At 56.9% G+C, this 46,470-nt stretch carries 42 protein-coding genes; 20 read left to right on the top strand and 22 right to left on the bottom strand.

Going from position 1 to position 46,470, the window contains the following annotated elements; all coding sequences use genetic code 11:
• On the top strand, positions 1–596 hold a 596-nt coding region (locus GS12_RS11850), incomplete at its 5' end, for an ATP-binding protein (protein ID WP_034947151.1).
• A 151-nt stretch (positions 597–747) separates the two neighbouring features.
• Here the strand turns inward: GS12_RS11850 and GS12_RS11845 are convergent.
• Positions 748–1,578: an oxidoreductase gene (locus GS12_RS11845; protein ID WP_200884518.1), complete on the bottom strand. Its 831-nt coding sequence runs from the start codon at positions 1,576–1,578 to the stop codon at positions 748–750.
• Between GS12_RS11845 and GS12_RS11840 the strand changes: the two genes are divergently transcribed.
• Complete coding sequence (locus GS12_RS11840; protein WP_200884516.1) at positions 1,577–2,587, top strand: AraC family transcriptional regulator; 1,011 nt, start codon at positions 1,577–1,579, stop codon at positions 2,585–2,587. The genes GS12_RS11845 and GS12_RS11840 overlap by 2 nt on opposite strands.
• Positions 2,588–2,596: 9 nt before the next feature.
• Here the strand turns inward: GS12_RS11840 and GS12_RS11835 are convergent, their stop codons facing one another.
• From GS12_RS11835 to GS12_RS11815, 5 genes are all read right to left on the bottom strand, one after another.
• A complete protein-coding gene (locus GS12_RS11835) occupies positions 2,597–2,866 on the bottom strand; it encodes a barstar family protein (protein ID WP_034947145.1) in 270 nt (89 codons plus the stop codon).
• 1 nt (position 2,867) lies between these two features.
• Positions 2,868–3,305 carry a ribonuclease domain-containing protein gene (locus GS12_RS11830; RefSeq protein ID WP_034914843.1) on the bottom strand — a complete coding sequence of 146 codons (438 nt, stop codon included), beginning with the start codon at positions 3,303–3,305 and terminating at the stop codon, positions 2,868–2,870.
• Between the two features lie 57 nt (positions 3,306–3,362).
• Positions 3,363–4,943: a methyl-accepting chemotaxis protein gene (locus GS12_RS11825; RefSeq protein WP_034947142.1), complete on the bottom strand. Its 1,581-nt coding sequence runs from the start codon at positions 4,941–4,943 to the stop codon at positions 3,363–3,365.
• 95 nt (positions 4,944–5,038) lie between these two features.
• Positions 5,039–6,052 carry an AI-2E family transporter gene (locus GS12_RS11820; protein WP_034947140.1) on the bottom strand — a complete coding sequence of 338 codons (1,014 nt, stop codon included), beginning with the start codon at positions 6,050–6,052 and terminating at the stop codon, positions 5,039–5,041.
• A gap of 125 nt (positions 6,053–6,177) precedes the next feature.
• Positions 6,178–6,513: a helix-turn-helix domain-containing protein gene (locus GS12_RS11815; RefSeq protein ID WP_034914859.1), complete on the bottom strand. Its 336-nt coding sequence runs from the start codon at positions 6,511–6,513 to the stop codon at positions 6,178–6,180.
• 337 nt (positions 6,514–6,850) lie between these two features.
• On the opposite strand from GS12_RS11815, the gene GS12_RS11810 reads away from it, so the two are divergent.
• Both GS12_RS11810 and GS12_RS11805 read left to right on the top strand, forming a co-directional pair.
• On the top strand, positions 6,851–8,014 hold the full coding sequence (locus GS12_RS11810) for an efflux RND transporter periplasmic adaptor subunit (protein WP_052118439.1): 1,164 nt from the start codon (positions 6,851–6,853) through the stop codon (positions 8,012–8,014).
• A gap of 20 nt (positions 8,015–8,034) precedes the next feature.
• Positions 8,035–11,193, top strand: coding sequence for an efflux RND transporter permease subunit (locus tag GS12_RS11805; protein WP_034947137.1), 3,159 nt, complete (start codon positions 8,035–8,037; stop codon positions 11,191–11,193).
• Between the two features lie 86 nt (positions 11,194–11,279).
• Here the strand turns inward: GS12_RS11805 and GS12_RS11800 are convergent, their stop codons facing one another.
• The 3 genes from GS12_RS11800 to GS12_RS11790 form a co-directional block, all read right to left on the bottom strand.
• Positions 11,280–11,762 (bottom strand): RrF2 family transcriptional regulator, encoded by a 483-nt coding sequence (locus GS12_RS11800; protein WP_034947134.1) that lies wholly within the window; start codon positions 11,760–11,762, stop codon positions 11,280–11,282.
• A 167-nt stretch (positions 11,763–11,929) separates the two neighbouring features.
• Positions 11,930–12,550, bottom strand: coding sequence for a glutathione S-transferase family protein (locus GS12_RS11795; protein ID WP_034947131.1), 621 nt, complete (start codon positions 12,548–12,550; stop codon positions 11,930–11,932).
• 31 nt (positions 12,551–12,581) lie between these two features.
• Positions 12,582–13,454, bottom strand: coding sequence for an NAD(P)-dependent oxidoreductase (locus GS12_RS11790; protein ID WP_034914871.1), 873 nt, complete (start codon positions 13,452–13,454; stop codon positions 12,582–12,584).
• Between the two features lie 181 nt (positions 13,455–13,635).
• On the opposite strand from GS12_RS11790, the gene GS12_RS11785 reads away from it, so the two are divergent.
• Positions 13,636–14,196: a flavin reductase family protein gene (locus tag GS12_RS11785; RefSeq protein WP_034947163.1), complete on the top strand. Its 561-nt coding sequence runs from the start codon at positions 13,636–13,638 to the stop codon at positions 14,194–14,196.
• A gap of 132 nt (positions 14,197–14,328) precedes the next feature.
• Positions 14,329–15,513, top strand: coding sequence for a sugar transporter (locus tag GS12_RS11780; protein WP_034947128.1), 1,185 nt, complete (start codon positions 14,329–14,331; stop codon positions 15,511–15,513).
• Positions 15,514–15,534: 21 nt separating this feature from the next.
• Here the strand turns inward: GS12_RS11780 and GS12_RS11775 are convergent, their stop codons facing one another.
• Positions 15,535–16,200, bottom strand: a complete 666-nt coding sequence (locus GS12_RS11775; RefSeq protein ID WP_034947125.1) for a TetR/AcrR family transcriptional regulator — start codon at positions 16,198–16,200, stop codon at positions 15,535–15,537.
• Between the two features lie 91 nt (positions 16,201–16,291).
• On the opposite strand from GS12_RS11775, the gene GS12_RS11770 reads away from it, so the two are divergent.
• On the top strand, positions 16,292–17,035 hold the full coding sequence (locus GS12_RS11770; protein WP_034947123.1) for an SDR family oxidoreductase: 744 nt from the start codon (positions 16,292–16,294) through the stop codon (positions 17,033–17,035).
• Positions 17,036–17,132: 97 nt separating this feature from the next.
• Here GS12_RS11770 and GS12_RS11765 read toward each other — a convergent pair whose 3' ends face one another.
• A complete protein-coding gene (locus GS12_RS11765; protein ID WP_200884515.1) occupies positions 17,133–17,984 on the bottom strand; it encodes an SDR family oxidoreductase in 852 nt (283 codons plus the stop codon).
• A 103-nt stretch (positions 17,985–18,087) separates the two neighbouring features.
• Between GS12_RS11765 and GS12_RS11760 the strand changes: the two genes are divergently transcribed.
• Both GS12_RS11760 and GS12_RS11755 read left to right on the top strand, forming a co-directional pair.
• On the top strand, positions 18,088–18,987 hold the full coding sequence (locus tag GS12_RS11760) for a LysR family transcriptional regulator (protein WP_034947118.1): 900 nt from the start codon (positions 18,088–18,090) through the stop codon (positions 18,985–18,987).
• 110 nt (positions 18,988–19,097) lie between these two features.
• A complete protein-coding gene (locus GS12_RS11755; RefSeq protein WP_152601398.1) occupies positions 19,098–19,937 on the top strand; it encodes a helix-turn-helix transcriptional regulator in 840 nt (279 codons plus the stop codon).
• A 33-nt stretch (positions 19,938–19,970) separates the two neighbouring features.
• On the opposite strand, the gene GS12_RS11750 is transcribed toward GS12_RS11755, so the two are convergent.
• Both GS12_RS11750 and GS12_RS11745 read right to left on the bottom strand, forming a co-directional pair.
• Positions 19,971–21,563, bottom strand: coding sequence for an ABC transporter substrate-binding protein (locus tag GS12_RS11750; protein WP_034947113.1), 1,593 nt, complete (start codon positions 21,561–21,563; stop codon positions 19,971–19,973).
• A 189-nt stretch (positions 21,564–21,752) separates the two neighbouring features.
• Complete coding sequence (locus GS12_RS11745; RefSeq protein ID WP_034947111.1) at positions 21,753–22,181, bottom strand: OsmC family protein; 429 nt, start codon at positions 22,179–22,181, stop codon at positions 21,753–21,755.
• Positions 22,182–22,313: 132 nt separating this feature from the next.
• Between GS12_RS11745 and pepT the strand changes: the two genes are divergently transcribed.
• Positions 22,314–23,546, top strand: a complete 1,233-nt coding sequence (gene pepT, locus GS12_RS11740) for a peptidase T (protein ID WP_034947109.1) — start codon at positions 22,314–22,316, stop codon at positions 23,544–23,546.
• Here the strand turns inward: pepT and GS12_RS11735 are convergent.
• A complete protein-coding gene (locus tag GS12_RS11735; protein ID WP_052118438.1) occupies positions 23,494–24,432 on the bottom strand; it encodes an AraC family transcriptional regulator in 939 nt (312 codons plus the stop codon). The two genes, pepT and GS12_RS11735, sit on opposite strands and share 53 nt — an antisense overlap.
• Positions 24,433–24,528: 96 nt before the next feature.
• Here GS12_RS11735 and GS12_RS11730 point away from each other — a divergent pair, with 96 nt between their 5' ends.
• From GS12_RS11730 to GS12_RS11720, 3 genes are all read left to right on the top strand, one after another.
• Positions 24,529–25,278: an SDR family oxidoreductase gene (locus tag GS12_RS11730; RefSeq protein WP_034947107.1), complete on the top strand. Its 750-nt coding sequence runs from the start codon at positions 24,529–24,531 to the stop codon at positions 25,276–25,278.
• Positions 25,279–25,452: 174 nt separating this feature from the next.
• Complete coding sequence (locus GS12_RS11725; RefSeq protein WP_052118437.1) at positions 25,453–27,447, top strand: phospholipase effector Tle1 domain-containing protein; 1,995 nt, start codon at positions 25,453–25,455, stop codon at positions 27,445–27,447.
• Between the two features lie 2 nt (positions 27,448–27,449).
• A complete protein-coding gene (locus GS12_RS11720) occupies positions 27,450–28,109 on the top strand; it encodes a DUF2931 family protein (protein ID WP_034947156.1) in 660 nt (219 codons plus the stop codon).
• Positions 28,110–28,169: 60 nt separating this feature from the next.
• On the opposite strand, the gene GS12_RS11715 is transcribed toward GS12_RS11720, so the two are convergent.
• Positions 28,170–28,946 (bottom strand): transporter substrate-binding domain-containing protein, encoded by a 777-nt coding sequence (locus GS12_RS11715; RefSeq protein ID WP_034947106.1) that lies wholly within the window; start codon positions 28,944–28,946, stop codon positions 28,170–28,172.
• A gap of 20 nt (positions 28,947–28,966) precedes the next feature.
• Positions 28,967–30,136 carry a methionine aminotransferase gene (locus GS12_RS11710; protein WP_034947105.1) on the bottom strand — a complete coding sequence of 390 codons (1,170 nt, stop codon included), beginning with the start codon at positions 30,134–30,136 and terminating at the stop codon, positions 28,967–28,969.
• Between the two features lie 107 nt (positions 30,137–30,243).
• Between GS12_RS11710 and GS12_RS11705 the strand changes: the two genes are divergently transcribed.
• Positions 30,244–31,089, top strand: coding sequence for a LysR family transcriptional regulator (locus GS12_RS11705; RefSeq protein ID WP_034947103.1), 846 nt, complete (start codon positions 30,244–30,246; stop codon positions 31,087–31,089).
• Here the strand turns inward: GS12_RS11705 and GS12_RS11700 are convergent.
• From GS12_RS11700 to hglS, 3 genes are all read right to left on the bottom strand, one after another.
• A complete protein-coding gene (locus tag GS12_RS11700) occupies positions 31,086–32,744 on the bottom strand; it encodes a methyl-accepting chemotaxis protein (RefSeq protein WP_034947101.1) in 1,659 nt (552 codons plus the stop codon). The genes GS12_RS11705 and GS12_RS11700 overlap by 4 nt on opposite strands.
• A 226-nt stretch (positions 32,745–32,970) precedes the next feature.
• Positions 32,971–34,497 carry a carboxylesterase/lipase family protein gene (locus tag GS12_RS11695; protein WP_034947154.1) on the bottom strand — a complete coding sequence of 509 codons (1,527 nt, stop codon included), beginning with the start codon at positions 34,495–34,497 and terminating at the stop codon, positions 32,971–32,973.
• Positions 34,498–34,584: 87 nt separating this feature from the next.
• On the bottom strand, positions 34,585–35,934 hold the full coding sequence (hglS, locus tag GS12_RS11690) for a 2-oxoadipate dioxygenase/decarboxylase HglS (protein ID WP_034947099.1): 1,350 nt from the start codon (positions 35,932–35,934) through the stop codon (positions 34,585–34,587).
• A gap of 258 nt (positions 35,935–36,192) precedes the next feature.
• Between hglS and GS12_RS11685 the strand changes: the two genes are divergently transcribed.
• Positions 36,193–37,116 (top strand): LysR substrate-binding domain-containing protein, encoded by a 924-nt coding sequence (locus GS12_RS11685; protein WP_034947153.1) that lies wholly within the window; start codon positions 36,193–36,195, stop codon positions 37,114–37,116.
• Here the strand turns inward: GS12_RS11685 and smrA are convergent.
• Positions 37,113–37,682 (bottom strand): DNA endonuclease SmrA, encoded by a 570-nt coding sequence (gene smrA, locus GS12_RS11680; RefSeq protein ID WP_034947098.1) that lies wholly within the window; start codon positions 37,680–37,682, stop codon positions 37,113–37,115. The genes GS12_RS11685 and smrA overlap by 4 nt on opposite strands.
• A 73-nt stretch (positions 37,683–37,755) precedes the next feature.
• Positions 37,756–38,706: a sugar-binding transcriptional regulator gene (locus GS12_RS11675; RefSeq protein ID WP_034947097.1), complete on the bottom strand. Its 951-nt coding sequence runs from the start codon at positions 38,704–38,706 to the stop codon at positions 37,756–37,758.
• Positions 38,707–38,879: 173 nt separating this feature from the next.
• Here GS12_RS11675 and dalD point away from each other — a divergent pair, with 173 nt between their 5' ends.
• The 5 genes from dalD (at position 38,880) to uspE (ending at position 45,127) form a co-directional block, all read left to right on the top strand.
• A complete protein-coding gene (gene dalD, locus GS12_RS11670) occupies positions 38,880–40,274 on the top strand; it encodes a D-arabinitol 4-dehydrogenase (RefSeq protein ID WP_034947095.1) in 1,395 nt (464 codons plus the stop codon).
• 10 nt (positions 40,275–40,284) lie between these two features.
• Positions 40,285–41,754: a xylulokinase gene (xylB, locus tag GS12_RS11665; RefSeq protein WP_034914917.1), complete on the top strand. Its 1,470-nt coding sequence runs from the start codon at positions 40,285–40,287 to the stop codon at positions 41,752–41,754.
• Between the two features lie 54 nt (positions 41,755–41,808).
• Positions 41,809–43,101, top strand: a complete 1,293-nt coding sequence (locus GS12_RS11660) for an MFS transporter (RefSeq protein WP_034947093.1) — start codon at positions 41,809–41,811, stop codon at positions 43,099–43,101.
• A 151-nt stretch (positions 43,102–43,252) separates the two neighbouring features.
• Positions 43,253–44,008, top strand: coding sequence for an FNR family transcription factor (locus GS12_RS11655; RefSeq protein ID WP_034914923.1), 756 nt, complete (start codon positions 43,253–43,255; stop codon positions 44,006–44,008).
• Between the two features lie 168 nt (positions 44,009–44,176).
• Positions 44,177–45,127: a universal stress protein UspE gene (gene uspE, locus GS12_RS11650; RefSeq protein WP_034947091.1), complete on the top strand. Its 951-nt coding sequence runs from the start codon at positions 44,177–44,179 to the stop codon at positions 45,125–45,127.
• Between the two features lie 49 nt (positions 45,128–45,176).
• On the opposite strand, the gene pntB is transcribed toward uspE, so the two are convergent.
• Positions 45,177–46,470, bottom strand: a 1,294-nt coding sequence (gene pntB, locus GS12_RS11645) for a Re/Si-specific NAD(P)(+) transhydrogenase subunit beta (protein WP_034947090.1), incomplete at its 5' end; no start/stop codon positions are given.

Here is a 46,470-nt window from a genome sequence, read left to right as displayed (position 1 = left end):
ACCTGGAACTGATCGAGAAAAAAAACGGTGTGAACGTACAGCCGCTGATCCAGCGCATCGATTCAATGACAACCAGCGTGTCGCAGCTTCTCCAGCTTGCGCGCACGGGGCAATCGTTCACCTCGGGTAATTACCAGAGCGTTTCTTTACGTCAGGACGTTGTTTTCGCCCTCCGTAACGAGCTGGAAAGCATGCTGTCGCAGCGGGAGCAACGTCTGGAGCTTGTCTGTCACCAGGACGCGCAGGTTCGCGGCGATGCCACATTGTTGAAAGTGTTGCTGCGCAATCTGGTTGAAAATGCTCATCGTTACAGCCCACGACAGACAACCATCACGCTACGGCTGGACAATGCTTCCCAGCCGATGCTGTGCGTTGAGGATCATGGGCCCGGTATCGATGAAAGTAAAACGGGTGAGCTGAGTAAGGCATTTGTCCGCATGGATCGCCGCTATGGCGGCGTTGGCCTGGGATTGAGTATCGTGACGCGCATCGTGCAGTTGCATGACGGGCAATTCTTTCTTGAAAACGCCGCGCCGACGGGCTGCCGTGCCAGCGTTGTGTTTCCGCCCTCTTCAGGCGGTAAACCAGATGCTTAAATACAGGATGGCGGCGCTGATGCTCATGAGTACGGAAACATATTCGCTTAACGTTGCTGTCAGTATGAATTTCATTTTACTCTCCTCAAAGGTTGAAGAGAGTTTTTCACAGCTTGCTTAAGATAGTATTAAGCTCGTTTTAAATTTTACCTCAGCCGTCGGTAGAGATCGTAAGCGATTGCCAGGCGTCAATTTCCTGCTGAAGAGAGGCAATCCTGTCCGATACCAGCGTCAGCGCATCGCTACCGAGCAGAAGCTGAGGCGGTGGATTATCAGATGCCACCAGCGCCAGCACGGCGTCGGCCAGCTTGTCCGGGTTACCGATCTGGCTGCCGCTTTTGCTCTGCCTTGAGGCGCGAATGGGATCGAATAACGCGTCATAATCGCTGATGGATCGCGCCGTACGTACCATTGAGCGCCCCGCCCAGTCGGTGCGGAAAGAGCCAGGGCAGAGCGCGGTAACGTGCACGCCAAACGGCGCCATCTCGGCGCGCATTACCTGTGAAATTCCCTGGAGCGCGAACTTGCTTCCGCAGTAGTACGCGATGCCCGGCATTGTGATCAGGCCACCCATTGAGGTGACATTAACGATAAATCCACGGCGACGCTGGCGAAAACCGGACAGAAAAGCCTTCGCCACCGCGACGGCGCCAAATACGTTTACCTCGAACTGGCGACGCATCTCTTCGACAGACGACTCCTCCAGCACGCCTTCGTGACCGTATCCGGCATTATTAATCAGTACGTCAACCGGCCCGTACTTTTCTTCAGCCTCACGCACCACGTCGTCAATGCGCTCAAATTCCGTGACATCGCACAGTACAGCATGCGCGGACGGGAGTGCTGTCCGAAGCGCGTCGCGCGATGAGGCGGAGCGCACGGTGCCGATAACCTGATGCCCCGCACGAACGGCGGCAGAAGCAATCGCCAGACCGAAGCCTGAATTCGCGCCGGTAATAAAAAAGGTTTTCGCTGACATAATGAGTAAACTCTCCTTGATTAAAGTGGAGTTTGCAAAATACGCTTTACTACCACGCCCTTCGATTGCGGATCATCGTAATATGTTGCTCAATCCTGTTTTTCCGTCGTCCTCGCGCGCGCTCAGAGAGCAGCTTGTCACGCTGGCAGACGCGCTGGCGCCCGCGCCAGGTTACAACGCCACCCTGCTTGATGCAGTAAGAATTTTACGAACCGAAACGGTGCTTAATGACGTGCCCGTGCTTTACAAACCCGGGGCGGTGTTTGTCCTGCAAGGCAGTAAAACAGGCATGCTGGAAAACGAGCTCTACCTTTACGACGAGGAGCATTATCTGGCCGTTGCGCTGCCCGTTCCTTTTCGAATGCAGTCCGAGGCCAGCCCGTCGCGACCGCTACTGGCGATCTATGTGGAGTTTGATAGGCAGACCGCCGCTGATATCGTGATGCAGATTGAGCGACACGCGCAGCTGCCGTCGCACAGGCCGCGTGGCCTGGTATCAAGCAAAACCGCGCCGGACGTGCAGTCGCTGCTACTGCGCCTGCTGACGGCCCTTGGCAAACCGGCTGAGGCTGCCGTGCTTGGCAGCGCGCTGCTGCGCGAGCTGCATTATCGGGTGCTGATCGGCCCGCAGGGCGGCGCTCTCGTTGCCGCATTGCAGCAAAAAGGGGTTGCAGGACGGGTCGTTCGCAGCCTGACCTGGCTTCGGGAAAACTACAGTACGAAAATCGCCCTCGCCGATCTGGCAAAAGCGTCGGGCATGAGCGTGTCTTCCTACCATATCCATTTCAGGGAGGTAACCGGTAGCAGTCCGATACAATATCTGAAAGCAATGCGGCTGCATGAAGCACGACTGATGATTGCCGGTCAGCACCGCACCATCGCCGATGTCGCCGCGCAGGTTGGCTATGCAAGTACCGCGCAGTTCAGTCGTGACTTTAAGCGGCATTTTGGCCGTACGGCGTCGGAAGAGGTGAAATGGGTGCGCCGCCATCTCGGCGAAGAGATGCGCTGAAGAGAGGCGCTAATGAAGCCTCAATACCAGTCCGCCCGCCAGTACGGCTTCGGCTTCATGTAATACCGCACAAATATCATCAAACTGTGCGGGATCCGGGTGGCGTGAAAGATGGCGCAGCGTGATACGTACCGGTAAATCAATCAGGCCAGTCAGCGCATCCCACAGCGCATCAAGGTTGTGACCAAAATTATCGTCCAGCGTGAAACACTGAGCAAAATGGCGATAAAAACCCTCAACGTCCTGGATATGGTCAAAATCGAAGCTGACTTTATTCATCTTATTTCACCTGCTCGAAATGGCGATAATGGTCGCGGGTGAGATAGATCATGCCATCGCTTGACCAGATCAGCCGATCGCTGCCGCGTCGTCCGCAGCGATAGTTCACATCCGCTTCAAACCAGCGGCGATCCTGCTGCTGCGGTAGCCGCCCCTCGCGATTCGAGAAGCGGTCGCCGCCAATCGCCCTGCCCGGCAGAATGTCACAGAGATTACCGCTGGCCGGCTGCCATCCCTGACGGCGTGCCTCATCTTTTGTGAGATAGTAAGACGGCAGACGCTGATGCTGGCGCAGGTAGTCAGCCACGCGCTGCTGCTGAGTAAGCGTGCTGATATCGCCGTTGTCATGGCCAGGCGTGGTATCTGAAGAGGGGTGGCGAAGACCGGCGATGGTCGCTACCAGAGCGAAAATCGCCGCAATAATAAGTTTTTTATTCATGGCGGAATTGTAGCCGCCGCGAGGCCGGAGATCTACGGCCTCGCGGCGGCCAGCGGATCAGCGCTTGTGCGGCGCCAGCTTAAATACGCTGACGCTGCGCAACAGGTGCTCGGCCTGCGTTTGCAGCGACTGCGCCGCCACGGTTGACTCCTGCGACAGCGAGGCGTTTTGTTGGGTAGCGGAATCCATCTGGGTAACCGCAAGGTTCACCTGATCGATTCCGACGCTCTGCTCACCGCTTGCCAGCGAAATCTCCGCCACCAGCGAACTGACACGCTGCACGTGATCCACAATATCCGCCATCGATTCGCCCGCGCGCGCCACCAGTGCATTACCGGCGTTGATGCGCGACACCGAGCTGTCAATCAGCGTTTTGATGTCTTTGGCCGCCGTCGCTGAGCGCTGGGAAAGCGCGCGAACTTCTGACGCGACGACCGCAAAGCCGCGCCCTTCCGTACCCGCTCTGGCGGCCTCAACCGCCGCGTTCAGCGCCAGAATGTTGGTCTGGAAGGCAATGCCGTCGATTACGCTGATAATGTTGCTAATCTGATGAGAAAAGTTGTGGATGTCGCCCATCGTCTGCACCACTTCTTCAACCACGTTCCCACCCTGCTGCGCCGCAGAGGTGGCGGTTAAAGCAATATGACTCGCATGGCGGGCATTGTCGGCATTCTTTTTCACTACCGAGGTCAGCTCTTCCATCGAGGCTGCCGTCTCTTCCAGCGCGCTGGCCTGCGCTTCATTGCGCGAGGAGAGATCCTGACTACCCAGCGCGATCTGCGCCGAGGCGGTGGCGATGGTTTCTGTGCCTTCACGCACATCGGAGACGATGCGGGTCAGGTTGCCGTTCATCTCTTTCAGCGCCGCCATCAGGGAAGCGGTTTCATCACGCCCTTTCACCTCAATCTGCATCTGGAGATCGCCTGCGGCGACCGTTTGCGCGATTTTCACCGCCTGCGCCAGCGGCCGCGTGATACTGCGCACCAGCCACCAGGTAATGATACTGCCCGCCAGCAGCGCCGCCAGCATAGAAACCAGCAACAGCAGACGGGTGCGCTGCCAGGCGAGCTGATTATCCGCTTCAATCCGTTGATGCATTTTAACGGTATGTTCAAGCACCTGAGCGACCGTCTGATCGATCATCTGTGTTGGCAGGCGGTCAATACCGGTGACAAGATGGTCAACGCGCTGCGCGCTGGTGATATCACCCGGCTGCCAGGCCTGAAGCGCGGTAAGATAGTGCTGCTCAAGCTCCGCATGAAGCGCTCTGGTTTTTACCACCTCGGCGGTGGACATGCCCACCGCAGGCATGGCGGCGATAAGCTTATCCAACAGCGTTTGCGTCACCTGACTCTGTTCGGTAAACGACGCTTTGAATTTATCGAAATTTTTTGGATCCTGCCCGCGCAGCAGCAGGTTCTTCCACTCCTGCACCTGAATTTTAAACTGCACCTGCGCATTGCGTGCAGTATCAATAATCTGCTCAATCTGCATTTCCTGACGCATGATCTGGCTGTTTTGCCGCAGCGAATTTTCATTGGTAATCAGGCCGGTCAACCCGATAAACAGGGTGGCGGTGAGTAAAATGGCAGCCAGTACCCCGAGCCGCAGGCTGATTTTAAAATCTGATAATTTCATAGGTCGCCCCGGTGATGGCAGATCCCGAACCTTTTCGGGATCTTCTGACCAGGTTATCGACGTAAAAGGTGGGAACTTTACTGTGCGACTGACTGTTAAATCAAACGGGCGTGAGAAAGCTCACTCTTCAGATAGGCGTAATACACCGGTGCGGCCACCACGCCCGCCAGACCGAATGCAGACTCGAAAACCAGCATCGCCAGCAGGATCTCCCAGGTTTTCGCATTGATACGCGAACCAAAAATCCGTGCATTGATAAAGTACTCAAGCTTATGCACCAGTATCAGGAAAATAATGGCGATCACCGCTGCTTTCAGAGAAATTGAGAGACCGATCAGCGTAATGACGGTATTAGAGATCAGGTTGCCGATAATGGGCAGCAGCCCGGCAATAAAGGTCAGCACCACTACCGTTTTGGCAAAGGGAAAATGCAGGCCGAACAGCGGCAGCACGCCAAACAGGAACCCGCAGGTCAACAGCGTATTCACCAGCGACACTTTAAGTTGTGCGAAAACCACGTTGTGAAATGAGGCAGCCAGCAGGGTCAGGCGCTGCAACAGCGCCTGCTTGAGCGGGGCATTTTTTATACCGTCATGACTGACGCGGAGCGAAATGATGGCGCCCAGCAGCATGCCGATCAACATGGTGGCAAAGGTATGCGCCGCCGTGCGGCCAAACGTCTGCACCACCACCAGATGCTCCCGCAGCCAGGTAATAAGCTGGTGTTGCAGCTCATCAATATCAGCAGGCAGGTAACGCGTAACCACCGGCGACAGCGTGCGCTGCGCGTCTTCCAGCAGCTTGCTGGCTGCCGCGTGGAAGGCGGCAAGATTGTGGAAATCATGCAGCAGGAAACCAATCAGTTTTGTGATGCCCAGCACCAGCGCCATCACCACGATCAGGGTGAGGAAAAAGATAATGATCCAGCGCGCCAGCGGCCCTTTGACCAGACGCTCGACCCAGGGCGTCAACGCCAGTACCGTTTCATAAACGATAAAGCCCGCCAGAAAACACGGCAGCAGTCTCAGCGGGAAAATCATTAAAAGCGCAAAGAGCACCAGCAGATAGCTGGCCGCTTCAGAGGTATTGCGTTTGTTGAGTGACAACATCGGGTTGACGATTCCTGTCTGAAATTAAAAACTCGCTACAATTCAGACAGTATACGCTCTCCTGAGCGGCACGAGCGCCAGTGACAGGTAAAAAAAACGGGCGCCATGCCCGCTTTGCTACGGGTTCAGGCGCTGACCTGAACCTGACGACGCCATGCGCCCGGCGACTGACCGAACTGACGCTTAAAGCTACGGTTAAACGACTGCTGTGAATCAAAACCAAAGGAGATCGCCACTTCCAGAATTGGTTCAGCGCCGCCGGCCAGTCGCTCAGCCGATTTTTTCAGGCGACGCGCGCGGATGTATTCACCCAGGGCATAGCCGGTGTGTTGTTTAAACATCCGTTGCAGGTGCCACTTGGAGTAGCCCGCCCGCTCCGCCACGGTATCTAAATCCATTTTCCCTTCAATATGGCTATCGATCCACTCAACCAGATCGTTAATGAAATCATCATGGCTCATAGTCTTTCCCCTTCAGAACCTCGCCAACGAGGTTGACCTTCTCCCCATACCGGGGTAAAAGGTATCTTTAATGAATGCACTTATGCACAATAGTAGAAGCACTAATTTAATGCAAGTTTAATTGTTGCATTAAATGCGATCTTCTGACACTCTTCCTCTCTCCAATTTATTAACACCCTCTTGACAGAAAAGTGCTAAATGCAACAATAAAACTTGCACTATCTTTTCCTCCTTTTTACAATCCACCTGTTTAGTGCATCTGTAAAAGATACACTTTGTGCGCTTTTCCGTACTCTGCTTCTTACGTCGTCATGCAACTGCTACAGGGACTCACATTATGAAATCTATCGCCTCGCCGCGCCTGCGGCCCGTCGCGCTACTTCTGCTTACCGCTCTTGTGCTGGCGGGATGCGATTCAAAAAGCGCCGAACAAAGCGCACCGCCCGCACCGCAGGTCAGCGCCGCCGCCGTTGAACAACAGACCGTCAGCCAGTGGGATAATTTCAACGGACGTATTGAAGCGGTACAAAGTGTCCAGCTTCGCCCGCGCGTTACCGGCTATATCGATCGCGTTAACTACGTTGAAGGCCAGGAAGTAAAAAAAGGCGATGTGCTGTTTACCATTGACGCGCGTACCTACCGCGCCGAACTGGCGCGTGCCGAAGCCGAACTGGCGAGCGCCCGTTCGCAGGCGCAGCAGGCGCGTAGCGAGTCGGGGCGAACGGAAAAGCTGATTGGCTCCCAGGCCATCTCGCGGGAGGCGGCGGAACAACGTCGCTCGGCGGCCAGCCAGGCGCAGGCTAACGTGCTGTCGGCCCAGGCCGCGGTGGATATGGCGCGGCTCAATCTGGATTTCACCCGCGTCACTGCCCCCATCGACGGTCGCGCCAGCCGCGCGATGATCACCAGCGGCAACCTGGTGACCGCCGGAGACAGCAGCAGCGTGCTGACCACGCTGGTCTCGCTGGATACCGTTTATGTTTACTTTGACGTTGATGAGGCAACCTTTCTGCGCTATCAACAAAGCCAGCGCAGCGGTGAAGGCGCTGGTCATGCAGGTGAACCGCTGCCGGTCAAAATTGGCCTGGTGGGCGAAGACGGCTACCCCCATGAAGGGCGGGTGGACTTTACCGACAATCAGTTGATTGCCAGCACCGGCACCATCCGCATGCGCGCGCTGCTGGATAATCGTCAGCGCCGCTATACGCCGGGTCTGTTCGCACGGGTTCAGCTTCCGGGCCGCGCAGACTTCCCTGCCCTGTTGGTATCCGATAAAGCGGTGCTGACCGATCAGGATCGCAAATACGTTTATGTCGTGGATGGGCAGAACAAAGCGCAGCGTCGCGATATTCAACCCGGCCAGTTGGCTAACGGGCTGCGTATTGTGCAGCGCGGTCTTAAGCCAGGCGATCGGGTGATCGTTGATGGCGTTCAGAAAGTCTTCATGCCGGGCATGCCGGTTAACGCAAAAACGGTGCCGATGACGCCAGCCGCCCTTTAAACTGACCCGCAGGAACCGCTATGGATTTTTCCAGATTTTTTATCGACCGGCCGATTTTCGCCGCCGTGCTGTCGATTCTGATTTTTGTCTCCGGACTGATTGCCATCCCGTTGCTGCCCGTTAGCGAGTATCCCGACGTGGTGCCGCCCAGCGTCCAGGTTCGCGCAGAATACCCGGGCGCCAACCCGAAAGTGATTGCCGAAACCGTCGCCACGCCGCTGGAAGAAGCGATCAACGGCGTTGAGAACATGATGTACATGAAATCAATTGCCGGTTCCGATGGCGTGCTGGTGACCACGGTGACCTTCCGTCCGGGCACCGATCCCGATCGGGCGCAGGTGCAGGTGCAAAACCGCGTGGCGCAGGCGGAAGCGAGACTGCCGGAAGACGTACGTCGCCAGGGCGTTACCACGCAGAAACAGTCGCCGACCATGACCTTGGTGGTGCACCTTGATTCGCCGGACGGACGTTACGACTCGCTCTATCTGCGCAACTACGCTCAGCTGAAGGTAAAAGATGAGCTGGCGCGGTTGCCCGGCGTCGGACAGGTACAGATTTTTGGCGCGGGCGAATACGCCATGCGCATCTGGCTCGATCCGACAAAAGTGGCGGCGCGCGGGATGACCGCCAACGACGTGGTTGCTGCCGTGCAGGAGCAGAACGTGCAGGTTTCTGCCGGGCAGCTTGGCGCGGAGCCGATGCCAACCAAAAGCGACTTTTTGCTTTCCATCAACGCCCGCGGGCGTCTGCAAAGTGAAGAAGAGTTTGGCAATATCATCCTGAAAAGCGGCGATGACGGGCAGATTGTTCGCCTGCGCGACGTCGCGCGCATTGAGATGGGCTCCGGGAGCTATGCGCTGCGTGCGCAGTTAAACAACAAAGACGCGGTAGGCATCGGCGTGTTCCAAGCGCCTGGCGCTAACGCCATCGATCTGTCGAATGAAGTGCGCGCCAAAATGGCTGAGCTGGAGACGCGCTTCCCGGCGGGCGTCACCTGGAAGGCGCCTTACGATCCCACCATTTTTGTCCGCGACTCGATCAGTTCGGTGGTGCATACCCTGCTGGAAGCCGTGCTGCTGGTGGTGCTGGTGGTGATCCTGTTCCTGCAAACCTGGCGCGCCTCGATTATTCCGCTGCTGGCGGTGCCGGTTTCGGTGGTCGGGACGTTTACCGTGCTCTACCTGCTTGGCTTCACGCTGAATACGCTGAGCCTGTTCGGGCTGGTGCTGGCGATAGGTATTGTGGTGGATGACGCTATCGTGGTGGTTGAAAACGTCGAGCGTAATATTGAAGAGGGCCTGGCGCCCCGCGCGGCGGCGCATCAGGCGATGCGCGAGGTTTCCGGGCCGATCATCGCTATCGCGTTGGTACTGTGCGCGGTATTTGTGCCAATGGCGTTTCTGTCCGGCGTCACCGGGCAGTTCTATAAGCAGTTTGCGGTGACCATTGCGATTTCAACGGTCATCTCTGCCATTAACTCCCTGACGCTCTCTCCCGCGCTCGCGGCGCTGCTGCTCAAGCCGCATGGCGCACCGGCGGATCGCCCTACGCGGGTGATCAATGCCCTTTTCGGCTGGCTGTTCCGCCCGTTTAACCGCTTTTTCAATCGCAACTCAGCGCGCTACCAGGGCGGTGTATCACGCATCCTGCGTCGGCGCGGTGCCGTGTTCGGCGTCTATATTCTGCTGCTGATTGGCGCGGGCGTGATGTTCAGGCTGGTTCCCGGCGGCTTTATTCCTACGCAGGACAAGCTCTACCTGATCGGCGGCGTCAAGATGCCGGAAGGCGCATCGCTGGAGCGCACGGACGCCGTGATCCGCAAAATGAGTGACATTGCCCTGCATACCGACGGCGTGGCGGATGCCATTGCCTTTCCGGGTCTGAACGCGTTGCAGTTCACCAATACGCCGAACACCGGCACGGTCTTTTTCACGCTCAAGCCGCTGAACCAGCGGTCGCGCAGCGCGGCGGAGATCAATGCTGACATTAACGGCAAGCTGGCGCAAATTCAGGAAGGCTTTACTTTCTCGATCCTGCCGCCGCCAATCCTCGGGCTGGGCCAGGGTTCCGGCTACTCCCTCTATATTCAGGATCGGGCGGGCCTCGGCTACGGCGCGCTTCAGGATGCGGCGAGCGCCATGGCGGGCACCATCATGCAAACGCCGGGCATGCACTTCCCGATCTCAACTTATCAGGCCAACGTGCCGCAGCTGGATGCGCAGGTCGATCGCGACAAGGCGAAGGCGCAGGGCGTGGCGCTGAACGATCTGTTCGGCACGCTGCAAACCTATCTCGGCTCGTCTTACATCAACGACTTCAACCGCTTTGGCCGCACATGGCGCGTTTATGCGCAGGCAGACGGTCAGTTCCGCGACAGCGTCAGTGATATTGCTGATTTACGCACCCGCAACGCGCGCGGCGAAATGGTGCCGATTGGCAGCATGGTCAATATCGCCACCACGTACGGCCCGGATCCGGTGATTCGCTATAACGGTTTCCCGGCGGCAGATTTAATTGGCGATGCCGATCCGCGCATGCTCTCCTCCGCCGAGGCGATGCAAAAAGTGCAGGCGCTCGCCGAACAGATCCTGCCTCCCGGCATGAATGTGGAATGGACCGATCTGAGCTATCAGCAGGCGACGCAGGGAAATGCGGCGGTGATCGTCTTCCCGGTCGCCGTTCTGCTGGCCTTTTTGGTGCTGGCCGCGCTCTATGAAAGCTGGACGCTGCCGTTAGCGGTGATCCTGATCGTGCCGGTCACCATGCTGTCGGCGCTGTTTGGCGTCTGGCTGACCGGGGGCGATAACAACGTCTTTGTGCAGGTCGGGCTGGTGGTGTTGATGGGGCTGGCCTGTAAAAACGCCATTCTGATCGTTGAGTTCGCCCGCGAACTGGAGATGCAGGGACGCACCATCATGGAAGCGGCGCTGGAGGCGTGTCGCCTGCGCCTGCGTCCCATTGTAATGACCTCTATCGCCTTCATCGCCGGGACAATTCCGTTAATGCTGGGCCACGGTGCCGGTGCCGAAGTGCGTACCGTTACCGGCATCACGGTGTTCGCCGGCATGCTTGGCGTAACCTTGTTTGGCCTGTTTCTGACGCCGGTGTTCTACGTTGCGCTGCGCAAGCTGGTTACACGCCGCGAGCACGCCGCAGAAACACCCGCGCTGGAAAGCTGAGCCGTCGCCGCCATCCTTGCGAGGGCGGCACGCGGGCATAAAAAAAGCCGGACGCACACTGCGTCCGGCTTTTTCTCTGGCAACGTCTAAATGTCCGCTTTTTCCTCGGCGGTCTGCAATTCGCAGCTTCCTTCGGGATAACGACGATCGCGATCGTGAATATCTTTTAAGGCGTCTGCCACCGTGCGCTTCGCCAGTACGTCCAGCGAGGCCTGCTCGGCTTCGCGGGCCAGCTCTTTAAAATACCAACAGGCGTTGGCGCTCACCAGACAGCGCGGCGGGACTTCCGGTCGCCCTGCCATCAGCGGCTTATCTTCCAGCACCGAAAGATAAATATCACACAGGGTAATCTCCTGCGCCGGACGACCCAGACGGATGGTGCCCGAGCGGCCGAGCGTGGAGACGATGATCCCGTCCCGGGTCAGCGGCACCATCATTTTGCGCACAAAACTCGGGTTTGCATTCAGGCCCATCGCCAGAATTTTGCTGGTGCTGCGTTTACCTTCCCGCTCCGCATGGGCCACACAGAGCACCATTTGTAAGGCCGTAGGAAAACGAATATCAAGCATGTTCAGATCCTTGCTTTTAAACGCCGGTTGGCGCCTTTATAAAAAAGCATTAAAAATCAGTTAACTATAAAAAACCACGTCGTTAATATAACAAATATTGTTGCATTTTAGAAGAAACGACGTTAGCGATTACTGCTATTTACGCTATTGCATTGAATAACATAAAATTATGTCTTTAACTGATTAGCGCCCACCACTCTTTCCAGCACCGGCAAACTCCGTACATTTTCTGCAATCTGGACGAGTTTTGGCGTATGTTGCTCAAACCAGGCTTTTCGCGGCCGCCAGCACATTATTACCGGAAAATAAGCGTCAAGCAGACTGACCTGCTCGCCAAACCAGTATGGCCCTTCCCCTGCCTGGCTCTCCAGCCAGAGATAGAGCGACTCGCGGTAGCGATCGGTCGAGCTTTCCAGCTCTTCTGGCGCCGTGTTGACCCAGCGTGCGGGATAGTCGCCGTAGGTCAGCGTGGGATAAACGTTGGCCACCAGCCAGATCAACAGGCGATAAAACTGCTGACGCTGCGGAGTGCCCGCCGACGGTGCGAGATGCGGGTTCTCATTCAACAGCATCAGGGCAATGGCGGCGGTTTCGGTCATAACAGAACCGTCAGCGCGCACCAGCGTCGGCACCTGCGCCAGCGGATTAACCGCCAGCAAACGCTCCCGCGCCGGGCCGGGCTTATCAAAACCTGTCACGTCCACCAGTTGATAGGCTTCGTCCGCCAGCGTAAACATGATTTCGCTAATAGCCGAACCCCAGCCAGGCGCGCCGTACAGTTTCTGCATAAAGACCTCCGTGCGGTTCTACAGGGCGTGCTTACAGCGTCTTCTCACTCAGATAGTGATAAACCACTGATAAATCATTTTCGCCATAGCCGGCGTTTACCGCTTCCTGCCAGACATCGGCGATCAGCCGCAGTCCCGGCAGTTCGCTGTCTTTAGCCGCCGACAGCGCCAGCCTGGCATCTTTCAGTGCCCAGGTCAGCTGCATCTGAGGATCGTAGCGCCCTTCTTTCATCATTTCCAATTTGGCACTGGCGTACGGCACGGCCAGCGGCCCGCCCTCCAGCACTGACCAGAGATCGTCAGAAGTAAAGCCAAACTCTTTCGCCATCTGCATGCTTTCGGACAGCCCCTGCACCATCGAAATCAGCCAGGCGTTGACCACCAGCTTCATTTTCGAAGCCGAACCGGCCGCGCCCAGCCACTTTGTCGCTTTTGAAATGGCGGCGAATACCGGTTCAACGGCGGCGGCGCGCTGGCGGTCGCCGCTGGCCAGCACCACGATTTGCGCATTTTCCGCCGGCGTTTTGGTGCCGGAAACCGGCGCATCGATAAACACGACGTCGGGACGACGTTCGGCAAAAAAGCCAATCAGTTTTTCCGTGGCCTCAACGCCAATTGTGCCCATTTGTACCACGATGGCACCGTTTTTCAGCGCTGAAGACGCCTGCTCAAGAACGCTCTCCGTTGTCGCCGCATCGGCCAGCATGGTGATAACCACGCCGGCCTGCTCAACGGCCTGCTGGGGCGAGTTAGCCAGGGTCAGACCGGCCGCTTTAAGATCGTCGCCACGCGATTTAGTCCTGTTCCAGCCTGAGGTCGAAAAGCCGTTTTTCAGTAAATTCGCTGCGAAGGCATGGCCCATCGCACCTAATCCTAATACCGCCACCGCGGGATGCTGACTCATAAACGTTCTCCTTTAGCTAAGCGCGACCGCAGCCACACACTGTCTCCAGGGTAGCGCACCCGCACAATAATTTCTTCTTTATCGAATGGAAACGCCGTGCGGGAATTCGTAACGGGGTGTGAATGTCTGCCAGCATCGGCCAGGGTCATCTATAGTTATCCCGTTAACGGGAGAAATAATGATGACTCACCAGATGAAAAAAATTGATTTTCCGGTCAGCAACGTGCGCCATTTTCTGGAGCCAGGCCCGGTGGTGTTGGTTTCATCGCAGCATCATGGCGAAACGGATATTATGACGCTGGGCTGGCATACCGTTCTTGAATTTTCCCCCTCGCTAATCGGCTGTATGATCTCCGCCGGAAACCACAGTCACCAACTGATTCGTCAGAGCGGTGAATGCGTCATCAACCTGCCCACCTCCTCGCTGCTGGAGACGGTGGTGAAAATCGGCAACTGTAGCGGCACGCGATGCGACAAATTTCATGATTTTGCCCTGACGGCGGAAAAAGGCGAACGCGTCAGCGCGCCGCTGATTGCAGAGTGTCATGCCAGTTTTGAGTGCACACTTCATAATGATCAACTGGTGGACGGCTTCAGCTTTTTTATTTTTGAAGTAATTAAAGCCCATGTTGCCGCATCTCCTGAAAAACCGGAAACGATCCACTACTGCGGCGACGGCGAATTTATGCTTTCCGGCAAACACGTCAGTCGCCGTTCGCTGTTTCGCCCCGACATGCTGTAAATATGAAATGGCTGATTTACAAAAAAGGCGAATTTTTGATGTCTTATTAATGTGATTTGCATCACAATATAGCGATACTTTTTCGACTTCGTCTCAGCGAAATTAATCACTTATCAATAAGCTGTTAACCTGATGCAATCAACTACTGTTTCACGCAAAACGGCGTGGCTGCGCGTCATCCTGCTCGCCGTCGCCGCCTTTATTTTTAACACCACCGAGTTTGTGCCCGTCGGTCTGCTTTCTGACATCGCCGACAGCTTCTCGATGCAGACCGCGCAGGTCGGCCTGATGCTGACTATTTATGCCTGGGTGGTGGCGCTGCTTTCGCTGCCGCTGATGCTGCTGACCAGCCAGGTTGAGCGCCGCTTTCTGCTCATCGCTATCTTTATCCTGTTTATTGCCAGCCATGCCTTTTCCACCGTGGCGTGGAGCTTCAGCACGCTGGTAGCGTCACGCATCGGTATTGCGCTGTCGCACGCTATATTCTGGTCGATCACCGCGTCGCTGGCGATCCGCGTGGCGCCCGCCGGAAAGAAGACGCAGGCGCTGGGCATGCTGGCTACCGGTACCGCGCTGGCGATGGTACTGGGCCTGCCGCTGGGTCGTCTGATCGGACAGTACCTTGGCTGGCGTATCACCTTTGGCGTTATTGGCGGCGTGGCGCTGGTCACCCTGATCTGCCTGGCGAAGCTGTTGCCGCCGCTGCCCAGCGAGCACAGCGGTTCGCTGAAAAGCGTGCCAATGCTGTTTCGTCGTCCGGCGCTGGTGGCGCTGTATGTGTTGATCGCAGCCATTGTGACCGCACATTACACCGCCTACAGCTACATTGAGCCGTTTATCCAGAACGTGGCGCAAATGAGCGATAACTTCACCACGTTGCTGCTGCTGATATTTGGCGCAGCGGGCATCGTCGGCAGCATACTGTTCAGCACCTTCGGCAACCGGTATCCGGCCAGCTTCCTGGTGACGGCTATTGCGCTGGTTTCCGCCTGCATGCTGACGCTGTTTCTGGCCGCCACGCACGCCATTGCTATCGCCTGGCTGTGTATCATTTGGGGAATGGCGATGATGATTATCGGCCTGGCGGTGCAGGTACGGGTGCTGAATCTGGCGCCGGATGCGACTGACGTGGCGATGGCTCTGCTCTCCGGGATCTACAATATCGGCATCGGCGGCGGCGCGCTGCTGGGCAATCAGGTGAGTCTGCATCTCAATATGGGCAGCATCGGCTACGCGGGCGGCACTATTGGACTGTTTTCGCTGGCGTGGTGCCTGTGGAGCATTCGTCGCTTTCCACAGCTCAGAAGCCACGGCTGACGCCTGCCGGTCAGGGCGCCATTACTTCGCGTTGTTTAACGTGGTTCTGGCGTCCCATCCCGCCATCATCATCGTGACCATTCCTTCCAGTTCAGCCCGTTTTACACCATCCCGCGCCAGAATGGACATGCCGTTTTGCAGGGTTTGCACCACGCGCGCGAGCGCCGGTATATCGACCTGCTCCGGGATCTCGCCCGTTTCCACAGCCTGACGCAGCCGCGCCTCGAGGCGTTGAAAAGTAACCGCGCGCATTGACCGGACGACCTCGCCCAGTTCGCTGTGTCCCTCGCTGCCCACCATCGAAAGCGTCACCATGCAGCCGTTCGGGATCTCGCTGATGCCCTCCGTCAAGGCGCGAGCGGAATCCATCAGCAGCGCTGTCACCGCCTCGCGAGCCGTAGCGGCTGACAGAAACCGCTCCCAGATCAGCGATTCATAGCATGTGCGATAGTGACGCAATGCCTCCAGATAAAGCGCTTCTTTCGATCCGAAGGCCGCGTAAAGGCTGGGCGAACCAATTCCCATCGCTGCTGTGAGATCCGAAATGGAAGTGGCTTCATACCCCTTTTGCCAGAACAGACGCGTTGCTTTTGCCAGTGCGGCGTCCGGATCGAACGCGCGCGGGCGTCCACGCGCGCGTGAAGGCGTATTTTTAGCGGACTGTGCCGTTTTCTCTGATTTATGCATGGATCGTTATATAAACCGATTGACGGATTTGTGCAACAATCCTAATTTATGTGTCGATCACTACATAAATATAATCATAGAGGAACAGGCAATGAATGAACTGACAGGTAAGCGCGCGCTGGTCACCGGCGGGTCGCGTGGTATCGGTGCCGCTATTGCACTGGCGCTGGCGGAAAAAGGCGCAGATGTCGCTCTCACCTACGAGCACGCGGCGGACAAAGCCACCGGCGTGGTTAAAGCTATTGAGAACAAGGGGCGGCGCGGCTTTGCCATTCAGGCCGACAGCGCAGATGCGGCTGCGGTGACGCGCTCCGTCAATGAGGCGGTCAGCAGCCTTGGCGGTCTTGATATTCTGGTAAACAATGCGGGGATCGCCCGTTCGGGTTCGCTGCCGGAGATGCGCCTGGAGGAGATTGATGCGCTACTTAATATTAATATTCGTGCGGTGATCCTCGCCTCACAGGCCGCTATTCCGCACCTTAAACAGGGTGGGCGGATCATCAGTACCGGCTCGTGCCTGGCGGAGCGCGTACCGATGGCGGGCGTGACGGTTTACTCATTGACCAAGTCGGCGCTGCTCGCCTTCACACGAGGCCTGGCACGCGATCTTGGCCCGCAGGCCATAACGGTCAACCTCGTACAGCCGGGACCGATCGACACCGATATGAACCCGGCGGCCAACGGCGATTTTGCTGAGGGAAACCGTAAACAGACGTCGCTGGGCCACTACGGTAAACCTGACGATATTGCCGACGCGGTGGCCTTTCTGGCCAGCCCGGCAGCAAACTACATCACCGGCACCGCGCTGACGGTAGATGGTGGTTCTAACGCCTGAAAAAAAACTCGCCGCTGGTGCTGCGGCGAGTTTTTACCACCTTCGGCTGAAGCTTAATATTGCCCGCTCGACGATTTACACCCTGCAAATGTCGGCATCAATCCGCAAAGGCATCCAGCTCCTCCTGACTGAAATCGGCCCCCGCCGCAACGCGTTGCTGCTCATCCAGTAAAGCAAGGCGCGATTTCAGCGCATGCCGCACGCTGGCGTGCGCATCGGCACCCAGAATCAGCCGCAGAGGCGGAGACTGCTGATCGGCTACGTTCAGCATTGCATCGACCATGCGTACCGGATCGCCTTTAATTACCCAACCACCGCTGTCGAGCGATTTCCTGATCTGTGCGGAAGCTGTACCTTCGTAATCGGGTAAAGGTTCAGGCCGCACAAGCGCATGGCCAAAATCCGTTCGGGCCGGACCGGGTTCAACAATGACAAAATCGATACCGAACGGGCTGACTTCCTGCGCAACCGATTCGATAAAACCTTCAATTCCCCACTTTGATGCATGATAAAGACTGAATCCCGGATAGGCTATCTGGCCACCTTCGCTTGAAATCTGTATTACACGGCCGCCCCCCTGACGCCGCAGGTGAGGAAGGGAAGAACGTATCAGTACGATCGATCCGATCAGGTTGGTATCGATAATGTCGCGGAGATGCCGATCGTCAGTTTCCTCCGCCGCCCCGAAAACGCCGTAACCCGCGTTACTTACAATACGATCGATACGTCCGGAAAACCTGAACGCCTCATCGACTGCATTGCTTACGGCCAGGGTGTCACGCAGGTCAACCTCAATTAAATAAAACTGTTCGGGATAGCGTTCTTTAAGTTCATGCGTCTTGCGCAGATCGCGAGTCAGACCCACAACATTATCACCACGGGTAAGAAGTTTTTCCGTAAGGATCCGGCCCAGTCCGGAAGAGATACCGCTAATCATCCAGGTCTGCATAATAAAATCTCCACTCCAGATTAATGAGATTTTATTATTGTCAGATCTTACTGCTGTATACTATATCAACAATATCCAATTAACTGTTGGTTAAAACCGAACAATGCCACAACCTTCTTTCAACGATCTGAATGCGTTCATTACCGTTGCCGACTACACCAGTTTTCGACAAGCCGCGCAGGTTTTGAATATTGCGCCCTCTTCGCTCAGCCATACCATCCGGCAGTTGGAAGAGACGCTTGGCGTTCGCCTTTTTAATCGCACCACCCGAAGCGTAGCGTTAACGGAAGCGGGCCACAGCCTGCGCGCAACGCTGGTTCCCGCGCTGAAAGAGGTCAATCTCGCGCTGGAAAACATCGCCCTGTTTCGGGCATCACCCGCTGGCACGTTACGTATCAACGCCCCCGAAACGGCGGCAGCAATCCTGTTGCACAAGGTGGTGCCGGACTTCCTGGCAAGATACCCGGACGTGTCGCTTGATATTGTTGCTGAAGGCCGCCTGATAGATATTGTCGCAGAGGGGTTCGATGCAGGGGTTCGCCTGGGAGAAAGCCTCGCTCAGGGAATGAATGCCGTAAGGTTTGGCGGCCCGGTGCGATTTATCACTGTGGCATCAGAACGCTATCTTTCCGGGCGGCAGGCCCCCGCCGTTCCGGACGACCTGCGCCGGCATGAATGCATTCGACATCAGTTGCCCAGTGGCAAACGTTACCAGTGGGAATTTTCACGGCAGGGACAGGAGATCACCATTGATGTTCCCGGCCGTCTTACATTAAATACTATCCCGCTGATGATCGCTGCCGCCGTTGATGGGCTGGGGATTGCCTGTGTCCCGGAAAGCGCAGTGATGGCGGAACTGGAATCGGGCCGCCTCCGGCGTCTTCTTGACAACTGGAGCCCGCCTTTTCCGGGGCTTTATTTATATTATCCGGGAAACCGTCAGATGCCCCCGGCGCTGAGAGCATTTATCGATTTAATAAAGGAAGTTAATCATCATGGATAGGTATGATGCCGGAGGCATTAACCTGGCGGCGAACCCGCGGTGAGAATATACATTGACCCGCCGCCAAAACCAGCCAGGCTTTACAAAGCTATTGAGGAGAAAACACGTTGATACCGGACTGCAAACTGCTGGGACACTACCTGAAAGATCGTCGCGGAAAGCTCGATCCTGAGAGCTTTGGTATTTCACCACGCCGCCGTCGTACGCCGGGCCTGCGCCGCGAAGAGGTGGCACAGCGCGCCAACGTCAGCGCCACCTGGTATACCTGGCTTGAGCAGGGGCGCGGCGGCTCCCCGTCCGCAGAGGTGCTGGACAGGCTGGCTCAGGCGCTGCGGCTCAGCGCCGTAGAGCGTGAACACCTCTTTTTGCTGGCGCAGCAACGGCCACCGCAGGCGCGCTACCGGCAGGATGAACAGGTTTCGAAACAGCTTCAGCGCGTACTGGATTCGCTGGAGCGCAGCCCCGCGCTGATCAGAACCGCCACCTGGGACATTGTTGCCTGGAACGACGCGGCCAGAGCAGTACTGAAAGACTACACGCTGATGGCGGTGCCACAACGCAATATTATGCGCATCCTTTTCACCGATCCGCATGTACGCGAAAAGATGATTAACTGGCAGGCCGATGCGGCTTCCGCCGTGGCGGCATTTCGTGCTGAGGTTATTCGCGCGGGCGCGCTGGAACAGGTTAAGGAACTGGTCGAAGAGCTGAGCGAAAGCAGTACAGAGTTCAGCCGCTTCTGGCAAAGCTATGACGTGCAGCATCAGGGCGAAGGCGTTAAGCACGCGCGTCATCCACTGGTGGGCGATCTGGCGTTTGAATATTCGTCGTTTACGCTGGATGGTCAGCCTGATTTGGGACTGGTTATTTACACACCGGCGAATGCGGAATATCGCTCAAAAGTAGACCGGATACTTGACCTCTGGCGGCAAAACCGCCACGCGGGATGAGCGGCCTGCGTTTAAGGCGCAGGCCGCTGCGGCCTATTTGAGATCAACCTGATAGAAAATATGTTTGCCAAAAGGATCCACTTCATAGCCGGTCACTTCTTTGCGAACAGGTTCGAAAATGGTCGAGTGAGCAATCATTACCGCAGGCGCCTGATCGTGCATGATTTGCTGCGCCTGACGGTATAGCTGAATGCGTTTGTTATGATCCTGCTCGGCGCGCGCGCTGGTGATGACCGTTTCAAAAGGCTTGTAGCACCACTTCGACGAATTGGAACCGCCGTTGGCCGAGGTGCAACTGAACAACGGACCAAAGAAGTTATCAGGATCGCCGGTCGCCGTCGTCCAGCCCATCAGCGCCGCCTGATGCTCGCCATTCTTCACTCTTTTCAGGTACTCGCCCCACTCAAAGCTGACAATATTGGCTTTAATGCCGACTTTTGCCCAGTCGGCCTGAATCATCTCCGCCATGCGCCGCGCGTTAGGGTTGTAAGGCCGCTGAACCGGCATCGCCCATAGATCGATGGTGGTACCCTCTTTGATCCCCGCCTCTTTCAGCAGCGCTTTCGCCTTATCAGGCGCATAGTCATAATCTTTCAGATCCTGATCTGCGCTCCAGACGCCCGGCGGCAGCAGGTTTTTCGCCACGGTGCCGGTTCCCTGAAATACCGCCTGAATAATGGCCGGCTTGTTGATGGCCATGGTGAGCGCCTGTCGCACCCTGACGTTATCCAGCGGCGCTTTTTGTGTATTAAACGCGAGGAAACCGGTATTCAGCCCCGCTTTTTGCATCAGCGTAACGTCTTTGTTCTCCTTCATCCGCTTAAGGTCGGCCGGATTCGGGAACGGCATCACCTGGCACTCGTTCTTCTCCAGTTTGGCAAAACGCACCGAGGCGTCCGGCGTGATGCTGAACACCAGCCGATCCAGCTTCGCTTTACCCTGCCAGTATTCCGGAAAGGCGCGGAACAACAGTCGGGCGTCTTTCTGATAACTCACCAGTTCAAACGGGCCGGTGCCGACAGGATCACGATCCACTTTTTCCGGCGTGCCCGCTTTGAGCATGGCGTCGGCATATTCGGCGGAAAGAATGGAGGCGAAATACCAGCCGAGATCGGCAAGAAACGGCGCTTCGGCATGCGCCAGGGTAAAGCGAACCGTATGGTCATCCACTTTCTCAATATTCTGGATCAGCGAACCGAACTCCAGGCTCTCGAAGTTGGCATAGGTGCCGTTAGAAACCTTGTGATAGGGATTGTTGGGATCTTTCTGCCGCATAAACGAGAAAATGACATCGTCGGCGTTGAAGTCGCGCGTTGGTTTATAGGTTTTGCTGCTGTGGAATTTCACGCCCTTGCGCAGATGGAAGGTGTACACCTTGCCATCCGGGCTGACTTCCCAGCTTTCCGCCAGACTCGGCACCAGTTCCGTCGTGCCGGGTTTGAAATCAACTAACCGGTTATAAAGGGGCACCGCGCTGGCATCAACGCTGGTACCGGAAGTGTACAGCTGAGGATTGAAGTTTTCTGGTGAACCTTCAGAGCAAAAAACCAGCGTCTTCGCCGCCGCGCCAGAGGCTACCGCCAGCGTCAAAGCGGCCACGGTCGTCCGTAATAGCGATCGTTTCATTGTTATCTTCTCTCGTTGTGATTGTTTTCTATCTGTCCAGAGCCTTTAACAATCTAATCGCTACGGCGATACGGAGCCAGCAAAAATACCGGTTTTGCGCTATTGGTTTTAGTTATATTTCAGGATGTTGGCAAGGCAGGATAAATAAGCAGGGACTTTCCCGCCCGTAGCGGACGGGAAAGCTGGGGATCAGTTCAGCTGGTAATCGAGCGTGATTTCCGTATTCATTAACTGAGAAACCGGACATCCCTCTTTGGCCTGATTAATGATTTTCTCGAAGGCCGCGTCATCAATACCTGGTAGTGTCACCCGGCTTTGCAGCGCAACTTTGGTGATTTTGAAGCCTTCGCCTACTTTATCCAGTGAAACATCCGCCACGGTATCGATGCTCTCCGGCGTATAGCCTTCATTGCCCAGCATCAGCGAAAGCGCCATTGAAAAGCAGGCGGAGTGCGCCGCACCAATCAGCTCTTCCGGGTTGGTGCCCGGCTTGCCCTCAAAACGGGTATTAAAACCATAAGGCTGCTCTTTCAGCGCGCCGCTCTCGGTAGAGACCGTGCCTTTACCCTGTTTAATATTACCTTCCCAGTGTGCCTGCCCTTTCTTATGAATGGTCATATCTGTCTCCCGTTTGATTTACACAGGTATTCAGTATAGTTATGTCTCAGCACTTTGCCGGATGAAGGCTTGCAATCGCCTGGAAGCTGACCGTAAATAGGGCCTGTCGCTTACTGCTTACAGGAAAACAGCATGACCACACTGGCCGAACAGCTTACCTCCCGCTTTTATCGTTATTTATCCGTCACCAGCCAGAGCAACGCGGCATCGGACGTGCTGCCGAGCACGCCCGGTCAGCATGATATGGCCGCCATGCTGGCGGAAGAGCTGCGCGAAATGGGGCTTCAGGAGGTGGTTGTCGATGAATTCGCCACGGTAACCGCCGTCAAGCCAGGCAATCGCCCTTCTGCGCCGCGTATTGGCTTCATCACCCATATTGACACCGTTGATGTCGGGCTTTCGCCGCATATTCACCCGCAAACGCTGCGTTTTGAGGGCGACGATCTCTGCCTGAATGCCGAACAGGATATCTGGCTACGCGCCGCTGACCACCCCGAAATCGCCGCTTATGCAGGACAGGAGATTATTTTCAGCGATGGCACCAGCGTGCTGGGCGCGGACAACAAAGCGGCGGTCACCGTGGTGATGACGTTGATGGAAAACCTCACCGATGCCACGCCGCACGGCGACATCGTGGTGGCCTTCGTACCTGATGAAGAGATCGGCCTGCGCGGCGCAAAGGCGCTGGATCTGGAAACGCGCTTTAACGTCGATTTTGCCTGGACCATTGACTGCTGTGAACTGGGTGAAGTGGTATTTGAGAACTTTAATGCCGCCGCCGCCGAGATCCATTTTACCGGTGTGACCGCGCATCCTATGTCAGCAAAAGACGTGCTGGTTAATCCGCTGCTGATGGCCTGGGATTTTATCAGCCATTTTGATCGTCAGCAGACGCCGGAACACACTGAAGGGCGCGAAGGCTACATCTGGTTTAACGATATGAACGCCAATGCCAGTGAGGCGCGACTGAAGGCGTCAATTCGCGATTTTGACCTGGCCTCTTTCCGGCAGCGGAAACAGCAAATTGCCGACGTCGCGGAGAAAATTGCGGCGAACTATCCCGCCGGCAAGGTCACCTTCACTCTCAGCGACACCTACAGCAACATCAGCAATGCCGTTGGCGAAGATCGCCGGGCAATCGATCTGATTTTTGAGGCAATGAGGCAGCTGGATATCGAACCGAAAGTCACGCCGATGCGCGGCGGCACCGACGGCGCGGCCCTGTCCGCAAAAGGCCTGCTGACGCCCAATTTCTTTACCGGCGCGCATAACTTTCACTCTAAATTTGAATTTTTGCCGATTGCCTCGTTTGTTAAATCGTATCAGGTTGCGGAAAAACTGTGTCTTCTGGCTGCGGCTGACTGAGCGAGGCGAAACGCGTTGGCGCGATGCCCACGTAGCGGCTGAAGGCCACGCTGAAGGCGCTTGCCGAACGGTAGCCCGTTTGTTCGGCAACGCTGGCCACACTCTCTTCCCCCAACAATAAACGCTTTGCCCGGGCCATACGCCAGGCAAGCAAATAGGCCATCGGCGCGACGCCCATCGCGCGACTGAATCGTTCAAAGAAAGCCGACCGCGACATGGCGGCGGCTTTTGCCAGCTCTGCCATCGTCCAGCTGCGGGTGATATCGCCGTGCATCTGACGCAGCGCAACCGCCAGCCGTTCGTCTGCCAGACCTGCGATCAGTCCCGGCGTGGCGGCGGTTCCGTCGGACGATCGCAGTGCTTCGATCAGCAACACCTCAAGCAGACGCGCCAGGATCACCTCGCGCGCCGGGCGCCTGGCGCGCCACTCATCGCCAACCAGCTGCACCAGCGTGGCAAGACGGCTTTCGCCGCGCACATGTATCTGTTGCGGCAGAAGAGAAACCAGCAGTCCCGCGTCGGGCGACGCGAAGACACAATGGCCGATAAGCAGCCGGACATCGGCTGGGCCATGTTGCTCGCCCGATCTGATTTCGCCGTCCGGCTGGGTAACCGGCGCAATGGCAAAGTGTGCAGGGGAAGGCAGTTCCGCACTGGTCATGGTGAAATCACTGGCGGCGGGCAGCAGGACAAAATCGCCCTGTCTGAGCAGCAGGGGCGCAAATCCGTCAATCGTTAAGCGGCAGCAACCCTCCATCACCGCACAATAAAAAGGCTGTGCGACGTCCGTTCGTCTTACGCCCCAACGACCTGCACCGTTAACCACTTTTGTGTAACGGGCGGTGGGTTGTAACAGCGTCACCACTTCCGCTAATGGATCGATCATCTCTGGACTCCTGCAAAGAATATGCGGACGGATAATTATAGCCAGTCCGGCGCTCAACGCTTAGGCTTTTCTTTCTGAAACCTGAAGGAGTTGATGATGAAAACGATACTGATTACCGGTTGTTCTTCCGGCTTTGGTCATGAAACGGCGCGCTGGTTCCTCGATCGCGGCTGGAAGGTGATCGCCACCATGCGTACGCCAAATCAGGATCTCTTTCCGCAGAGCGAAAATCTGCGCCTGATCGCGCTGGACGTGTCCAGTGCGGAGAGCATTCAACAAGCCATTGAAGCAGCCGGAGAGATTGATGCGCTGGTGAATAACGCCGGTATCGGCCTGCTGGGCGCGCTTGAGGGATTTTCTATGGAGGCGATACGTGAGGTATTTGCGACGAACACGCTGGGCACTATCGCCATGACCCAGGCGGTACTGCCGCAGTTCAGAACGCGTAAGGACGGCGTCATCGTCAACGTTACCTCAACGGTTACGCTGAGGCCGCTGCCTCTGCTCTCTGTTTATACGGCCAGCAAGGCGGCGGTGAATGCCTTTACCGAATCGCTGGCGCTTGAGCTGGCGCAGTTCAACGTTCGCGTGCGGCTGGTGCTGCCGGGCCGCGCACCAACCACCCGCTTCGGCCAGAATGCGCAGGCGCGTATGGCAGGCGCTATTCCCGACGCTTACAGCGCGCTGGCTGAGGGGATTTTTAGCGAATGGGCCAGCTCAACGGAAGAAGTGACGCAGTCGCAGCAGGTTGCGGAAGCGGTCTGGCAGGCGGTCAACGACCCCGCCACGCCGATGCGCACGCCTGCGGGCAGCGACGCGGTCGCGCTGGCCGCTTCGCTTGATTAAAAAGCGTCAGCGCGTTCGATAAAACATGCTGACCAGCAGGTTATGCAATGATATTCAGATCCCTTTTAAATAAGAATTTTTGTGATCTTTATAGCTAACCTGCTGAAAAACTCTGATTCAATTTTATTTCAAAGGTAAACTATCACCTTGTTTATTATCCAGAAGGAGCTGGATATGAGCCTTTACCTGCCCGGAAACGATCTTTACTACCTGCCCAGACAAGACCTCGCCCCGGAAAGTTTTGAATGTATTATTCCGCCCTGGAAAGTCTGGCATGACATCCAACGCATGTATCTCTTCTCTGACGATGCCATCTACAGCGAGAAAGTCGTGCATATGTACCTGCGTGATTATAATCCTAATGGCGCGGCTCCCCAGCCTTGTCACACCAGGGAGGAGGAAAAGTTTAAATGCATGCTTTTCAGCGGAGAAGTGGTAAAAATCAACCCGTTCGGCCAGCCGGAAAGGTTATTCTACATTGACGCCTTTGGAAAGCTGATTTGCCATGACCCTTCAGCATTCACGTTTGGCCGTATCGACAAAATAGTCAGCGCATTTGATGCGGCGGTGCAACGCCGGGATTACAGCCATTGCGGCGGAAAACCGCGTGCAACCTTCCGACCCGAATGGTGGTCTTCCGTTGCCGACGAACCGGCAGTGTCATCCGAACCTTATCGGCGCGCTGTCCGCGAATTGTTGCCGCAGGAGGTCACGCTGGTGGTGGGAATTTTCTTCGACGGCACCGGCAATAACGCGGTGAACGTCAGAAACATGCTTGCCGCATGTAGCGGTGAGCATTTCCGGATCGATAATGAAGATGTTGAATCCATTCTGGCCGAAACGGCGCATGAAAAAATGGGCGTTTCCGGCACAGGCGCTTTCAGCTACACCAGCTATTACACAAACGTACACTGGTTGAGTACGTTGTACAGGCAAATGATCTCGCCGGTAAATGGCTGCATACAACGAACTGTATATGTTGAGGGAACAGGCACGGTTAATGGAGAGCCCGATCGAGTTTTGGGTATAGGAATGGGAATCTCCGACACCGGGGTGCTGGCGAAAACCGATCGGGCGATTGCTGAACTGGCTGGCGCAATTAATACCGTCCGCGACAACCTGAACTCCCCTTTTAAAATCATAGCGCTCAAATTCGATATCTTTGGCTTCAGTCGCGGTGCGGCAGCCGCACGTCATTTTGCCAATCGCGTACAGGCGCAGGACACCGCGCTGGCCAGCGCTATTCGTGAGGGAATGGCGGACGTCGATTACAGCGGTGCGCCCTGCGGCGTAACCCGTTTTATCGGCATCTTTGACACCGTCGCCGCCATCGGCACCGCCACAAACGGCCTGAATCCGCACAGCGCAGATACGGGAAGCGTCAGGCTTCGCCTGCGTCCCGGCGTGGCGGAAAAAGTGTTCCACCTTACGGCACGGCACGAATGCCGTTTCAACTTTGCCCTTAACAGCGTCAGCCCTGCCTGGCCTGAGATGTCGCTGCCCGGTGTCCATGCCGATATTGGCGGTGGTTACCTGCCGCTGGTACGCGAAGATCTCTTTCTCTCCCGCCCGTACGGAGAAACGGTGCCGCTTCAGCGGCCTGATGAACACACGCGGGTGTGGCGCACAGTGCGCAGCGAACGGGTGGATCTTCACTACGCCCCCGCTATGGCGCCGTTGCTGCGCAACCAGGAGGTGGTGATTGAAACCTGGTCAGACGATCGGATGCCGCTGGATCGCTACGGTAATATGCAGAAACGCAGCTTTGCCGCGCTGGCGGTGCGTAACCGGCGGGTTAAAAATGACTGGTCGAAGGTGGCTTTACGGGTAATGATTGAAGCCGCCACCGGGGCGGGCGTGGTGTTTGATCCACTTGATTCAGAAAACCCCGCTCTGGCACTGCCTGCTGAGCTCCAGCCACTTTGCGACAAAGCGCTGGCGCAGGCCAGAGCAGCGTGTAAAAAGCAGTTTTATGACGCGTTCACCGCCGAGGAAATTGCGTTGATTGCGCCTTATATCCACTGCTCAACGCACTGGAATGCTATTAAGCTCAACGACCGCGGCCTGATTATCGGTGGCGCGTCTCCATCAGAGACGCTCAGTTTCCCTCACCGGCCCGATCTGCGCTGGCAACGCACGGTCTATAACATGGACGGAAAAAAACAGTGAAAATGCATATCGCTTTGCTCATCGTTATCATGAGCCTGACCGCCTGTCAGAAAACCATCAAAACCTCCCCGCTGTCGCGCGGCGACTGGACGCTTCCCTATGGCGACTGGAAGTTTGCCTTCTTTACGCCCTACGCTCTGCCTGCGCTGGTTACGCACGTGCGGCTTATTGATACTGCCGGTTATCTCTATCACTTTTTTGACCTCGACCCTACCCGTGATGACTATACGACGAGAGAGGCCTGGAGCAGGACAACCCGGAGCGCTTCTCTCCGGTTTAACCACGCCAGCTTTCCCCCGCAGTATATGGTTTTCTGCTGGGATTCGATTATCGATAGGAAAGTTTACGAAACCAGCATCTTTTTCCCGCAGTCGGTCTGGGAGAAAATGAGAACGCCTGCCAGCTATAAAGCCCGTTCCGGCGCCACGGTGTGGTACAGCACCATGCTGTTCGGGCTCGCGCCGGAAGGAAAGGTCAGAGTCTGGTTGCAGGACGTGGGGGAACATCCCAATTATCTGATACCTGGCTTGAAGATGAAAACCGTCTCCGGCGACCAACTGGATATCTGCCGTGACATAACGAAACATCCAAATGGATATAAATATTACGGCGATACGCCCGCCTTCATTAAAGGAAAAACCTACCCTTACGGCGAATGGTAAACGGCAACAAAAAGGCCGCGCACGATCTGCTACGGCCTTTGTCATGCTGCGTTGCGCCGTTTACTTTACCGCGACGTCAATGCCGGGAAAGAATTTCGCCGCCAGCCGATTGACGGTACCATCGGCCTGCACTTTACCAATTGCTGCATCCAGCGCCTGCTTCATTTTAAGATCGTCCTTGCGCAGACCAAAACCGATGCCCACGCCCAGCACGCCCTCATCCTCTACCGGGCCGCCGGCGAAACTGAAGCCTTTGCCCTGCGGTTTAGCCAGAAAACCCGACTGCCCGGCCGCTGACATCACCAGCGTGCCGTCGAGCCGTCCTGCCAGCATATCGTTATAGACCTGGTTCTGATCCTGATAACTGGTGACGGTCACGCCTTGCGGTTCCCAGTGCTTTTTAGCGAACGTCTCCTGGATTGAACCCTGTAACACGCCGATGTTTTTACCCTTCAGCGCCTCTGCGTCCGGTTTCAGACCCGCGCCCTCTTTACCGATTAACTGGCTGGGAATGCGATAGATCGGACGGGTAAAAGCAATGCTTTTCAGACGAGCTTCAGTGATATTCATCGCCGAATTGATCGCGTCGAATTTTTTCGCCATCAGACCGGGGATCAGCGCGTCAAAGCTGCTCTCCACCCAGCTGCACGTAAAGTTTCCCGCCTGGCAAATGGCCTTGCCCAGTTCGATATCAAACCCCTCAAGCTCGCCCGCCGCGTTACGGCTTTCGAACGGCGGATATTGTGATTCAACGCCGTAGCGCAGCGTTTCCTGCGCCATGACCGACACCGATGAGAGCAGCCCCAGCGCGACAAACAGTGCATTCAGTTTTTTCATTATTTTCCCTCAGGTCTGGTTTAACGAGGCGTTACCCGGCACAGCGCCTGTGCGCCTGCCCGCAGCGTGGCTTCATCTTTGGCAAAAGAGAGTCGGATCAGTTTATTGTCCGTGCCGTCCGTGTAAAACGCCGACAGCGGAATGGTGGCGACGCCATAATCGACGATTAACCGTTTTACCATTTCGCTGTCTGCTTCGTCACTGAAATCGGCAAAGCTGGCTAACATAAAAAATGAACCGGCCGACGGCAGCAGGCGAAACGGCGACGCCTCCAGTAGCGAAACCAGCAGATCGCGCTTTTGCTGATAAAAATCGCCAAGGCTGAGATAGTTCTCCGCGTTAAGCAGGTAGTCGGCAAACGCTACCTGCATCGGCGTGTCGGCGGCATACATCATGAACTGATGCACTTTAACCAGTTCATCCATCAGTTCGGCAGGCGCGAGGCAGTAGCCCACCCGCCAGCCGGTCACGTGAAACGTTTTCCCGAAAGAAGAGACGATAACGCTGCGCTGCGCCAGTTCCGGATGTGTGGCCATCCCATGATGCTGGCGGCCGTCAAAAAGTATGTGCTCATAGACTTCATCTGACAGCACCACGATGTCGCTGTTGCGGGTGATCTGCGCCAGCTCATCGAGATCCTCGCCGCTCAGCACCTGAGCGCTGGGATTGTGCGGGGTATTGATGATGATCATACGCGTCCGGCTTGTCACCGCCGCACGCACCGCGTTCCAGTCAATGGTAAAATCGGGGGCTTGCAGCTTCAGTCCTATCGGGGTCGCGCCCTGTAAGCGTACCATTGGCGCATAGCTGTCAAAGGCCGGCTCAAAGAAGATCACCTCGTCGCCGCTATGCACCAGCCCGCCAATGGCTGCATAAAGCCCCTGACTGGCGCTGGCGGTGATCAACACTTCGCTGTGTGCATCGTAGCGCTGGCCATAAAGCGCCTGCACTTTCGTGGCCAGCGCCTCTTTCAGCGGAGGGTAACCTGTCATGGGCGCGTACTGATTCATGCCGCGCGACATCGCGGCGGTGACGCCGTCGATCAGCGCCGGATCGCAGGGAAAGTTAGGTGCGCCCTGCGACAGGTTAATGGCATGGTGACGGGCGGAAAGCTCGCCGATAACCGCAAAGATGGTGGTGCCGACGTCCGGTAGTTTAGAACGCTGCGGTACGGATGAGAGGATTGTCATACGGGCTCCATCAGGCGGGGAAACTGTCATTCAACGTGAGTGTGCTTGAGTGAACAAGCGAATTGTTGTCATAATAGCCATGACTTTTCTTCATGCCTGAGGGTGCTATGCCGCCACGCTCGCTGCCGCTCAATGCGGTACATGCTTTTATTGTTACCGCCAGACACCTCAATCTGACGCATGCCGCGCGTGAACTTTGCATCACGCAGGGCGCGGTGAGTCGGAAGATCGCCTCGCTGGAGAACTGGCTCGGTTTTACGCTTTTCGTCCGGCATGCGCGCGGCCTGCACCTCACCGCGCAGGGCGCCAGCCTGCTCCCGGTATTTAAAAACAGCGTGGAACAGATGCTGGAAGCCGCGGAACAGGCGATAAGATCGCCCGTTACCGTTCGTCTGAAGGCGCCCACCTGCGCGATGCGCTGGCTGGTGCCGAAGCTGGTGGCGCTGGAGAAAGCGCGCCCGGCGCTTCACGTATCGCTGACCACCACCGTCGATCACAACACCCAGCTGGAAAATTTCGACGCGGCAATCCTCTACGGTACGCTACCCCCCGGTGCGCATCGGCTGTTTGATGAAATTCTGACGCCGGTGATGGCGCCCGGCCTGATCGACACGCCCGCGCTCGCGCTGGACGATCTCGCCCGCTTCACCTTTCTGCACCCTACCGCCGACGGACGTGACTGGATGCTGTGGCTCCACGCACAGCATGCCAGCGTGGCGATGGTGCGTAATCAGCATTTCGACACGATGGATTTGGCGATCGGCGCGGCGGTGCAGGGATTTGGCGTAACGGTAGCGGATGTCACGCTCGTTGAGGAGGATCTGGCGATGAAACGGCTCGTCGCGCCCTTCAACGCGACGGTAAAAACGGGCGCGGTTTACAGTTTCCTCCAGCGCCCGTCATCAGCCACGCCACAGCTTGCGGACGTTGCGGCGTGGCTGCTGACCGCTTAGAAAGAAACCCATTCGTCGGCGGAGGCAGAGGCCGGTTTAGCCAGCAGCGGTCTGCCCGGCGCGGCGGCGACAGGCTTCACTACCGCCGCGCGCGGCGTGTCGGCGGAGAGGCGGAATTTGGCAACTGACAGCGTCAGCTCTTCCGTCTGTCGTTCCAGCGAGCTGGCGGCGGTGGAAACCTCTTCCACCAGCGAGGCGTTTTGCTGGGTCACGCTGTCCATTTCGGTGATCGCCGTGCCTACCTGAGAAATACCTTTGCTCTGCTCTTCAGAGGCGGAGGCGATTTGCTTCATGATCTCCGTCACTTCCCCGACGGATTTCAGGATGTCGCCCATGGTGCTGCCCGCTTCGTTCACCAGACGCGAACCGTCGTCCACGCGACTCACCGAATCCGCAATCAGCGTTTCGATCTCTTTTGCCGCACCGGCGCTACGCTGGGCGAGATTACGCACTTCGCTGGCGACCACGGCAAAACCACGTCCCTGTTCTCCTGCTCGTGCCGCTTCCACCGCGGCGTTCAGCGCAAGGATGTTGGTCTGAAAAGCGATGCTGTTGATGACGTTCGTGATCTCGGCAATTTTCTGCGAGCTTCCCGCAATGCCCTGCATGGTGGTCACCACATTGCCGACCAGCTTGCCGCCCTTGCTGGCGGTTTCAGAGGCGCTCTGCGCCAGCTCGCTGGCATGACGGGCATTATCGGCATTGAACTTCACCGTCGCCGTCAGTTGTTCCATGCTGGCCGCCGTCTGTTCAAGCGCAGCCGCCTGCTGTTCGGTACGCGATGAGAGATCGTTATTGCCCGATGAAATTTCCGCCGCGCCGCGATAGATATTGTCCGTCCCGTTGCGAATGGCGCTGACCGCGTCGCGCAGGCTTTCCTGCATTTCACGCAGCAGCGGCACCAGCTTGCCCACGCAGTTGCGGCCAATATCCGCCAGCGGCTGGCTGAGGTCGCCTTCGGCAATCAGTCGGAAATGCCGCCGCATGCCCTCAAGGGGGCGTACCAGCATAGTGACCAGGTAGCGATCGGCGAACAGCAGAATCAACAGTCCGGCAATCACCGCCACCACAATCACCGTTTTGGTTACCGCCGTCAGTGCATCAACGGTAACCCGCGTGGCATCCAGCTTTTCACCGGCGGCCACGTTAAATTTTTCCAGCGTGGCGCCAAAGCTTCGGCTGAGGGCTGGAGTAACGGTTGCGGCATGATGCCGGAAATCATCCAGTGTGGGCTGCTGTGCCAGGCGCATTTGCGGCGCAACACCGTCATCAAGGAGTTTCTGCCAGCTGGCGATCACCTCATTGGCATAGGCAGGATCAATCGGGCCAGGCGCCTGTGCTTTAAAGTCATCAAGCTGTTTTGCCATGCTGTCCAGCGCCTTCTGCGCGGAGGCCATATCCGCCTGCGCGGTGGCGCTGCCCGCCTGACGTGAATCCACCGCGCGCGAGAGGCGGGTGATAAAGCGGGAATATTGATCGTTGCCTTTGCTGAGGGTGGTCATCTGGCTGACCAACTGGCGATCAACCTCATTGCCTGCGCTCAGTGAATTCAGAGAATGAACGCTGTAAACGCCCACGGCCGTCCATAACAGACTAAACAGCCCCAGCGTCCACAGCATCACGCTGCGTATAGTAAAATTTTTAAAAATATTCATAACGACTCCATTGTAATTACCGGTCTGATTCGTCCTGCACACCGGACGCTTATCGTTCTTATCGGCAATCTGTCACAAAGCCTGAATCGTTATGCTTTTACATTCAAAACCTTACCAGCCGTCGCGTTTCTGTTAAGTGCTTGCTACTTATATAATTTTCAAATCTGTCATCATGCTAAGTAAAAATAATAATTTAACGATGAAATTATTTTGTCATTGAACAGCCCTACAGGCGCACCATTCTCCCCATCAGCAGGCGAAATAACTGCGTCCGGCGGCGCATAAACCGATCTTCCAGTTTCAGCACCGGCTGGCTGCCTTCGCCAAACCGCATTACCCTGTCCTCGTACGGACGCCAGGCGGGCCAGACAATCTCCCCGTTTAACTGATGAGAGAAAGGGGAAACATCACGGGCGAAGTTAAGCCAGTATTCGCTCATCTGTCGGGCGAAATCGCGATCGCTTTCGGTAACAGGCCCGCCAGCCATTGGCGCGGGAAGCTTATCCAGCGTGTTGAAGACGTAAGCAATTTCGCTGCCGTGCCAGGCGCCATCGGGTTGCAGGTCGCGGGCGTTTTCTGCCACATAATCAAACCAGTAGCGCCAGACCGGCATGCCGCAGCGGTGCTGCGCCCGCGCGGCGACGTAACCCATTGTGGTAAACGTCATGTCTCTGGCGACCTGGCGGCCAAGTTCGCTGTCATCGTAGATGCCGTCATACAGCAGACGAATTAACTTAAGCCGCAGGCCAAAGCGTTGTGTCTTGCGTACCTGGGTGATAACGCGTGCGGGGTCACCCCCAAAATAGGTCAGGACGCTGGCCTCATCGCTGTTGCTGCCGATCATCAGCGGCAGCGGCTGCTGCCGTCCGCCGCGAAGAACGCTGAGGATCGGTTCCGGCAGAACGCTGTCGCCCGCGATGGCCGCCGGTCCAACCGAGAGCGCGGGTTCAAGCGGCCAGAAAGCATCCGCAGGCAGTGCGCGAAGCTGCGCTGCGCTTGCGTTTTCGAGGCCGAGGCGTCTGGCCACCGCCACGCCTTTTTTTAAGGCGTCCTCACGCGTAACATCCGGCAGCGCGTAGGCGCTTTGCGCAATGCCTTTGTGGAAAAGCCCGCTGGCGAGCGGTGAACAGAACAACGACAGCACGCTGCGCGCGCCAGCAGATTCGCCAAACAGCGTGACGTTCGATCTGTTGCCGCCAAACGCAGCAATATTGCGCTGCACCCATTGCAGCGCGGCAATCTGATCGAGCAGCGCAAAATTATTGACCACGCCGCCCTCTGTATACTCCTCGTCCAGCGCCGGATGCGCAAAAAAACCGAGGTGACCGAGGCGATAATTGATCGTCACGACCACCGCGCCGCGCGCCGCCAGCGCATGGCCTGAATAGAGCGGCAGCCCGCCCGACCCCAGCGTAAAGCCGCCGCCATGCAGCCAGACCATCACCGGCAGCGGGCGCGACGTTTCGGGATCGGGCGTCCAGACATTCAGATAGAGGCAATCTTCGCTGAACGTGCCGGGATCGCCACCCCCGGCTTCTTCGCAGAATTCGCGATTTTGCCAGCTGGCGCAGCCCCATCGTGTGGCGGCGCGCGCGCTGTGCCAGGGTTCTGTCGGTTTGGGCGGCTGCCAGCGCAGCGGCCCGACGGGCGGTGCCGCGTAGGGGATGCCTCTGAAAACGAAAACACCTTCCTCATAGTCGCCTTCCAGGGCGCCCTCTGCCGTCTCAACCCGCAATAAACGTTCGTTTTGCATTTTTTCGCCCATAAATAGCCTGCTAACTATTATTCCAGGCGAGGCGGGAATGTCTACCCATAGAGCGGATTTGCAGACAATACTTAATCAGCGCGCCAGACCGCAACGGCGCAGACTCTCCTGCTCCTTCTGCTGATAAAGGCTGAATTCACTGACTACCGCGCTGCCCAGCGCTGCCTCAAACGCCTGCTGGCTGGCATTACCGTGCGCGCGCGCCTGCTCTGCGCCGCCCAGATTTGACTGAAAAATGCCCGCCGCGCTGACCGGCAGGAAATCCTCATACACTATCGGCGTGGCGATCAGGCAGCCTTCGTCAATCAGCTTCTCCCGGTCGGCGGCGGGATGAAAAGCGTCAGGATGCGCCTGGCCTTTTTCCGTTACCTGCCAGCTAAACCAGGCCAGTTTGTGTGTGCGCAGCGTGCGCGCGTCGTCCGGAAAGGCGCTGAACACCTCAGCAAGCTGCTGCTGATGAGTGACGTTGTCACTCTTCAGGCCCGCTTTGGTTAACAGTTCGTCATAAAGCCGACGCCCTTTGATGGTCAGAGCCGCGCCACGCTGTTCGATTTCGCCGAAACGCGCGGTGTGGGTGCCTTCCAGCCTGTCAGTAAAACGCACCGGTTCGTCCAGCGCCTTAAAGCTGGTCTGACGCAACAGCAGCGGCACCCGACGGTGCGGCGGCCCTTCGATAATAGCTTTTGGCGTGATGCCGGCCTGCGGCATCAGCGCCTGTACGCGGTCAATATCCAGCGTGCGCGGCGTGAGGTGATTGATATGGCAGCCGGCAAAGCAAACGACATCAGCAATCAGTCGGTGCTGCTGGCTGAGCGCGTTATAGGTTTTGCTGTCAACCCGCGTCTCTGTATGCCAGCGAAACGTCTCCAGAGCTTCAGCAATGAAGGCCTGCGCCTGCTCTGCATTGAAGCCGCCCTGCTGCTGATGCAGGTTCACCAGTTCACGGCAGCGCGGCGTAAAGATATCGCGGGCGGCAAGGATCGCCTCAGCCTGGGCGCGCAGCGTGGCGTCGTCAATCAGCTCCAGCCGAAGCAGCGAGGTAAAAAGGCGGAACGGATTGTTTTTCAGCGCGCGATCCCCGACCGGACGAAAAGCCGTAGAGTGAACCGGCACGCCCGCCTGCGAAAGGTCGTAATAGCCAACCGGCTGCATGCCCATGATGGCAAAAATTTGCCGCAGCATCGCCAGCTCCGCCGCAGTACCCACGCGGATCGCGCCATGACGTTCAACGCGCAGACGACGTAGCTCATCGGTGGCGTCGAGCTGCTGTTTTAACGCGGGTTCACGCTCCAGCACCTCATTATTTACCTGCTCAACCAGCGTCAACAGCGTTCCGTATTGGGGTACCTCCTGCTGATACATCGCTGACATCGCGCTGGCGAAGGACGCACGCAGGTCATCGGCGGCTATCCAGGTTTTTTTCATTGGTAGCTCTCCTGATTCGGTATTGTTTTTAGCGTAACGGAAAGGCCATCGACGCGAGTAAAAAAACCGATAAAGTGTGATCGCGGCCGCGCCGCACCGGTTTTCATAAGCAACAGAAATTGCTGAGGAAGTAAATGGCGCAAAAAAGTGATGGATAACACGGTAAAAGCGCCAAATGTTAATTATTATTTGCAATAAGGTTAACAAAATTGGAGGCGATCGCTTGCCGGGTCGTTTATGCCCTGCGTACGCTATCTCATGGAAAAAAATTACCTTTTTAATCAGCGCATTCGCCTGCGCCATCTGCATACTTTTGTGGCCGTCGCTCAACAGGGAACGCTGGGACGCGCGGCGGAAACGCTGTCGCTCAGCCAGCCTGCTCTCTCTAAAACGCTTAATGAGCTTGAAGCGTTAACCGGCGCACGCCTTTTTGAACGCGGGCGCCTTGGCGCACAACTGACCACCATGGGCGAGCAGTTTCTGATCCATGCGGTGAAAATCCTTGATGCGCTGAATCACGCGGGACAGTCACTGCGCGCTTCTGAACAGGGCGACCCCGCCGTGCTGCGACTCGGCGTACTGACCACGGTGGCGTTAGGCATGCTGCCTTCCATACTCGACCGCTTCCACCGACAGCAGCCACAGGCGATAGTCCAGGTCGCCACGCTGCATAACAACGTACTGATTGCAGGCCTGAAAGCGGGCGAATTTGACGTTTGTATTGGCCGGATGGCCGAAGCAGAAATGATGAACGGGCTTAATTATGAACTGCTGTTTCTGGAGTCGCTACGTCTGGTCGTGAAGCCCGATCATCCGCTATTAAGTGACAATGTCACGATTTCCCACGCGCTTGCTTTTCCGGTGGTTATCTCTCCTGAAGGCACTGCGCCACGCCGCATCGCTGAAGCCATGCTGGAGAAACAGGGGTGCCATTTGCCCGCCACGCTGGTGGAAACGTCCTCCACTTCCCTCGCCCGTCAACTGGCGTTGCGTTACAACTATGTCTGGTTTGTGCCTTCCGGCGCGATAAAAGAGGATTTGCTGCACGCCTCGCTGGCTGCGCTGCCCATTGCCTCGCACGAACCGGGCGAGCCGGTGGGGATCATGACACGCTCAGGCGTGCCGCTCAGCCTCAGCGCAGAAGTGTTAATGACCACCATTCGCCGTTCTCACGCTGGCTAGCGGCTACGCTTGGCATGACGCTCGCGATTGTCCAGCCGCGCCTGTTCGCTTTTGCGCAACGCAACATAGCAGGCGCCGCTGCCGCCATGCTGCGGCTGCGCGCTGCAAAAGGCCTGCACGTGCTCAAACTGCTGGAGCCAGCGATCGAGATAACTGCGTACGACATTCGCGTGTGAGCGATCTTCCCTGCCCTTTCCGTGGATAATCAGCAGGTTGCGGAAGTTATTTTGCTCCGCCTGAAGCATAAAGGTGTACAGCGTACGGCGGCAGGCTTCCACCGGCTGACGCAGCAGATTCAGGCTGGCATCCTGCTTGTATTTCCCCAGCCTCAATTTATCCAGCACGCCCTGCTGAATGCCTTCTGCTTTGTATTCCAGCGGCGTGGCAAGCGGAACGAGAGTGAGGTTACCGCTGAGCAGCGGATTATCCAGTTGTGTTTCATCGTAAGGTGCCTGGCGCGTTCTGACGGAAGGTGATTTCAACCACTGCGTATCGGCGCGGGTGCTGAGCGGCGTCACGTCTTCCATTGCCGCCTGAAAGAGATCTTTGTCTTCTGAATTTGTCATCTGGCCCTCCGGTTCACTCAGCGCGATCGATGACCGCGCCGGGTTAGTTTAGCAAATTTGCTCCCGGATGCGCTTACGCGCTGGCCAGCGCGAAGCGCGCGCTCTCTTCATCAGTGATCAGGCCGGAAACCCAGCGTCCTTTCAGCGCAGCCACGATGGCACGATGTTTGTCGCGCCCGCCAGCGAAGCCAATTACGCGGCGCGTGGTATGCGCGGTCAGGCGCACGCTGGTCAGCCGCTCATCCAGCTCGCTGGCAACCCGCTGCCCGTCTTCGCCAATAAAATGACCGAGCATTTCCGCCGCCACGCGCTGCGATTCCAGTCGACTCACCTGCGCATCGCTGATAAACCCGTCCGCATTCAGCGGGCAGCCTGGCGCCACCTGGCCGATGCCGACAAACATCACGTCCGCCTGCGCCGCTTTCTCTGTAACAGTGCGATAAATGCGATGGTTACACCAGAGATCGCGGTCTGCGGCACTGTCGGCGTAGAGCGGCGCAGGCAGAATAAAATAGCGCCCCTGGGTTTTTTCCGCCATCCACAGCGGCACGTCGTAGCGGGTACAGGAACCGTCGCTGGCGATGGCGCCAATCAGCGACACGCAGCTGTGCTGCGGACGATCGAAAGCAGGCAGTTCCTCAATGGTGGCGCGCAGCGTACGCCCCGATCCCACCGCGACAATTTGCGGCGTATCCAGCTTCAGCGTTTGCGCCATGATCTCCGCACCGGCAACGGCGATCATCTGCTGAAGACCGGAGGACTCCACGCCCGATGAGGGCACCACCTGACACTCTCTCAGTTCAAACCGCTCTCGCAGCTGTCGCGCCAGCGTCATGCAGTCGGCGACCGGATGCGCAATGGTCACGCTGACCAGCCCCTGCTCGGCGGCCAGCGCCACCAGACGCTGCGCTACCTGACGTGAAACACCGAGCTTATCGGCGATATCGTGCTGCGTTTCTCCGGCAATGTAATACATCCAGGCCGCGCGTGCCGCCTGATCAAGCTTCTTATCGTGTTTACTCATCATAGTGCTCTGACATTTTTTTTCAGCTTACTCCGAATATTTGCCCGTCAAACGGGCAAAAGCAAAATTTGTGATCTCTCCCGCAGACAGCCAGACGTTTGTTCACCAGTCTATAGCGCATTAAGCAAAAGCTCTTGTTAAGAGCAAATGCCCATTTAAATAAGGAGAGTATTATGGCCGCTTCTGTCCCTTCCGTCTGGATGCATATTGGCGCAGGTTCATTTCATCGCGCGCATCAGGCCTGGTATCTGCACCGTCTGATCAAACAGGGTGAGTCCGACTGGCAGATTGCGTTGAGCAATATTCGCGATGACGCCTGCGCGCTGCTCGACACGCTCAGCGCACAAAACGGTGAATATACGCTGGAAACCGTTACGCCTGAAGGCGAACGTGCTTATGAGCGTATTACCTCCATTAAAACGCTGGTGCCGTGGGATCGCGAACTGAACGGCATGATCAAACAGGGCGCCGACGAAACCACCCGCGTCATCGCTTTCACCGTGACCGAAAGCGGCTACTATCTCGACAACGATCACCAGCTTGATCCGCGTCATGCCGATATCCGTGCCGATCTTCAGGGCGAGGCGCGCACCATTTACGGCGCGCTGACTCGCATTTTGCTGGCGCGAATGGCTGCACACGGCAATCCCGTGACGCTTCTCAACTGTGACAACCTGCGCCATAACGGCGAGCGCTTTCGTCAGGGCTTTCTCACGTTCCTGACCCTGCGTAAAGAAGAAGCGCTGCTGGCGTGGGTGACCGCGAACACCACGTCGCCTGACACCATGGTCGATCGTATCACGCCGCGCCCAACGGCCGATATTGCGCCGCGCGTGGCACAGGCAACCGGTTTTGATGATAAAGCGCCGATCATGGGCGAAGCCTTTATTCAGTGGGTGATTGAGGATGACTTTGCCGCCGGGCGCCCTGCGCTGGAAAAGGTTGGCGTGGAAATGGTTGACTCCGTGCTGCCCTGGGAAGAAGCAAAAATTCGCATTCTTAATGCCAGCCACAGCTGCATTGCCTGGGCGGGCACGTTGACGGGCCAGTCTTATATTCACGAAAGTACGCAGACGCAGGCGATCAAAGAGATGGCCTGGGAATATGTCACGCAGGACGTGATCCCGTCGCTGACGCCAAGCCCGCTCGACTTGCAGGCGTATCGCGATGTGGTGCTGGAACGCTTTGCCAATCCCTGGATTCAGGACACCAACCAGCGGGTGGCGGCCGATGGCCTCTCCAAGATCCCCGGTTTTATTACCCCAACGCTGATTGAGTGCTATGCCCGTGGCGAAACGCCGCGCGCGACCGCCGTGCTGCCCGCCCTCTTCTTCCTGTTTTTACAGCGTTGGCACCGCGGCGAACTGCCGTATGAATATCAGGATGGCGCGCTGGATGCGCCTGCGCTGCATGCATTATTGGACCGTGACGACGCGCTTGAGCGCTTTGCCGCCGACGAAACGTTGTTCGGCCCGCTGGCGCAGCGGGCTGAGTTCGCCGCGCTGTTGAAAGAGACCGTTGCCGGGCTGGCTGAGTGGGTAAAACAGCCGCAGCCCGTCGGCGAATAAGGAGCACACTATGTATCTCGGAATTGATGCAGGCACCTCGGAAATTAAAGTGCTGGTGATTGACGGCGAAGGCGAGATGGTGGCCAGCGCCGGGGCAAAACTCAGCGTGCAGCGCCCGCATCCGCACTGGTCGGAACAGGATCCGGCGCAGTGGTGGCAGGCAACGCAGCAGGCCATCAGCGAACTGCGGACGAAGGTCGGCAACCGCTGGGGAGAAATCCGCGCCATTGGCCTGTCGGGCCAGATGCACGGCGCGGTGCTGCTGGATAAAGATAACCGCGTTCTGCGCCCGTGTATTCTGTGGAACGATACCCGCAGCGCGGCAGAGTGCGCCGAACTGACCACGCTGGCGCCAATGCTCCACAGCGTCGCGGGCAATCTGGCGATGCCGGGATTTACGGCACCCAAGCTGATGTGGGTGGCACGCCATGAACCTGAAATATTTGAACAGACCGCCAGCGTGCTGCTGCCGAAAGACTATCTGCGCTGGAAAATGACCGGTGAGAAAATCAGCGATATGTCTGATGCGGCCGGGACGCTCTGGCTGGATGTGGCAAAGCGCGACTGGTCAGACAGCCTGCTCGCAGCCTGCGGATTGAGCCGCGATCATATGCCGCGGCTGGTTGAAGGCTCTGCGCCGGGCGGAATGTTGAAGGTTGAGCTGGCGCGCCAGTGGGGACTGAGCGAAGAGGTGATCGTGGCGGGCGGCGGTGGCGATAATGCCGCCAGCGCGGTAGGCATTGGCGCGGTGAATCCGGGCGATGCTTTTATCTCTCTCGGCACCTCCGGGGTGCTGTTTGCGGTGAACGATCGCTTCCGCCCGAACCCGGCCTCGGCGGTTCATGCATTTTGTCACGCCCTTCCCGACCGCTGGCATCAGATGAGCGTAATGCTCACCGCCGCCAGCGGTCTGCGCTGGCTGTGTGACCTGCTCGGCGCGTCAGAAACCACGCTCCTCTCGGAAGTGGCGACGCTGAGCAGCGCCGAGCAGCAGAGCGCCCCGCTGTTCCTTCCTTATCTGTCCGGCGAACGCACGCCGCATAACGATCCGCAGGCAACGGGATCTTTCCACGGGCTGACGCATGGCACGCAGCGCGCTGCGCTGGCCTATGCGGTGCTGGAGGGCGTGACGTTCGGTATCGCTGACGGACTGAAGGTGTTAAACGAAGCGGGCACCGCGCTGACCGCCTGTTCGCTGATTGGCGGCGGCGCACGCAGCCCGTGGTGGGCGCAGCTGATGGCCGACGTGCTCAATCTGCCGGTGGTGACGCACAAAGGCGGCGAAGCGGGCGGCGCACTGGGCGCGGCGCGGCTTGGCTGGCTGGCGGATGGCGGTGATGAGGCGCAGGTCTGCCGCAAGCCCGCCGAACTGAAACGTTACCTGCCGGATGCCGGACGGCATGCGGTTTTAGAGAAGCGGCTCGACTATTTCCGGCTGCTTTATCAGCAGCAGCGCGAGGCTCGCGCACTCGGTTTCTAATCCTGACCCGGACGCCATGTCCGTCCGGGCCCTGCACGCACCTGAGGTACTAACATGACATCAGCAAAAAACTGGTTCGGACTCCCGCTCTCGCTGATCTGGGGCTATATCGCCATCGCTATTTTTATGAGCGGCGATGGGTTTGAGATGGCGTTTCTTTCCAAACACATTACCGATCTGGGCTTCACCCCGGCGCAGTCCGCGCTGGTCTTTACGCTGTATGGCGCCGCCGCCGCGCTGGCGGCGTGGAGCTCTGGCGTGGTGGCGGAAATCATCACCCCGCAGCGCGCGATGCGCATCGGCTTTGTGCTATGGGTGATCATGCATATTCTGTTTATGACGCTGGGACTGGGCCTGCGTAACTATCCGCTGATGCTGCTGTTTTACGGTATTCGTGGCCTGGCTTATCCGCTGTTTATCTACTCTTTCGTGATGCTGGTAGTGCAGAATGTACCTAAACATCAGCTCTCTTCCGCCATGGGCTGGTTCTGGGCGATGTATTCAATCGGCATCGGCTGCGTGGGCAGCTACCTGCCAAGTTTTACCATTCCGTGGATCGGTGAAACCGGTACGCTGTGGTTTGCGATTGCCTGGGTGACCGCGGGCGGTCTGATGGCGATGTTTATGCTGCGTAAGGTAGGGGGCGAAAGCGAAAAAGCCCATCTTTCAACGCGTGAGAAAATCACCGAGCTGTCGCGGGCGGTGACCATTCTCTTCACTAACCGCAATATTTTTCTGGCCTGTCTGATCCGCATTATCAATACCCTCTCACTGTTTGGCTTTGCGGTGGTCATGCCGATGCTGTTCGTCGGACGGCTGGGCTTCAGCATGTCGGAATGGCTGCAAATATGGGCGGTGTTCTTCTTCGTCACCATTTTCACCAACGTGATGTGGGGCGTGCTGGGTGAATATATCGGCTGGATCCGGCAGGTGCGCTGGTTTGGCTGCCTGGGCTGCGCGCTGTCGAGCCTGGCGTTTTACTATTTGCCCGTTACCTTCGGTCATAACTACTGGGTGGCGATGATCCCGGCGGTGATGCTGGGCATTACCGTGGCCGCTTTCGTGCCAATGACCGCTGTTTTCCCGGTACTGGAGCCAAAACATAAAGGGGCGGCGATTTCGATTTATAACCTGTCGGCAGGGCTCAGCAACTTTCTCGCCCCGGCGATTGCATCACTGGTGCTTCCCTTCTTTGATATTGTCGGTGTGGTGTGGACGTATACCGGTCTTTACCTTTTTGCCGGTATTCTGACCATGATCATCAAAGTCGATCAGCCTGCACGCGTCTCTGCTTCGCAGGAAACCAACCGCTACCGCAACAGAGTCGCCACTGAGCATAAATCCTAATTTTCCCTAACCACTTGATTTTTATTAAGGGATGCTGTTTTAAAAACGGTATCCCTTTTTTTATGCGGATAAACAACCTCCGACCCGTTCCCTTTAGTGGCCAATAAATGTTAAAATTGACCCTGGTCAATAATACAGTCGAGCATAATTTATGATCCCGGAAAAGCGTATTATCAGTAGACGCATTCAGTCTGGCGGTTGTGCAATCCACTGTCAGGATTGCAGCATCAGCCAGCTCTGTATTCCATTCACCCTGAATGAACATGAGCTCGATCAACTCGATAATATTATCGAGCGCAAAAAGCCGATTCAGAAAGGCCAGACGCTGTTCAAAGCAGGTGATGAGCTGAAGTCTCTGTACGCAATCCGTTCCGGTACTATCAAAAGTTATACCATCACCGAACAGGGCGACGAGCAGATCACCGGCTTTCACCTGGCGGGCGATCTGGTGGGTTTTGACGCTATCAGCGCCGGGGAGCATCCGAGTTTTTCTCAGGCGCTGGAAACGGCAATGGTCTGCGAAATCCCTTTTGAAACGCTTGATGACCTTTCCGGTAAAATGCCCAGTCTGCGTCAGCAGATGATGCGTTTGATGAGCGGCGAAATCAAAGGCGACCAGGAGATGATCCTGCTGCTGTCAAAAAAGAACGCCGAAGAGCGGCTGGCAGCCTTTATCTATGGCCTTTCACGTCGTTTCGGCCAGCGCGGTTTTTCCCAACGCGAGTTTCGTCTCACCATGACGCGTGGCGACATTGGTAATTACCTGGGGCTGACGGTGGAAACGATCAGTCGCCTGCTGGGCCGCTTCCAGAAAAGCGGTATGCTGGCCGTTAAAGGTAAATACATCACCATTGAAAATCACGAGCTGCTTTCGCAGCTCGCCGGTCAGAGCCACGCCGTGGCCTGATGATTGGTTCCGGGCTGATAAACAGCCCGGCTTCTCCTTTTTTTCGCCAGGCAATCACCCTTCGACAATATTGTTATAATATTGATCCCGCTACGTCTTTTTTACTTCTTACCCGGCCATGATTGGGCTATCTTTATGCAATACGCTCAGTGCATGGAGACTTTACTTATGGCTAAGTATCAAAACGTTCTGGTGGCCATCGACCCACAGCAGGACGATCAACCCGCGCTACGTCGTGCTGTTTATCTCAATCAGCGTCTGGGCGGCCGGATCACCGCGTTTCTGCCGATCTACGACTTCTCATACGAAATGACCACGCTGCTTTCACCGGATGAACGCACCACCATGCGTAAAGGCGTGGTCAGCCAGCGAACCGAATGGATCCGCGAGCAGGCGCAGGCCTATCTGAATGCGGGTGTGAGCATTGATATTAAAGTGGTCTGGCACAATCGACCTTTCGAAGCCATCATCCAGGAAGTTTTGCACGGCGGTTACGATCTGGTGCTGAAAATGGCGCATCAGCAGGACAAACTTCAGGCGGTGGTCTTTACGCCGACCGACTGGCATCTGCTGCGTAAGTGCCCCTGCCCGGTGTGGATGGTTAAAGACCAGCCCTGGCCGGAAGGCGGTAGAGCGGTGGTGGCGGTCAACCTGGCGAGCGAAGAGCCGCATCACGATCCGCTTAACACAAAGCTGGTGAAAGAAACTATTGAACTGGCTGAGATGGTTAATAACACGGAAGTGCATCTTGTGGGCGCGTACCCTGTCACGCCGATCAATATTGCGATAGAACTGCCGGACTTCGATCCCAGCGTGTATAACGACGCTATTCGCGGGCAGCATCTGTTGGCGATGAAAGCGCTGCGCCAGAAGTTCAGCATTGATGAGAAATATACGCACGTTGATAAAGGTTTGCCGGAAGAAGTCATCCCGGGTCTTGCCGAGCACCTGGATGCAGGCGTGGTGGTGCTGGGCACTATTGGCCGGACCGGCCTGTCAGCTGCGTTTTTAGGGAATACTGCTGAGCAGGTTATCGATCATCTGCGCTGCGACCTGCTGGCAATTAAGCCGGATGGCTTTGTCTCACCGATTGCGCTGGACAATGACGAAGACGACTAGTCGGCGGAGAACATAATGGATAAAAAAGCCGGGTTTCCCCGGCTTTTTGTTATAACGCTTTCAGAATGGCGTCGACGGTCGCTTTCGCATCGCCGAACAGCATCTGAGTGTTCTCTTTAAAGAAAAGCGGGTTTTGCACGCCAGCGTAACCGGTATTCATTGAACGCTTAAACACCACGACATTCTGCGCTTTCCACACTTCCAGCACCGGCATCCCTGCAATTGGGCTGTGCGGATCGTCCTGTGCGGCCGGATTCACCGTATCGTTCGCGCCAATGACCAGCACCGTATCGGTATCGCTGAAGTCGTCGTTGATTTCGTCCATTTCCAGCACAATATCGTACGGCACGCGCGCTTCAGCCAGCAGAACGTTCATATGCCCCGGCAGACGTCCGGCCACGGGATGAATGCCGAAACGCACCTTGATGCCCATCGCACGCAGTTTCTCGGTGATTTCGGCAACCGGATACTGTGCCTGAGCAACCGCCATGCCATAGCCTGGCGTGATGATCACCGAACTGGAATTTTTCAACAGCTCTGCGGTGCCCTGGGCGTCGATTTCACGATGTTCGCCAACCTCTTCACCCTCGCTGGAGACCGCGCTGTCGGTGCCGAATCCGCCAGCAATCACGCTGATAAACGAGCGGTTCATCGCTTTACACATGATGTAAGAGAGGATGGCGCCGGAGGAACCGACCAGCGCACCAGTAACGATCAGCAGATCGTTACTGAGCATAAAGCCCGCTGCCGCTGCCGCCCAACCTGAGTAAGAGTTAAGCATTGACACCACCACCGGCATATCCGCGCCGCCGATGGAGGCAACCAGATGCCAGCCGAACGCCAGCGCAATCAGCGTCATCACAAACAATGCGAAGCCCTGAAGCCCTGCGCTGTCGGTACGCACAAAAATGATCAGCAGACAGAAGGAAACCACCAGCGCCAGCAGATTCAGCTTGTGGCGATGCGGCAGCATCAGCGGACGCGAGGAGATTTTCCCGCGCAGTTTACCAAACGCCACCAGCGAACCGGTGAAGGTCACCGCGCCAATAAAGATACCAATGAACACTTCGCTCAGGTGGATATTTTCCAGTACCGCATCCAGACCCGGACCTTGATCGAGGTAGCTGTTAAAACCGACCAACACCGCTGCCAGGCCGACAAAGCTGTGCAGGATTGCCACCAGCTCCGGCATTTCGGTCATTTCAACTTTTTTCGCCAGGTGCATGCCAATCGCGCCGCCAATGACCATCGCCAGCAGAATCCAGGCAACGTGACCGGTTTCAGGGCCAAAAATGGTCGCCAGCAGCGCAATCGCCATACCGCTGATGCCGAACAGGTTACCC

It is taken from the genome of Erwinia oleae, from assembly GCF_000770305.1.
Classification (GTDB): domain Bacteria; phylum Pseudomonadota; class Gammaproteobacteria; order Enterobacterales; family Enterobacteriaceae; genus Erwinia; species Erwinia oleae.
Note: the sequence above shows the minus strand (reverse complement) of the source record. Positions and strands in the feature narration are given on the sequence as shown.

Excerpts from the sequence above, each read along its gene's own strand:
- GS12_RS11820 (WP_034947140.1), bottom strand. The coding sequence starts at position 6,052 with ATGTTGTCACTCAACAAACGCAATACCTCTGAAGCGGCCAGCTATCTG.
- GS12_RS11720 (WP_034947156.1), top strand. The coding sequence starts at position 27,450 with ATGCATATCGCTTTGCTCATCGTTATCATGAGCCTGACCGCCTGTCAG.
- GS12_RS11800 (WP_034947134.1), bottom strand. The coding sequence starts at position 11,762 with ATGCTTGATATTCGTTTTCCTACGGCCTTACAAATGGTGCTCTGTGTG.
- uspE (WP_034947091.1), top strand. The coding sequence starts at position 44,177 with ATGGCTAAGTATCAAAACGTTCTGGTGGCCATCGACCCACAGCAGGAC.
- GS12_RS11810 (WP_052118439.1), top strand. The coding sequence starts at position 6,851 with ATGAAATCTATCGCCTCGCCGCGCCTGCGGCCCGTCGCGCTACTTCTG.
- GS12_RS11770 (WP_034947123.1), top strand. The coding sequence starts at position 16,292 with ATGAATGAACTGACAGGTAAGCGCGCGCTGGTCACCGGCGGGTCGCGT.
- dalD (WP_034947095.1), top strand. The coding sequence starts at position 38,880 with ATGGCCGCTTCTGTCCCTTCCGTCTGGATGCATATTGGCGCAGGTTCA.
- GS12_RS11825 (WP_034947142.1), bottom strand. The coding sequence starts at position 4,943 with ATGAAATTATCAGATTTTAAAATCAGCCTGCGGCTCGGGGTACTGGCT.
- GS12_RS11840 (WP_200884516.1), top strand. The coding sequence starts at position 1,577 with ATGAGTAAACTCTCCTTGATTAAAGTGGAGTTTGCAAAATACGCTTTA.
- GS12_RS11790 (WP_034914871.1), bottom strand. The coding sequence starts at position 13,454 with ATGAGTCAGCATCCCGCGGTGGCGGTATTAGGATTAGGTGCGATGGGC.
- pepT (WP_034947109.1), top strand. The coding sequence starts at position 22,314 with ATGACCACACTGGCCGAACAGCTTACCTCCCGCTTTTATCGTTATTTA.
- GS12_RS11735 (WP_052118438.1), bottom strand. The coding sequence starts at position 24,432 with ATGATCGATCCATTAGCGGAAGTGGTGACGCTGTTACAACCCACCGCC.
- GS12_RS11745 (WP_034947111.1), bottom strand. The coding sequence starts at position 22,181 with ATGACCATTCATAAGAAAGGGCAGGCACACTGGGAAGGTAATATTAAA.
- GS12_RS11655 (WP_034914923.1), top strand. The coding sequence starts at position 43,253 with ATGATCCCGGAAAAGCGTATTATCAGTAGACGCATTCAGTCTGGCGGT.
- GS12_RS11835 (WP_034947145.1), bottom strand. The coding sequence starts at position 2,866 with ATGAATAAAGTCAGCTTCGATTTTGACCATATCCAGGACGTTGAGGGT.
- GS12_RS11780 (WP_034947128.1), top strand. The coding sequence starts at position 14,329 with ATGCAATCAACTACTGTTTCACGCAAAACGGCGTGGCTGCGCGTCATC.
- GS12_RS11775 (WP_034947125.1), bottom strand. The coding sequence starts at position 16,200 with ATGCATAAATCAGAGAAAACGGCACAGTCCGCTAAAAATACGCCTTCA.
- GS12_RS11815 (WP_034914859.1), bottom strand. The coding sequence starts at position 6,513 with ATGAGCCATGATGATTTCATTAACGATCTGGTTGAGTGGATCGATAGC.
- GS12_RS11700 (WP_034947101.1), bottom strand. The coding sequence starts at position 32,744 with ATGAATATTTTTAAAAATTTTACTATACGCAGCGTGATGCTGTGGACG.
- GS12_RS11725 (WP_052118437.1), top strand. The coding sequence starts at position 25,453 with ATGAGCCTTTACCTGCCCGGAAACGATCTTTACTACCTGCCCAGACAA.
- xylB (WP_034914917.1), top strand. The coding sequence starts at position 40,285 with ATGTATCTCGGAATTGATGCAGGCACCTCGGAAATTAAAGTGCTGGTG.
- GS12_RS11795 (WP_034947131.1), bottom strand. The coding sequence starts at position 12,550 with ATGCAGAAACTGTACGGCGCGCCTGGCTGGGGTTCGGCTATTAGCGAA.
- smrA (WP_034947098.1), bottom strand. The coding sequence starts at position 37,682 with ATGACAAATTCAGAAGACAAAGATCTCTTTCAGGCGGCAATGGAAGAC.
- GS12_RS11675 (WP_034947097.1), bottom strand. The coding sequence starts at position 38,706 with ATGAGTAAACACGATAAGAAGCTTGATCAGGCGGCACGCGCGGCCTGG.
- GS12_RS11685 (WP_034947153.1), top strand. The coding sequence starts at position 36,193 with ATGGAAAAAAATTACCTTTTTAATCAGCGCATTCGCCTGCGCCATCTG.
- GS12_RS11750 (WP_034947113.1), bottom strand. The coding sequence starts at position 21,563 with ATGAAACGATCGCTATTACGGACGACCGTGGCCGCTTTGACGCTGGCG.
- GS12_RS11765 (WP_200884515.1), bottom strand. The coding sequence starts at position 17,984 with ATGCAGACCTGGATGATTAGCGGTATCTCTTCCGGACTGGGCCGGATC.
- GS12_RS11715 (WP_034947106.1), bottom strand. The coding sequence starts at position 28,946 with ATGAAAAAACTGAATGCACTGTTTGTCGCGCTGGGGCTGCTCTCATCG.
- GS12_RS11805 (WP_034947137.1), top strand. The coding sequence starts at position 8,035 with ATGGATTTTTCCAGATTTTTTATCGACCGGCCGATTTTCGCCGCCGTG.
- GS12_RS11730 (WP_034947107.1), top strand. The coding sequence starts at position 24,529 with ATGAAAACGATACTGATTACCGGTTGTTCTTCCGGCTTTGGTCATGAA.
- GS12_RS11830 (WP_034914843.1), bottom strand. The coding sequence starts at position 3,305 with ATGAATAAAAAACTTATTATTGCGGCGATTTTCGCTCTGGTAGCGACC.
- hglS (WP_034947099.1), bottom strand. The coding sequence starts at position 35,934 with ATGAAAAAAACCTGGATAGCCGCCGATGACCTGCGTGCGTCCTTCGCC.
- GS12_RS11760 (WP_034947118.1), top strand. The coding sequence starts at position 18,088 with ATGCCACAACCTTCTTTCAACGATCTGAATGCGTTCATTACCGTTGCC.
- GS12_RS11710 (WP_034947105.1), bottom strand. The coding sequence starts at position 30,136 with ATGACAATCCTCTCATCCGTACCGCAGCGTTCTAAACTACCGGACGTC.
- GS12_RS11660 (WP_034947093.1), top strand. The coding sequence starts at position 41,809 with ATGACATCAGCAAAAAACTGGTTCGGACTCCCGCTCTCGCTGATCTGG.
- GS12_RS11695 (WP_034947154.1), bottom strand. The coding sequence starts at position 34,497 with ATGCAAAACGAACGTTTATTGCGGGTTGAGACGGCAGAGGGCGCCCTG.
- GS12_RS11705 (WP_034947103.1), top strand. The coding sequence starts at position 30,244 with ATGCCGCCACGCTCGCTGCCGCTCAATGCGGTACATGCTTTTATTGTT.
- GS12_RS11785 (WP_034947163.1), top strand. The coding sequence starts at position 13,636 with ATGACTCACCAGATGAAAAAAATTGATTTTCCGGTCAGCAACGTGCGC.